This is a genomic window from Pedobacter sp. KBW01 (assembly GCF_003852395.1).
In the GTDB taxonomy this organism is placed as follows: Bacteria; Bacteroidota; Bacteroidia; order Sphingobacteriales; family Sphingobacteriaceae; genus Pedobacter.
Genome location: NZ_QAJQ01000004.1, coordinates 125,346 through 183,016, shown reverse-complemented (window position 1 = coordinate 183,016; position 57,671 = coordinate 125,346). Strand labels below are relative to the sequence as shown.

The 57,671-nt window shown below is 39.0% G+C and carries 49 protein-coding genes (1 of these 49 only partly in view); 39 read left to right on the top strand and 10 right to left on the bottom strand.

Translation table 11 applies throughout. From position 1 onward, the window contains the following. The 8 genes from DBR40_RS04475 to bla form a co-directional block, all read left to right on the top strand. Nucleotides 1-1,081, top strand: partial view of a GDSL-type esterase/lipase family protein gene (locus DBR40_RS04475; protein WP_124558610.1) — the 3' portion only. It extends 380 nt beyond the left edge of the window; only the last 1,081 of its 1,461 coding nucleotides appear in the window; its start codon lies beyond the left edge, outside the window; its stop codon occupies nt 1,079-1,081. Between the two features lie 110 nt (nt 1,082-1,191). Further along, nucleotides 1,192-1,767 (top strand): RNA polymerase sigma factor, encoded by a 576-nt coding sequence (locus DBR40_RS04470; protein WP_124558609.1) that lies wholly within the window; start codon nt 1,192-1,194, stop codon nt 1,765-1,767. Nucleotides 1,768-1,917: 150 nt separating this feature from the next. After that, entirely contained in the window at nt 1,918-3,048 is a 1,131-nt protein-coding gene (locus DBR40_RS04465; protein WP_124558608.1) for a FecR family protein, read from the top strand. A gap of 224 nt (nt 3,049-3,272) precedes the next feature. Then, on the top strand, nt 3,273-6,746 hold the full coding sequence (locus tag DBR40_RS04460) for a SusC/RagA family TonB-linked outer membrane protein (protein WP_124558607.1): 3,474 nt from the start codon (nt 3,273-3,275) through the stop codon (nt 6,744-6,746). A 33-nt stretch (nt 6,747-6,779) separates the two neighbouring features. Next, a complete protein-coding gene (locus tag DBR40_RS04455; RefSeq protein ID WP_124558606.1) occupies nt 6,780-8,273 on the top strand; it encodes a RagB/SusD family nutrient uptake outer membrane protein in 1,494 nt (497 codons plus the stop codon). A 9-nt stretch (nt 8,274-8,282) separates the two neighbouring features. Further along, on the top strand, nt 8,283-9,479 hold the full coding sequence (locus DBR40_RS04450) for a TlpA disulfide reductase family protein (protein WP_124558605.1): 1,197 nt from the start codon (nt 8,283-8,285) through the stop codon (nt 9,477-9,479). A 14-nt stretch (nt 9,480-9,493) separates the two neighbouring features. Next, nucleotides 9,494-10,690, top strand: a complete 1,197-nt coding sequence (locus tag DBR40_RS04445; protein WP_124558604.1) for a TlpA disulfide reductase family protein — start codon at nt 9,494-9,496, stop codon at nt 10,688-10,690. A 134-nt stretch (nt 10,691-10,824) separates the two neighbouring features. Beyond that, a complete protein-coding gene (gene bla, locus DBR40_RS04440) occupies nt 10,825-11,688 on the top strand; it encodes a subclass B3 metallo-beta-lactamase (protein ID WP_370526658.1) in 864 nt (287 codons plus the stop codon). 873 nt (nt 11,689-12,561) lie between these two features. Here bla and DBR40_RS04435 read toward each other — a convergent pair. Both DBR40_RS04435 and DBR40_RS04430 read right to left on the bottom strand, forming a co-directional pair. Further along, nucleotides 12,562-13,959, bottom strand: a complete 1,398-nt coding sequence (locus DBR40_RS04435) for an endonuclease/exonuclease/phosphatase family protein (RefSeq protein ID WP_124558602.1) — start codon at nt 13,957-13,959, stop codon at nt 12,562-12,564. Between the two features lie 60 nt (nt 13,960-14,019). After that, nucleotides 14,020-15,324 carry a DUF3472 domain-containing protein gene (locus DBR40_RS04430; protein WP_124558601.1) on the bottom strand — a complete coding sequence of 435 codons (1,305 nt, stop codon included), beginning with the start codon at nt 15,322-15,324 and terminating at the stop codon, nt 14,020-14,022. Between the two features lie 597 nt (nt 15,325-15,921). Here DBR40_RS04430 and DBR40_RS04425 point away from each other — a divergent pair. From DBR40_RS04425 to DBR40_RS04375, 12 genes are all read left to right on the top strand, one after another. Continuing rightward, nucleotides 15,922-16,506 (top strand): DUF5025 domain-containing protein, encoded by a 585-nt coding sequence (locus DBR40_RS04425; RefSeq protein ID WP_124558600.1) that lies wholly within the window; start codon nt 15,922-15,924, stop codon nt 16,504-16,506. 141 nt (nt 16,507-16,647) lie between these two features. Then, nucleotides 16,648-16,911 (top strand): hypothetical protein, encoded by a 264-nt coding sequence (locus DBR40_RS04420; protein WP_124558599.1) that lies wholly within the window; start codon nt 16,648-16,650, stop codon nt 16,909-16,911. A gap of 60 nt (nt 16,912-16,971) precedes the next feature. After that, a complete protein-coding gene (locus DBR40_RS26615) occupies nt 16,972-17,136 on the top strand; it encodes a hypothetical protein (protein ID WP_158673984.1) in 165 nt (54 codons plus the stop codon). A 216-nt stretch (nt 17,137-17,352) separates the two neighbouring features. Next, nucleotides 17,353-17,799, top strand: coding sequence for a DinB family protein (locus DBR40_RS04415; protein ID WP_124558598.1), 447 nt, complete (start codon nt 17,353-17,355; stop codon nt 17,797-17,799). Nucleotides 17,800-18,022: 223 nt separating this feature from the next. Then, nucleotides 18,023-18,730 (top strand): RNA ligase family protein, encoded by a 708-nt coding sequence (locus DBR40_RS04410; RefSeq protein WP_124558597.1) that lies wholly within the window; start codon nt 18,023-18,025, stop codon nt 18,728-18,730. Next, complete coding sequence (locus DBR40_RS04405; protein ID WP_124558596.1) at nt 18,717-19,823, top strand: AAA family ATPase; 1,107 nt, start codon at nt 18,717-18,719, stop codon at nt 19,821-19,823. Before DBR40_RS04410 ends, DBR40_RS04405 begins: the two co-directional genes overlap by 14 nt. Nucleotides 19,824-19,967: 144 nt before the next feature. Further along, a complete protein-coding gene (locus tag DBR40_RS04400; RefSeq protein ID WP_124558595.1) occupies nt 19,968-20,468 on the top strand; it encodes a hypothetical protein in 501 nt (166 codons plus the stop codon). 395 nt (nt 20,469-20,863) lie between these two features. Then, nucleotides 20,864-22,078 (top strand): Pycsar system effector family protein, encoded by a 1,215-nt coding sequence (locus DBR40_RS04395; RefSeq protein WP_124558594.1) that lies wholly within the window; start codon nt 20,864-20,866, stop codon nt 22,076-22,078. Beyond that, nucleotides 22,078-24,120 (top strand): polyphosphate kinase 1, encoded by a 2,043-nt coding sequence (ppk1, locus tag DBR40_RS04390; protein ID WP_233603803.1) that lies wholly within the window; start codon nt 22,078-22,080, stop codon nt 24,118-24,120. The genes DBR40_RS04395 and ppk1 overlap by 1 nt, the downstream gene beginning before the upstream one ends. 12 nt (nt 24,121-24,132) lie before the next feature. Next, complete coding sequence (locus DBR40_RS04385; RefSeq protein ID WP_124558593.1) at nt 24,133-25,041, top strand: SdiA-regulated domain-containing protein; 909 nt, start codon at nt 24,133-24,135, stop codon at nt 25,039-25,041. Nucleotides 25,042-25,278: 237 nt separating this feature from the next. Next, the gene (locus tag DBR40_RS04380) at nt 25,279-28,884 is read left to right on the top strand and encodes a BamA/TamA family outer membrane protein (protein WP_124558592.1); all 3,606 of its coding nucleotides are present in this window, start codon (nt 25,279-25,281) and stop codon (nt 28,882-28,884) included. A 141-nt stretch (nt 28,885-29,025) separates the two neighbouring features. Then, nucleotides 29,026-31,449 carry a GAF domain-containing protein gene (locus tag DBR40_RS04375; RefSeq protein ID WP_124558591.1) on the top strand — a complete coding sequence of 808 codons (2,424 nt, stop codon included), beginning with the start codon at nt 29,026-29,028 and terminating at the stop codon, nt 31,447-31,449. Between the two features lie 100 nt (nt 31,450-31,549). Here DBR40_RS04375 and DBR40_RS04370 read toward each other — a convergent pair whose 3' ends face one another. Then, nucleotides 31,550-32,152: a GIN domain-containing protein gene (locus tag DBR40_RS04370; protein ID WP_124558590.1), complete on the bottom strand. Its 603-nt coding sequence runs from the start codon at nt 32,150-32,152 to the stop codon at nt 31,550-31,552. A 294-nt stretch (nt 32,153-32,446) separates the two neighbouring features. On the opposite strand from DBR40_RS04370, the gene DBR40_RS04365 reads away from it, so the two are divergent. Together DBR40_RS04365 and DBR40_RS04360 are read left to right on the top strand one after the other, a co-directional pair. Continuing rightward, nucleotides 32,447-32,809: a two-component system response regulator gene (locus DBR40_RS04365; protein ID WP_124558589.1), complete on the top strand. Its 363-nt coding sequence runs from the start codon at nt 32,447-32,449 to the stop codon at nt 32,807-32,809. A 14-nt stretch (nt 32,810-32,823) separates the two neighbouring features. After that, a complete protein-coding gene (locus tag DBR40_RS04360) occupies nt 32,824-33,225 on the top strand; it encodes a hypothetical protein (protein ID WP_124558588.1) in 402 nt (133 codons plus the stop codon). Nucleotides 33,226-33,270: 45 nt separating this feature from the next. On the opposite strand, the gene DBR40_RS04355 is transcribed toward DBR40_RS04360, so the two are convergent. Both DBR40_RS04355 and DBR40_RS04350 read right to left on the bottom strand, forming a co-directional pair. Next, the gene (locus DBR40_RS04355) at nt 33,271-34,575 is read right to left on the bottom strand and encodes an ABC1 kinase family protein (RefSeq protein ID WP_124558587.1); all 1,305 of its coding nucleotides are present in this window, start codon (nt 34,573-34,575) and stop codon (nt 33,271-33,273) included. Nucleotides 34,576-34,583: 8 nt separating this feature from the next. Beyond that, a complete protein-coding gene (locus DBR40_RS04350; protein WP_124558586.1) occupies nt 34,584-35,237 on the bottom strand; it encodes a TetR family transcriptional regulator C-terminal domain-containing protein in 654 nt (217 codons plus the stop codon). A 211-nt stretch (nt 35,238-35,448) separates the two neighbouring features. On the opposite strand from DBR40_RS04350, the gene DBR40_RS04345 reads away from it, so the two are divergent. The 5 genes from DBR40_RS04345 to DBR40_RS04325 all read left to right on the top strand — a co-directional run bounded on the left by DBR40_RS04345 (nt 35,449) and on the right by DBR40_RS04325 (nt 41,826). Then, a complete protein-coding gene (locus DBR40_RS04345; protein WP_124558585.1) occupies nt 35,449-36,303 on the top strand; it encodes an HD domain-containing protein in 855 nt (284 codons plus the stop codon). A gap of 229 nt (nt 36,304-36,532) precedes the next feature. Continuing rightward, nucleotides 36,533-36,676: a twin-arginine translocase TatA/TatE family subunit gene (locus DBR40_RS04340; protein WP_124558584.1), complete on the top strand. Its 144-nt coding sequence runs from the start codon at nt 36,533-36,535 to the stop codon at nt 36,674-36,676. A gap of 113 nt (nt 36,677-36,789) precedes the next feature. Next, complete coding sequence (locus DBR40_RS04335; RefSeq protein WP_124558583.1) at nt 36,790-37,002, top strand: hypothetical protein; 213 nt, start codon at nt 36,790-36,792, stop codon at nt 37,000-37,002. 256 nt (nt 37,003-37,258) lie between these two features. Beyond that, nucleotides 37,259-40,813 (top strand): PKD domain-containing protein, encoded by a 3,555-nt coding sequence (locus DBR40_RS04330; RefSeq protein ID WP_124558582.1) that lies wholly within the window; start codon nt 37,259-37,261, stop codon nt 40,811-40,813. A 2-nt stretch (nt 40,814-40,815) separates the two neighbouring features. Beyond that, nucleotides 40,816-41,826: a type IX secretion system membrane protein PorP/SprF gene (locus DBR40_RS04325; RefSeq protein ID WP_124558581.1), complete on the top strand. Its 1,011-nt coding sequence runs from the start codon at nt 40,816-40,818 to the stop codon at nt 41,824-41,826. 84 nt (nt 41,827-41,910) lie between these two features. Here the strand turns inward: DBR40_RS04325 and rpoN are convergent, their stop codons facing one another. Further along, on the bottom strand, nt 41,911-43,383 hold the full coding sequence (gene rpoN, locus DBR40_RS04320; RefSeq protein ID WP_124558580.1) for an RNA polymerase factor sigma-54: 1,473 nt from the start codon (nt 43,381-43,383) through the stop codon (nt 41,911-41,913). A gap of 162 nt (nt 43,384-43,545) precedes the next feature. Here rpoN and mscL point away from each other — a divergent pair, with 162 nt between their 5' ends. Continuing rightward, nucleotides 43,546-43,983: a large conductance mechanosensitive channel protein MscL gene (gene mscL, locus DBR40_RS04315; protein ID WP_124558579.1), complete on the top strand. Its 438-nt coding sequence runs from the start codon at nt 43,546-43,548 to the stop codon at nt 43,981-43,983. A gap of 41 nt (nt 43,984-44,024) precedes the next feature. Here mscL and DBR40_RS04310 read toward each other — a convergent pair whose 3' ends face one another. Next, entirely contained in the window at nt 44,025-44,897 is an 873-nt protein-coding gene (locus DBR40_RS04310; RefSeq protein ID WP_124558578.1) for a ChaN family lipoprotein, read from the bottom strand. A 132-nt stretch (nt 44,898-45,029) separates the two neighbouring features. Between DBR40_RS04310 and DBR40_RS04305 the strand changes: the two genes are divergently transcribed. The 8 genes from DBR40_RS04305 (at nt 45,030) to tsaB (ending at nt 50,037) form a co-directional block, all read left to right on the top strand. Continuing rightward, nucleotides 45,030-45,803 carry a LiaF transmembrane domain-containing protein gene (locus tag DBR40_RS04305; RefSeq protein WP_124558577.1) on the top strand — a complete coding sequence of 258 codons (774 nt, stop codon included), beginning with the start codon at nt 45,030-45,032 and terminating at the stop codon, nt 45,801-45,803. Nucleotides 45,804-45,824: 21 nt separating this feature from the next. Beyond that, nucleotides 45,825-46,172, top strand: a complete 348-nt coding sequence (locus DBR40_RS04300; RefSeq protein WP_124558576.1) for a DUF4288 domain-containing protein — start codon at nt 45,825-45,827, stop codon at nt 46,170-46,172. After that, nucleotides 46,162-47,223, top strand: coding sequence for a sensor histidine kinase (locus tag DBR40_RS04295; RefSeq protein WP_233603802.1), 1,062 nt, complete (start codon nt 46,162-46,164; stop codon nt 47,221-47,223). Before DBR40_RS04300 ends, DBR40_RS04295 begins: the two co-directional genes overlap by 11 nt. After that, complete coding sequence (locus DBR40_RS04290) at nt 47,201-47,935, top strand: LytR/AlgR family response regulator transcription factor (protein ID WP_124558575.1); 735 nt, start codon at nt 47,201-47,203, stop codon at nt 47,933-47,935. The genes DBR40_RS04295 and DBR40_RS04290 overlap by 23 nt, the downstream gene beginning before the upstream one ends. Nucleotides 47,936-48,099: 164 nt before the next feature. After that, nucleotides 48,100-48,258 carry a 50S ribosomal protein L34 gene (gene rpmH / locus DBR40_RS04285; protein WP_010601723.1) on the top strand — a complete coding sequence of 53 codons (159 nt, stop codon included), beginning with the start codon at nt 48,100-48,102 and terminating at the stop codon, nt 48,256-48,258. 65 nt (nt 48,259-48,323) lie between these two features. Next, nucleotides 48,324-48,722 carry a ribonuclease P protein component gene (locus tag DBR40_RS04280; RefSeq protein WP_124558574.1) on the top strand — a complete coding sequence of 133 codons (399 nt, stop codon included), beginning with the start codon at nt 48,324-48,326 and terminating at the stop codon, nt 48,720-48,722. Then, nucleotides 48,706-48,936 carry a membrane protein insertion efficiency factor YidD gene (yidD, locus tag DBR40_RS04275; RefSeq protein WP_124558573.1) on the top strand — a complete coding sequence of 77 codons (231 nt, stop codon included), beginning with the start codon at nt 48,706-48,708 and terminating at the stop codon, nt 48,934-48,936. The genes DBR40_RS04280 and yidD overlap by 17 nt, the downstream gene beginning before the upstream one ends. Nucleotides 48,937-49,341: 405 nt before the next feature. Continuing rightward, nucleotides 49,342-50,037, top strand: coding sequence for a tRNA (adenosine(37)-N6)-threonylcarbamoyltransferase complex dimerization subunit type 1 TsaB (gene tsaB / locus DBR40_RS04270; protein ID WP_124558572.1), 696 nt, complete (start codon nt 49,342-49,344; stop codon nt 50,035-50,037). A gap of 6 nt (nt 50,038-50,043) precedes the next feature. On the opposite strand, the gene DBR40_RS04265 is transcribed toward tsaB, so the two are convergent. After that, entirely contained in the window at nt 50,044-51,453 is a 1,410-nt protein-coding gene (locus DBR40_RS04265) for a DUF5723 family protein (protein WP_124558571.1), read from the bottom strand. 31 nt (nt 51,454-51,484) lie between these two features. Continuing rightward, the gene (locus DBR40_RS04260; RefSeq protein WP_124558570.1) at nt 51,485-53,053 is read right to left on the bottom strand and encodes a hypothetical protein; all 1,569 of its coding nucleotides are present in this window, start codon (nt 53,051-53,053) and stop codon (nt 51,485-51,487) included. A gap of 90 nt (nt 53,054-53,143) precedes the next feature. Here DBR40_RS04260 and DBR40_RS04255 point away from each other — a divergent pair, with 90 nt between their 5' ends. The 3 genes from DBR40_RS04255 to DBR40_RS04245 all read left to right on the top strand — a co-directional run bounded on the left by DBR40_RS04255 (nt 53,144) and on the right by DBR40_RS04245 (nt 56,916). After that, nucleotides 53,144-53,530 (top strand): DUF423 domain-containing protein, encoded by a 387-nt coding sequence (locus DBR40_RS04255; RefSeq protein ID WP_124558569.1) that lies wholly within the window; start codon nt 53,144-53,146, stop codon nt 53,528-53,530. After that, nucleotides 53,530-56,010 (top strand): primosomal protein N', encoded by a 2,481-nt coding sequence (priA, locus tag DBR40_RS04250; RefSeq protein ID WP_124558568.1) that lies wholly within the window; start codon nt 53,530-53,532, stop codon nt 56,008-56,010. Before DBR40_RS04255 ends, priA begins: the two co-directional genes overlap by 1 nt. Before the next feature lie 249 nt (nt 56,011-56,259). Continuing rightward, entirely contained in the window at nt 56,260-56,916 is a 657-nt protein-coding gene (locus DBR40_RS04245; RefSeq protein ID WP_124558567.1) for a protein-L-isoaspartate(D-aspartate) O-methyltransferase, read from the top strand. A gap of 70 nt (nt 56,917-56,986) precedes the next feature. On the opposite strand, the gene smpB is transcribed toward DBR40_RS04245, so the two are convergent. Next, nucleotides 56,987-57,436, bottom strand: coding sequence for an SsrA-binding protein (gene smpB, locus DBR40_RS04240; protein WP_124558566.1), 450 nt, complete (start codon nt 57,434-57,436; stop codon nt 56,987-56,989). Nucleotides 57,437-57,671 lie beyond the last annotated feature (235 nt).

Here is a 57,671-nt window from a genome sequence, read left to right as displayed (position 1 = left end):
TTTTAGGCAATTGCCTGGTAAACCACGCATTATTTTAGTTGCGCCGGTAGCTACATTTAATGCCGATACCAGTTCTATTTCAGATCGTGTGCTGGTAAATCGCATTATTCCAATGATACAGCAGGTAGCTTTTGACGAAAAACTAGTGCTCATTAATCTACACCCCCTGTTTGTAGATAAGGAAGAACTGTTTCCGGATAAAATTCATCCATCAGCAGCAGGCGCAACCATTATTGCATCACGTTTATACGAAACCATAACACAAAAGGGAACAGAAAATTTCGACATTTATACTAAAATAAAAGCAGAGCAGAACATCACCAGTTTTTATGGTTTTGAGTGTGCCAGTTTTAAGTTTAATGGCCGCGATTGTAAGGTGGTTAAACCAAAAATAGTGGCAAAAGGGCATCCCTGGGTGTGGCGTGCACGTTTCTGGGGGCACGAACCACAAACTGATGTCTCGCTGCTCGAACGTGGTTTTCATGTTGTTTACTGTGATGTTGCCGAGCTTTTTGGCAATGCCGAAGCCATTACATTGTGGAACAGGTTTTATGCACTGATGAGGCAGGGCGGAATGAATAAAAAAGTAGCTTTAGAAGGTATGAGCCGTGGCGGTGTTTATGTGTACAACTGGGCGTTGGCCAATCCGGATAAAGTGGCCTGTATTTATGCAGATGCACCTGTTCTCGATTTAAAAAGCTGGCCCGGAGGTAAGGGTAAAGGCCCGGGGAGTAAAACCGATTGGGAAATTTTTAAAAAGGATTACCAGCTAAACGATGAAGAAGCCAATCGCTTTAATCAAAACCCCATAGATAATGCCGCAAAAATTGCCCGGCTCGGCTTCCCGATGTTGCATGTAGTTGGCGATGTAGATAATGTGGTGCCAATTGCTGAAAATACAACACCATTCGAAAAAATAGTACGCGAAAACGGTGGAGATATTAAGGTAATCCACAAACCAAATGTGAACCACCACCCACATAGTTTACCAAATCCTACGCCCATTACAGATTTTATTTTGAGGGCAACAGGGCAGAAGGTTACCTTTGCACCTTCCAATGAAATGTTGAAGCAGAAATAAAATGATTTGTTGGTTTAAAGGATATATTTCCTTTTGCCCGTTTTTTTTTGGTATTTCGCTAGCTTTTTATTGTATTCGTAGTTTCTAAGACATAAATTTGAAAGAGAAACATGGATATATACAGGGATTATAGTGATCAGGAGCTTTGCTCACTTCTTAAAGAAGGAGATCGCCCGGCCTATATCGAAATTTATAAGCGTTACAATAGCCTGTTGTTTCTATATGCATACAAAAAACTTCGAAATAGGGAAGAAGCTAAAGACGCGGTGCAAGAAGTATTTATTCAGCTATGGAACCGCCACCTGCACCTGTCATTTAATAGCTCATTAGCAGGATATCTTTATCAGTCTGTTCGTAACCGGGCACTCAATATATTTGCACACCAGCAGATTGAACAAAAATACATCGATTCTTTAAACGATTTTCTGGGTACCCATGCCTCAGATACCGATTACCTGATCAGGGAAAAAGAAATTGCGGCACTAATTGATAACGAAATCAATGCGCTTCCTCCTAAAATGCGCCAGGTATTTTTGTTAAGCCGTAAAGAACATAAAACTTATAAAGAAATCGCAGCCGAGATGAATATCTCAGAGGATACCGTAAATACCCAAATGAAAAGGGCACTGAAAACTATGAGAGACAAATTAGGCCCTCTTTTTATCCTGTTAGGCTTCTTTTACTAAAACTTATTCTATTTCTTGTTTGTGTTTAATGTGTTGATATGCAGTGTTTTGTGTTTGAGTTGGTGTTTTTGTTAGAAAAAAATAAAAACCTTGTCACTGTATAGCTTCCCTTAACTGTCATGGATATAATTAGCGCCAAAACAAACCACCATGAATAACGCCGAAAAACTATTAGCGAAATATAAAACCGGGCAATGCTCCGACGCAGAAATATTAATACTACAAAACTGGTTTCATCATTTACATGAAACGGAAGATATAAAGTTAGGAGATGAAGATTTTGAACAGGTAGAAAAGGAGATGTGGAATGTGATTGCAGCAGAAGCACCAGGTACTAAGGTTGTACACGTGGCTAATTTCCGTTTCAGGTATTGGGCGGCGGCAGCATTTGTAGCCGCACTTGGAGGATTGTTTTTTTATAAAATGTATTTGCAGCAGAGCAGTATCGGAGCTACTAGCAATACTATTAAGCCTGGCGAGCAAACGGCAACACTTATTTTAGCTAATGGCAAAAAAATTATGCTGTCAAATACTTTAAATAACAATGCCATAACCGAACATGGTGTACGGATAACCAAAACAGCAGATGGGAAGTTGATGTATAACATTATAGGAAACGCGGCCGATACCAGCGTTTACAACACCTTATCGACAGCAAAAGGACAGCAATACAGTGTGGTGCTACCAGATGGATCGTTGGTTTACCTCAATGCATCATCATCCATTACTTATTCTACAGGCTTGAACCACACTGCCCGAAGGAAGATTAAATTAGTTGGAGAGGCTTATTTTGAGGTTGCGAAAAACAAGAAGCATCCATTTGAAGTTTTTAGCGGAAATCAAAAGGTAGAAGTACTGGGTACACATTTTAACATTAATAGCTATAACGATGAACCCGCTACAAAAACAACACTGCTTGAAGGTAGCGTAAAAGTTTCTCCGATTGCCGAACAAGCAAATCAGTATAAGGTGCTGGTTCCGGGAGAGCAGGCCGTATTAAGCAACGGTATAATTCGGGTAGAAACAGTGAACCCCGAAGAGGCAATATATTGGAAAGATAACAAATTCAGTTTCCATAGCGAAGATATAGAAACCGTTATGCGTGAAGTATCCAGGTGGTACAACGTAGATGTTGTTTATCAGGATGATGTTAAACACGTAAAAGTAAGCGGCTCTGTTTCGCGCTTTGCAGATATAACCATGTTGCTTGATAAACTGGAAAAAACAGGCTTATTGAAATTTACGATACAGGGCAAAAATATTATCGTATCAAAAGCCTAGCAAATTATAATCAATTAATTAGAACCATAAACTAAACTAAACCAAACAGATGAAGAAAAATCTACAACCAAAGAGCTGACTCAGCTTATAGGAGAGGTACCATAAAGCGTAGAGGTGTTCTAGCCCCTCTACGCAAATGCCTGGGTACCATCCTGAACGGGAAATAATCCCGAAAAGACCGACTGAATATCAATCTTGAACCTAAACCCAAACCCTACAAAAGTATGAATAAATCTACTTTTAACCTAGGTGTGCCGTTTAACCGGCTGCGCCCTAAAATTTTCATGGCTATGAAAATAACTACTTTTCTGGTTTTAGCCATCTGTATGCAGGTAAGTGCCAGCACATTTGGCCAAAGTATAACGCTCTCCCAAAAAAACGTTTCTTTAATTGAAACACTTAAGAAAATAAAGCAACTCTCTGGTTACGATGTACTTTATGGCGATGAAATTTTGCCAAAAGCCAAAAACGTAAGTTTTAAACTGTCTAATGTAACACTGGATGCCGCATTGGAAGAAATTTTTAAAGGGCAAGACCTTACTTACTCTATTAGCGATAAAACCATTGTGATTAAGAAAAAAGAGCTTGATTTTTTAGACCGGCTCATCAATCGCATCAGTGCTATCGAAATTAGAGGGAAGGTGGTAGACGAAAAAGGATTACCCATGAGCAGTGTGAGCATTAAAACCAAAAATGGTGGAAAAGCTGTTTATACCAATAGCGAAGGTACCTTTGCCATTAATGTAGAAAACGAAGATGTTGTACTTGTTTTCTCGTACGTAGGCTATGCCACCAGAGAGCTTAATGCCAGAAACAACATGACAGTTGTTATGCAGCCAGATGTTTCTAACCTGGAACAGGTAGTTGTAACTGGTTATACCCAGAAAAAAGCATCAGAACTTACCGGCAGTGTGCAGAGCATTAGCGGTGAAACATTGCGTAATGGCGTATCAACAGTAAACGGGTTGGCCATGTTGAAAGGTGTAGCAGCAGGCTTATACATTGTAGAACAAGGTGGTAGTGTAGCCAACCGCGGTCAGGTGGTTTTACGTGGGCAGAGCAGCTTTAATGATGCTTCTAATACTAACTACGGCCCGCTTATTGTGATAGATGGGGTAATTACCAATGCTGCAAACCTGCAGGATATTATTGATCCCCAGGATATTGAAAGCATCAACATTTTAAGAGATGCTGCCTCTACCGCAATTTATGGTTCGAGGGCAGCACAGGGGGTAATTGTGGTGGTAACCAAGCGCGGTAATGTTGGCAAAACGAAAATAAATTTTGGGGTGAATTACGGAAAGGTACAAAATAACCGTGCCATCCGGTTTATGAATACCGCAGAAGCTACTACCCATATTACCAAATACATGCAAGCATTGTATAATGGCACGGCATCTTTAAGAACCACCTATCCCACCTTTAATCAGTATTTTAATACCACCCGCATTTTTTCTGATGCAGATTTGGCTGTAGATACCGAATGGGATAACAAGGCCTTTTTTACGGATGGTAATCAGCGCGATATTAATCTCTCTGTTTCCAGCGGAACCGATAAAACTAAATTCTACACCGCGTTAAACTGGAATAAACAGGATGGCACCCTGCTGGATGATGGAGTAAACCGTAAATCTCTCCGGGTTAATGTCGATCAAAAGATTACAGATAAACTTACTTTCAGTTTAAATACCAATGCCATCTTAGATAATTATACTTCAACCAATAGCGAAAGTCAGTATTATCTGTTTCAGCCCTGGGTTTCGCCAAATTATGCCAATGGCGCTTTGGCCGATTCGATTTCTAATTATACCTATAGGGCAACAGGTGCGCGTTTAACACAGTATTACGATAATCCATTATACTCACATGAGTACAATACGGTAAAAACAAGCCGCTTAAATTTATTGGGAACAGGTATTTTAAAATATGCCATTACACCGTGGTTATCAGTACAATCTGCTAACTCTATCAATTATAATAACAACAGCGTAAACGGTTATAAAGATCCGCGGACTTATAGAGGAAGGTATGATGGAGCTGCATCTAATCGGATTTATGTGAATGGAGCCTTAACCCTTAACGATACCAAGAGCACGTATTTCTTAACTTCGAACTTAATTAATTTTAACAAGACTTTAGGAGATCACCAGCTTTCGGCAATTATTGGTCAGGAATATTCGCGTACCCATTCCGAAAATGTATCGATATCGGCTTACAATAGCCCATATCCCGGCGAACGTAATTTGGGCGCATTTTTAACCTATGGTACCTGGATTAATAAGTTAACCGGTACACCGGCAATCCCTTCATCAACAGCACCAATAGATAAAGCTTCTTTCTCGGTTTTTAGTGAAATTAATGATAGCTATAAATCGCGTTATTTTGCTTCAGCCTCTATCAGGAGAGATGGATCTACTAATTTTGGGATTAACAACCGCAATGGTACTTTTTACGCAGTAAGCGGGGGCTGGTTAATTAGTGGCGAAGAATTTATGCGGGGTGCCAAAGTGATCAGCAATCTGAAGCTGCGGGCCTCTTATGGTACATCGGGAAGAGAAGCAGGAGCCGACTACCTGAATTTTACCACTTACAGCGATGCGGTATTTTACAATACCACTACTACTTCGGGCTCTACTATTAACCGCTTAGGAAATGATAATATTACCTGGGAAACTACCTATGCGACCAATTTAGGATTGGATATCGGATTATTTAAAAGAGTTAATTTAAGTATCGATTTCTACAATAAAGACAGTAAAAACCTGCTTCAGAATGTGCCATTGCCGAGTTATGTGGGCTTTAGCTCGCAATACCGTAACGTAGGCGAAATCAGAAACAGAGGGATCGATTTACAGTTGAATACAGAGAATATCCGTTCAAAAGATTTCAGCTGGTCCATGAATTTCAATATCAGTTTTAATAAAAATAAACTGGTTTCCATTAAAGGCGATTCGCTAATTGATGGTTACAGTGGATCTTACTACCGCTATATTGGCGATGACATTAACACCTTAAAAGCCATTAAATATGTTGGCGTAAACCCGGCAAATGGACGGCCACAGTTTGAACGTTTGTTGGCTAATGGGCAAATACAGATTGTAGATAGTATTGCGCTTGTTAAGGCCGATCGTTTACGTGGTTTTCAGAATATCGGTTCGGCAACCCCTAAATTTTTTGGTGGCTGGACCAACAATTTTCGCTACAAGAATTTTAATCTGAGTCTTTTGTTCAATTTCTCTTACGGAAACAAAATCATGAACAATGCTGTAAGAAGCTTTGTTGACCCTACAGCCTGGCAGGCAGGATTTAATATTCCGCAACCCAATAGTGCCATTCGTTTTTGGCAGGGGCCTGGCGATACCGATGCCAATTATCCAAACTTCTACGATCTGGCTTTCAGTCAACGTGGCGGTATTAACATCAATTCCTCTCTGCTCTATGTAGATGCCAGCTATGCCCGTTTGCGTAACGTTCGCTTCGGCTATGATGTACCTGCTTTGGCTTTAAAGAAAATACACCTCGCTTCGCTTAACGTTTATGCAAGTATGGATAATGTATTTGTAATTAAATCAAAAGATTTGTTTGCATCAGACCCCGAAGGAGCAACTATTGGCGGCACATCCAATGCCTACAGCGGTACAGGCGTGGCCAGTGGTATGCCCAGAAGGTTTGTTGTGGGTTTAACCGCCGGGTTTTAATTATTGATTCCATATTAACTTAAGCACAATACAATGAAAAGAAAAATATTTAATATAGGATGTATTGGGGTATTGCTAATGATAGGTACTCTATCTGCCTGCAAAAAGCAGTTAGATAGTCTTGCTCCCCATAATGTAAACTTCGAAAATCAGCAGTTTGGATCGCCTAATGGCTATACAAAAGCTACCATTGGCAATTATACAGCCTTATACACAAGCTATGAAACGCCCTGGTTTAATATTAGCGAATATCGTGGTAACAACGTAAAGGTTATTGATGTTACTTCTACCAGTAGCGCTGCCGATTTACAAAACACGGATGCTTTTAAATACAATAACTCCGAATCTAAAGATTTTGGCCTGTCTGATGCCTTTTGGTTTGCCTCTTATAAAGCGCTACTGGGCGTAAATGTATTCCTTAAAAACGTATCGGCTACCGAAACCAATAATGTGATTTTACAGGCAAAGGCAGAAAACCTGTTTTTAAGAGCTTTTATCAATTTTAACCTGCTCCGTGTTTACGGCCGGCCATATTACCAGAGTCCGGCTACCAATTTAGGCATTCCGATTATTACAGCGCCTCTAGATCTGACTGCAACACCGCCGGCAAGAGCTTCAGTGCAGGCCTCTTACGATCAGGTGATTGCAGATTTAAACCAGTCTATTGCTACCTTTAAATCAAAAGGTGTAAATAGTTTTGCTTCTAAATATGGTGCATTTGCCTTGCTCTCGAGGGTATACCTTTATATGAGTGGTACTTTTGATCAGCCAAATGCCAATTACGCCAGGCTATCTGCGCAAGCAGCCGATTCTGTTATCCTAAACGGAGGTTATCGCTTACTGCAAGGTACAGCATATTCCAATTACTATGCAGCAAGTAATCAGCTAAATACCGAAACCATTTGGGCAATTAACCACGAAGCCAGTACCTCTAATCTGCCAATTTTGTTAATGCAGCCTCAGGGAACTTACGTAGGGCTTTATACAACCGGGCAGATTAAACCTTCGCCTGATTTGTTGGGTAAACTGGCTGCTACCGATTTGAGAAAGAATTTTTACTTTACAGATCTCTATCCAGGCAATACTACCGATGTATTAAGCACCAACAAATACAGTTATCGTTTCTTCAATGGAGTTAACGGCGTGTACTATTCCTATGCTGCTTTTAATCATTTAAGGCTGGCAGAAGTTTACCTGAACAGGGCAGAGGCGAGGCTAAAAGCGGGAGACACAGGCGGTGCACTGGCCGATTTAAATGTAATTCATACCCGTGCCGGATTAACAGCCCTTGTTGGTTTATCAGGTCAGGCCCTGTTTGATGCTATTTTATTAGAGCGAAGATTAGAGCTGGCTTTCGAAGGACATAACAGTTACGATTACTTTAGAAATGGCCTTCCGATGGTGCGGAATTATAGTTCCTTTAATTCGCCACCATTAACTGTTAACCCAACTGATGCCAAAGTGGTGATGCGAATTTCTCAGCTCGTTTTAACCGAAAATCCAAACATTATTCAAAACCAACAATAAACTACCCATATGAAAAGATATATTTTATTTATGGCAACACTGCTTGCCGTATTCAGTGTACAGGCACAGCAAAAATTTACCCTCAAAGGCCAGATAAATGGCAAAGAAACCGGGATGTTGAAATTAAGGTACACCCAGCCTGATGGTCAGGTAGTTCAGGATAGCGCCGCCATAACCGGAGGGAAGTTCGAATTTAAAGGTACACTAACCGAACCCTTAATGGCATATATTATGGGCAATGTAAAAAGGCAATCGATGGATGACCCTAATTTGGGTTCTTTATTTTTAGCTCCGGGAGAGTTAAAACTGCTCTTAACCGAAGGAGAATTTAAAGATCTGAAATTAACCGGTTCCAAACCTCACGATGAGTATAAAGCAGTAGAGCAATTGAAAGCTCCTATTGGCGAAGAAACCAAGCCCATTTTAGCTAAGCTCCAAAAAGCCAGCGATGCTTATGTACAGGCTAAAAAAGAAAACCGACCCGATGCAGAGCAGGATGCCTTAAGAGAAAAAGCTGCTGAAATCAGAGATGAGCTCGAGCCATTTAATTTAAAAAGGGATAAAATTGATCTTGATTTTATTAGCCACAATCCCAATTCCTATTATGCAGCATTTTTGCTTGGTTTCAAAATATCGGGTTTAAAACTGGCAGACGCTAAAAAATATTACGAAGCTTTTAGCCCTGCAGTTAAAGCGAGTAGCTATGGTAAAAAGATGCTAAAAGAAGTTCAGAGCCTTCAATCAGGTTCTCCGGGTAGCACTGCATTTGGTTTCGCTAAAAAGGACATCAACGGACAAGATTTAAGCCTGGCTGATTTTAAGGGAAAGAAATACGTATTGCTCGATTTTTGGGCGAGCTGGTGTGTGCCTTGCCGTAAAGGTAATCCACACTTACTTTCACTATATAGTAAGTACAAAGATAAAGGCCTGGAAATTATCGGTGTTGCAGACGATGACAGTGCCCAGGCTGCCTGGAAGAGGGCAGTAGAGCAAGATAAGATCGGTGTTTGGAAACATATATTGCGCGGTTTAAAACGTACACCAACCGGCTTTGACCGATCAGAAGATACGAGCGATGGTTACGGAATCCATACGCTCCCAACCAAAATATTAATTGATAAGAATGGGATTATTGTTGGGCGCTACGGTGGTGGCGGAGAAAGTGATGAAGAAATGGATAAAAAATTAGCCAGTATTTTTAACTAATCATATTAAATAAGATGAATACAATACTAAAGAAAATAAATTTATCGCTGTTTGGTGTATTGTGCCTATGCATGTCGCTAAAGGCTCAGTCTCCAGCCGGATATATATTGAAAGGTACTACCCACGGAATTAAAAACGGGAAAGTTTACCTTTCCAGATATAATGAAGAAGATAGGACTTCTACCAATATTGATAGTACGAATGTAATAAACGGTGCTTTCATTTTTAAAGGTAAACTGGCCAGTGCAGAACAGCTGGGCCTAAACATAAAACCCGGTAACTGGTCTGCTAACCTTTTTTTAGAGAATGGTACAGTTAACATCAGTATCGATACAGCTGGAGCTGATCATTACGATTATACCAAATATGGACAGGGAAAAGGCGCACGCTTAAAAAAGGTAATAGTTAAAGGATCCAGAAGTCAGGATCAGCTGGATGCACTTGAAAACAATCCTGCACTTGCAGAAACCAAATCGAAAAGGGAAGCCCTGGGTAAGCAATACACTGCCGAAAAGAACGCAGAGAAAAAGGAAGCACTAAAAGCTGCTATCGGCAAATTAACCGAAGAACACAATGCCATTCAATTTAAGCTAATCAATCAATTTATAAGTCAGAACCCATCTGCGGTATCAGGAGTATATGCTTTTGGTAATTACTATAAATTTAATTCCACTATGCCCGTTGCAACTTTAAGCAACACAATTCAACAATTTAAAGGAGAAGCTAAAACCAGTAGTTATTACATTTCGCTTGCCAAACAACTTAAAGATAGGGAGGCACTTTTGCCAGGTAACATTGCGCCCGATTTCACTTTATTGAAAAGAGACAGTACCAAATTATCGCTTTCTGATTTGAGTGGAAAATATGTGATGATAGATTTCTGGGCAAGTTGGTGTAAGCCCTGTAGAGAAGCTATTCCGCACTGGAAACAGGTTTATGAAAAATACCACAACAAAGGTTTTGAAATATTAAGCGTATCAGATGATAGCAAGTGGAACGATTGGATTAAAGCAATGGATATTGAGCAGATGCCATGGCCACAGGTTATAGATGAATTTCCTAAAAAGATGATGCCTGCAAGAGTTGGAAGCATGTACCAGGTACATTTTATCCCATTCTATGTGTTGTTAGATAAAGAAGGAAAAATACTGGTTTATGGCGACGATGAAAAAATAATTGATGCGAAACTCGCAGCCCTTCTGGGAAGTTAACAATAGCAAACTGGTCTTAGCATTTAGCTGAGGCCAGTTTGTGTTTTTATAGTTGTTTACCAACAGAAAAAATACCAATAAAAATGTCGCAATTCAGTGTAGATTTTAAATCTTTGTATATGCTAAAGATATCTATAAAAACATTTTTAATTGCGCTCAATGTGCTATTATTCAACACCATTGTTTCTGCACAGCATGTAGTAGAACCTGCCAATAATCCGGCAGAATGGTCAAAACCTTACCAGCCTTTTCGCATTGCAGGTAACCTGTATTATGTAGGCACTTACGATCTGGCCTGCTACCTCATTACCACACCAAAAGGGCACATCCTCATAAATACCGGATTGGCTAATTCGGCCAGTCAGATTAAAGCCAACGTAGAGGCGCTGGGTTTTAAGTTTGCCGATATTAAAATACTTTCTACAACACAGGCACATTTCGACCACATGGGTGCTATGGGTACCATTAAAAAACAAACCGGGGCTAAACTGGTAATCGATGCAAAAGATGCCGATGTGATGGCAAGTGGTGGCCGTACCGATTATGCACTTGGCGGAAAAGTAAGTTCTTACGCTCCGCTAAAGGCCGATCGGCTTTTAAAAAATGGCGATTCGGTTAAATTGGGTAATATGGCTTTAGTACTGTTGCACCACCCCGGCCATACCAAAGGCTCGTGCAGTTTTTTGTTTAATGTTAAAGACGGTAAAAAAACATACCGCGTACTAATTGCCAATATGCCAACCATTGTAACCCACGAAAGGTTTGATCAGATCAGCACATATCCGGAAATAGCCAAAGATTACGCCTATACACTTGGTGCCATGAAAAAGCTTTCGTTCGATATCTGGTTGTCATCACACGCCAGTCAGTTTAACCTGCACACCAAACACCAACCCGGCGATGCCTATAATCCTGCTGCATTTATCGATAGAAAAGGTTACGATCAAACACTAGCCGATTTGCAAAAAGAATACAACAAGAAGATTAATAGTAAGTAAGTATTGAATGATTTAATTTTGAATGAGTGAATGTTTATAGCGTAGTGCCTATTCCTTCATTCAAAATTCAATCATTCTTAAATAGTGTGTCATTCTGAGCCTGTCGAAGAACTTTCGTTCATCTGTATTAGGTAACTTCTAAATCGGATTAATGATTGAATATTTTTAGCACGATGCCCATTCCCTCATTCAAGATTCAATCATGCTAACATTATTAACAAACGCTGTTTAGTGAACGTTTGCGTAATATAAAGAAGCCAAACCCACCCATAATGAGAATTAATATGGGCAAATCAGTGTCCAATGGGCAAGCAATATAAGTTATTATTGAAAAAAGGTACCCTCTGGGATAGTCTATCCCCGCGCTTCTTAACGTACAAGATCCAAATCCGCCAAGGGCAGACTTGTTAGAACAGGCCAGATCAGTGTATAAACCTGAATAATTAATATCGTAATCAAAGGTTGTTCCTGTAACAATGGTCTGGTATACGTTGCCATATACGGCATCATAACAGGCTTGTCCTGAAACTGGGGTTATTTGTGGACCCGCAAACACTAAATTCCTACTTGTTAAAACTAAAAACAGTAAGCATAGAGGCAAAATTGTCTTCATGCGCAACAACTACTTCAAGAAATATATTTACAATTAGGGGACGGACGGATCAAATGTAACATTTTTTTTGCAAAAGCAAAATGAAGCAATCTTTCATCCTTTTCTTCCTCTATTTCTCCTCTGGAAAGATTGCTTCATGCTATCGCTCAATCCGGCTGCTTCGTTCGCAATAACAAATTGGTATAGTCATACGAGGCTGCCATTTGCTGCTATAAGTCTGTTAGATAGTTGCTTATTTAGATTTGTTTACTCGTTGATAACTAATTACCATAAGTAAAAGAAACTCTTGGCGCTATTTCAACATAACCATTATCTTTAAAATAAGCCACAAAGTAAGTGCCCGAAGGGCTATTGGCAGGCAAAGTTAGTGTTGCACTTCCGGTGGCAATGCCATTGGTATATTTCCAGGCAGTAGCATAATTACTGGTGCCCGGTACTTTGCCGTTTTGATAAATACCAACCCAGGCCTGAGGATCAGCAGAGCCGTTTGCAAAATTTACCGTAATCGTTTCTCCCGTTAAATAAGCAGTTTTGTTTACCCCAACAGTTGGCTGTACGGTTGTAATCGAAAAGGTAGTAATTACACCTTTATGATCAGAAGGCCATGTTCCGGTTGGAATAACAAAAGGATTGGTGTAAGTGGCATCTTCGTAACCCTGACCACGAACAATAGAACCAGAAGGCCCAAATACAATCGATTCATCAACACTCACTCTATCGTTGTTATCTGCGTAATAAATATAATCAATACGGTCTCTTTCATCTGCATCCGGTGCCCAAACTAGCGACGATAAACTGGCACTGGTGTTAAAAGCTGCCCAGGTAAATCCGGGAGCGAGTACAGGATTCGGATTTTTGACCCGGTACGAATCTTTATATCCTTTGGCATACAAAGCCACACTGCCTTGCCAGGGCACAATGGTCCCATGATGATCGAACAGATTTTTTTGAGCATCAACCCAGTCTAAATGCGAAGGTTCGTTAAAATCTCCGCCCAATATCACAATTCTTCCGCTTTCCCTTTCCAGCTTTGCATCGTTAATAAAGGCGTTTATTTCTTCATCTCTGCTCGATTGTAAGTTCGAAGCCAAAACCGCATTTACATCTGTAACGGGTTGGCTTATTTTTTGAAAGCTGTTACCATCATAACCTCTTGGCAGGTAACAGGCATAATTTAAATAATCTAAATGCGCCGAATATACTGCAACCTCTGTGTTAACATTAAGCTTAACAATGGCTTTATCAAACGAATTGCCGTATATACCCGCTTTAAATGAAGCGATCGGATATCGGGATACAATACCCACATTATCATCTTTAAACGAATAAAATGTAAGGTTTTTTTGCTGTAATGCCGCCACAATTCTGGCGCTAAAATTTGTATTGCTGTAATTACGTACTTCACTTAAAGTAATAATATCGGCTCCCGATTGTACAATCGCATCTACAATACCATTAAAGCCTCCAGCTACCTTTGTACCCTCTTGCCAAACATTTAATTGCAAAACTTTTAGCTTAATTGGGGTTGAGGTAGAAGTGGTCTCGAGCGTTTTGGGTTTAAGCGAGCTTGTATTGTTTGCTGCAGTTAACGATTGGTCTTTTTTGCAGCTCATAAAAAGCAAACCGGTTAGGCAAATAACCAAGTAATTATTTTTCATAATTTTTGTGGAGATAAAATATCCCAGGCATCCATTATCGGAAACCTGGGATATGATGAGTTAAGGTAATGTAGTTAAATTAACACTTGGTGCTGTACCCGTTGCTGTTCTGCTTAAAGCGGTGCCATAACTGGTATAGGTTGCAAAGAACCCCCCGTTTTTAAGGTAAAAACTATTGCCCGTTACACCACCCTGGTAATCCATTCGCTGCTCTGCCGATGCTGTAGCATCATAACTAAAACTCGCATTGGTAACCTCTGTCCAGCTGCCTGCACTGGTTTTGTACCACTGGTTACCATAATTACAGCTTCTTTGTAAATAGCCCTGATCGGGATTAAAGTTTTCGATAAACGAATATACACCAGTTAAGTAAGCTGTAGTATTCGGACGTTTCCACTGAGCCAGTACTTTCCAAACGCCGTTTTCGGGCGCATAAAACCAGGCCGTATAATCAGAGCCACCAGTACCATCAGGTTTACCTTGCAATAAGAATTTATAAGTTGTACCGGCAACCAAGTTAAACAACATGTACGATTGGCCTCCGGTGCCTTCGCCGCCAAAACCGTTGGTGGTTACATCGGTTCCTTTTCTAACCAGGGTAGTAGAGCCTGTTGATGGATCCCAAACCGAAAATAAAACCCTTCTTTCAGTAGCCGAATTTACCTGCATACCAAAATAACCTCCGCTAAAACCATCGGCCATAAAGTACGAGCCTATTTTATCCTGTCCGCTCGGAACATTCAGTTCGCTGTAAAACCATTCGGTGCCCGATGGTACGGTGTAATTTAAGTGGCAGGATGGGCCTCTTCGCGACCAGTAATAATCTGCAACCGTGTTGGCATATTGCACGTTCGATGCAACTACAGGCCCGCTGATTACGAGGTCAGAAATATCGCCAAAATAGCTGCCTGTTTTACTAACGCCTTGAATATCTACCCTAACATAACCGGTCGCAGTAATATTTACAGTGCCAATGTTGGTGGTGGTAGCCGTTGTGCCGGTAATGGTTTTGTTAAATACAGTTCCGTTAACAGTTACTTTAATGTTACTGCTGCCCGAAGGTACAGTGCCTTTTACAGCAACCGTTAAGCTACCTGTAAGGCCTAAACGAAACCAAACACTGGTAATGGTACTGGCCGAGGTCCAGTTGTGCAGGCCCGTATCATTAATTAATCCGCCGGTGCCCGCAGTATAGGCGTTACCACCTAAGCCTACGTTTAACGAAGTGCCACCTAAGCTTTCGGTAACTGCAATGTTGTTTTTAATTTCTGCAGCTGCGGTGTCTTGTAAGGTTTCAGTTTTTTTACAGGAGAAAAGGACAAGCAATAATAACATGCTTGTGGCAAATGAAGCTGTTTTTTTCATTTTTTGTGATTTTGGTTAGTATATGGTTTATTAATTAAGTTGCACTTACCCAATCGTCTTGTAAATACAAGAGATCATTTTGCTTAACCTAGCCCCATTCTTCAACTGGAAATACCTTGCCTGTGTGCAGGCAATTAAGATTGCTATAACTTAGCCGCTAATCCGTTTTTGTAGATTGTAGCGCAATAACAGAAGCTTTTTGCTGCTAACCTAAAGTCAAGTTAACCACTGGCAGCAGAAAAAAAATAAGTTTCTAAGCGCAAACGTTTGCCTGTTTACAACTTATATTTCTAAATAAATCCAACTACATTTTTTTATAGCGCAAATTTTATTCTGGTTGTAGTTTTAAATAGGGAAGAATCGAAGAGAAATGTTGAGGGCTATAAAATGGTGTTGAAAATCAATTAATTAATAAATTTTTAGTTGATTTTTTTAGCCTTGTTTTTGATTAAGGGCAAACGTTTGTGTGAAGAATTGTTAATTATCCACTATTTTATTAGTTATTTATTATTTTAACTTTGACTAGTCTTATTGATCATTGTTTTTGATTCAATAAGGTTATAAAATTTTTCAATTACAAATGTAGTTTGCTGTGCTATGAAATTATTTTCGCGATTCTTTTTTAACCTGCTGGTGGTGATGTTACTTTTCTCTTGTAAGAAACAAAAAACGGAGGCACCCGTTAAAGAACCCTATGTGCAGTTTATTAATGTACAAATAGCCGGGCAAAATCTGGAGATAAAAGGTTCGATTGATAAAAACAGAAATATATTTAGTGGAAGCTGGACAGGTATTGGTTATGGAGATGGCACTCAAAAAGAGATGTACACCGTAAATGTAACTGTACCCAAAACATTTTTGAATACTACCTTCGATTCAAGGCTTCAATTCCGGATTTTCGATATAGAAAAAAAGGAATACAAGTTATCAGGCAATGATCCTTACAAACAAAGTTTTGCAAGCAGTATTTACCTAGTTACTAATTTGGGCGTGGCCGATTCAAAAGTATATACCACTAACGAAACAAAGCCACCATTCAAAGTGCAAATTACCAGATACGAAAAACCTAAGGATAGTGGTGTGCCTTTTGTTGGCGGTAAAATAAACGGAACTTTGTATAATGCTAAGAACCTGCAAGATTCGATTGTAATAAAAGATGGCGTTTTTGATGTTAGATTCTAATCGCTATTTCTCTCCAGTTGCGAAAGAAAACGGGCTAAACAATCATTCGTTCATTTGCTGGTTGTTTAATGTTGTAGTCATTTTTTAGCAACTCGTAAAAAAGTCTACATTTCTTTTCAGGTGTTAAAAAATTATAGCGGTATGAAACACATAAGAGATAAATTAGGGCTTTTGCAAGCAGCACTTGCCGGCCTGTTAGAAATGCCCAATGGAACTTTCAGTTTGTACGAGCTCGGTTTGCTTAATTTAAATAGCCAGCAATTAGCCACAATTTCTGACATTGAAATGCTGTTGCAGGAAGAGCAAACCATCGAACCAACTGCTGCCATAAGTATTAGAGCAGATCAATTGCAGACAGCAGTGCTCAAAAAGATGGGACAGCGTTTAGAAGAAGTTGGTTTCTAGCATAATAAATTAAGCCATAAACTCATTGAGCTTCAAAGCAACTACATTAAAAACCAACGCTTGTGGACCTTAATTACCAATTTAAAAGCGAAAACCCCAGCTGGAACCAGGTTAAAGGCTTATTTAGCAGTACTCGAATTACAATGCCTCGAAAAAAGTGAGCGTTTTGGTTTGGATAAGCAGACCGAGCTTACTTTTAAAATTACGTTGTTAGCGCAAGAATAGAAGCTGCTGCAGGAAATTGTAGGGTAATTTTAATAACAAAGGGTTAATTAATGGCGCTTGCATTCACATTCTAATCAATTCGTTATATTGCTAATGTGAAATTTAAATCTACGCTTTTGATTTTCAGTTTGCTGATTATTTACTTAAGGTAAGTTTGATGCAGGCTGGCATTCCAAAATAAAATCAGTTATATGTTTCCTATTTTTAACTCCAACCATGTTACAACAATTTTGCAGCTATAACAACTGGGCCAATTCAATTCTGCTAACCACTTTAAAAGAGCAAGCCAATATATTGCCCCAATCGTGCATCAATCTCTTTAGCCACATCATCAATGCACAAATGATTTGGTTGTACCGCATTAATGACGAGGTGCCACCAGTAAGCGTTTGGCAACAGCACGATCTCGAAACCTGTAGCAGGTTGTTGGCCGAAAGCGGGCAGGGGTTGGCCGCGATCGAAAACCCTGATGATGATTTGTTGCCCTTGGTTCAGTATCAGAACTCTACGGGTAAAGCCTTCCAGACTTCAATTCCTGATATTTTGCTGCATGTTTTTAATCACGGTACTTACCATCGTGCGCAAATTGCAAAAGAAATGAAACTGAACGACATTGATCCGGTTAATACTGATTATATCCAGTTTGTGAGGCTAAAATCCTAATTTAAAGTGATGTTTGAAACGAACCGAAAAAGATATGGGATTGACTCAGAATAGATTAGCGGGAAACATGAGCGGGAATTTGATTTGGTTTTATTACATTTGCAACAGTATTAAAAAAATTATCCTTTGAGTCATGTAATCTCATTTGCACATTCATGTTAAATGATCTTTCCAAATCTGGAAGGGAGTAATTACTATATCTTTTATTTTTACTGATTACAAGATGACTATTTCACAAAAATATGGTCGTACGTATCATTATCCGTTTTCGCCGGGAACAACCAGCGACGACAGGATACAGCACGACTATTGGGATAAAATACAACAGATCCCAACATTGATACATACCGAAAAATTAGACGGCGAAAACAATTGCCTGTCCCGATATGGAGTTTTTGCACGTTCGCATGCAGCGCCAACTACTTCACCCTGGACGGAAAGTTTAAGGCGTTTCTGGCAAATGGTAAAACATGATCTGGGCGATCTGGAATTTTTTATAGAAAATTTATACGCCACACATTCTATTGCTTACCGTAAACTCGAACATCATTTTTATGTTTTCGGCATCCGCGAGCATGGCCGCTGGCTAAGCTGGGAAGAAACCAGATTTTATGCAAAACTGATTGATTTACCTACGGTGCCGGTGCTTAAAACAGAACAAACACCGGTTAATCAGAAACAATTTGAAACCGAAATACTGACTTTGGTTTCCGGGAAGGGTGCTTTTGAGCCGTTTGATGTTTACGAGAACAAAGAAACAACCATGGAGGGGATTGTTAGCCGCAATGCTGAAGGCTACGAGGTTGATGCCTTTGCCCAAAATGTATTTAAATATGTAAGGAAAGGACACGTTAAAACCGACGAACATTGGACCAGGAACTGGAAACGTGCAGCCTTAATTAACGAAGGAGGTAAAAATGTGGACCTTTAGCGAAAATAAAAACTGGGAATACCTCGAAACACAGTTCGACTGGGTGAAACGGATGAATGGTGTAGAGCAGGATAAACGTTATCATACCGAAGGCGATGTAGCCATACATACGCAAATGGTTTTGGCTGCCTTGCAAAATAAAGCTGATTTTAAAGCCTTACCGGCTCAGGAGCAGGAAATTTTGTGGACAGCAGCGCTGTTGCACGATGTAGAGAAGTACAGTACAACGGTTTTTGAACCCGATGGAAGCATCACCTCCAACGGGCACGCACGTAAAGGTGCGCAGTTTGCCCGTAAACTACTGTATTTAGATGGTAAAGTGCCTTTCGCCATTCGCGAGCAGGTTGTTGGCCTGGTGCGTTACCATGGTTTTCCGATCTGGTTGTTCGAAAAGCCCGATCCGCTAAAAGCTTTGGTAAAAGTAAGCATGGAAGTAAATACCCAATGGCTGGCTTTACTGGCAAGCGCCGATATGCTTGGCCGTATCTGCATTGATCAGGAAGATATGTTATACCGGATAGCCTGTTTCGAAGAATTTTGTAAAGAGCACCAATGTTGGGGGCAGGCACGCCAGTTTATCTCTGGTGAAGCCAAAATACATTATTTGCAGCACGAAGACAGCTATCTGGATTATGTACCTTTTGAGCAGCCATTGGCCGAGGTGGTTTTAATGAGTGGTCTTCCCGGTGCAGGGAAAGATACTTTTATTAAGCAGCATTATGGCGATTGGCCGGTTATTTCATTAGATGCCATCCGTGTAAAATGGGGCATTAAAGCAACTGATAAGGCTGGTAATGGCAGGGTAATACAAGAGGCCAAAGAACAAGCTCGGGTGTACCTGCGCAAGCAGCAGCCTTTTGTGTGGAATGCAACCAATATTACCGGGCAAATGCGTGTGCAGTTAATAGAGCTTTTTAATACCTACAAAGCCAAAGTGCGCCTGGTGTATATCGAAGTGCCGCATCAGTTGTTATCGCAGCAGAACAAAAACCGCGATGCTGTGGTGCCTGCTATGGTTTTAGAGAAACTGGTACATAAGTTGGAAGTACCGGCTCCCTGGGAAGCACATGAAGTAATTTACCAGATTAAATAATTTTATTGATTACCTAAAATGCAGGTGATTAAGCCGGGGTCTTTTAATAGATTCCGGCTTTATTTAATTTGCACGTACTTTAGGAAGATGATCAGCCACATTTAAGATAAAAGCAATAAATTGCAAACAAAACCACTTCAGTGAATGATCGGATCTGAAAAATACCTCGAAATATTTAGTAAGGCTGTAAACCAGCTCAATCAGGAACAGCTAAAAGAAATGCAGCTCGAAGTTGCTGTAGTTGAAGTATTGGACTGTGTTTGCGTAAAAATATTTAAAAAGGCATGGTGTAGCCCAAACGAAGATCCTTTATTGGCCAAAACCCGGATATTTTTTTCCGTTTGGATAAGCGAAGCAAGCAACCGCGAACAAAAGCTGTTGTACAATATCCACGCATTTAAATTGAGACATTTGGCTGGTTACACAATAGAGAGCAGAAAATTTGCAGACTCATTTAGATACGATTTTAAAACATTGGAGCAACAATGGCCAAATGTAAGCATAAAATATGGTCCTTTAACTTTAATGGAAGGCTGGGTGAGTTTCGAAGGTAGAAATATAGAAGAGGAAATTCTTGTGCTTGCTAACAATTTTTTAAGTGTGGCGCCTTTGGTTGATACTGCACTGGCCGGGTTTAAAAGCTAAGTATGTTTATTGGTTCATTCGGCATTACTTCATCACTCATGTGTTTTGTAGCCTAACCAAGCCTTCATTTCAAAGGGTACCCGAAATTTAAAAGCCTGTCACCCTGAGCGTAGTCGAAGGGCAGTACCTCATTGTCTTCGACTTTTCACCATTAAGTAATTAAGCACATTAAGTTTTGGTTCTGCATCCAGACTTCCAACCCCGATCTCCCGACCTCCGACTTTAGTCTTTTTGTAAAATAAACAGGCATTATTATTGTTTAAGGCAGATGAACATTGTTTTTGTTAAAATTAGCGTAATTTTAAATCATAAAATCGAAACAATTTTAGCTTTAATTGATTTAAAGAAAATGCATTTCCTTCAAAACAATAAATTATCCCAGCCCGAATACGCTCATGAACTATAAACAATTGCAGGAAGATGCAGCCCGGCATGTTAGCCATTACTTCCAAACCCATAACGATCCGAGGTTGGTTTACCACAATTTTGCACACACCGAAGAAGTGGTTAATGCGGCGCAGCAAATTGCCAACCATTACCAGCTAAGTGAGCAGGATTTCTTCGTGGTAACCGTAGCAGCTTACTTTCACGATACCGGTTATTTTGAAGATGCATTAAACCACGAAGCAAAAGGGGCTGAAATGGCCGATCATTTTTTGGAGAAAAATGGGGTAAGTGCAGATGTGCGTGAGGGTGTTAAAAGTGCTATTTTAGCCACAAAAATTCCTCAGCAACCAACCAACCAAACCGATAAAATTCTTTGCGATGCAGATCTTTTCCACCTTGGACTGCCCGATTTTCGAAAAAAAGGAAAGTTAATGCACAAAGAAGTAGAACTGATTTACAAAAAAGACATCAGCAAAACCGAATGGCGCCAAAAAGATATCCAATTTATGGAATCGCACCATTACCTTACCGATTATGCAAGCCTGTTGTTAAGCGATCAGAAACAGGCAAACATCGCTAAATTAAAAAGTAAGCTTACTGCCCAGGAAGAAATCAGCACTGAGCTGGCCGAGACCGAAAATTTTGCACCCGAAGTAGTAACCGGAAAGAAAAAGAAAGATAAAGACGACAGGCCTGATAAAGGTATCGAAACCATGTTCCGTATTACCTCGGCCAACAACCAACGCCTTAGCGATATGGCGGATAATAAAGCACACATACTGATTACCGTAAACTCCATTATGCTTTCGCTAATTGTGAGTTTGCTGCTACGCAGGCTCGAAGATCATGGCAATCTGATTATTCCCACTTTTATTTTACTATTAGTTAGTTTAACCTGTGTGGTGGTTTCTATTCTATCTACCCGTCCATCTATCCCAAAAGGAGAATTTACCAAAGAAGATATGGACAATAAAAAAGTGAACCTGCTGTTTTTTGGTAACTTTTATAAAATGAGTTTGCCCAGTTATACAGAAGGAATGATTAAGGTAATGAACGATAAAGACTTTTTATACGGCACCCTAATTACCGATGTGTACTCGCAGGGTGTGGTTTTGGGCCGTAAATATAAACTCATTCGCCTGGCCTACAATATTTTTATGTGGGGCTTAATTGCCGCAGTATTTGCATTCGTTATTGCTTACGCAGCTTACGGTAAACTTTAATGGAACAAATGATCGAAACTACTTTCTTTAACCGCGATTTAAGCTGGCTAAAATTTAACGAGCGCATTTTAATGGAAGCCGAACGCAGTACGGTGCCATTATTGGAACGCATTAAGTTTTTATCCATATTTTCGTCTAACCTCGATGAGTTTTATCGCGTACGCATGCCTATTTTACTGGCATTAGAGAAATTGAGTAACCGCGAAGATAGTGACATTAAAATCGACGATAATTTATTAAATACCGCTAATCAGTTTATTACCGATCAACAGCAGCGATATGGTAAAGTGCTCCGTACACAACTTATTCCCCAGCTTAAAGAAAATAAGATAAACTTAATTTACGGTGAGCCCATTCCAGCCCAAATTGAGCAAAACCTTACCCGGTACTTTTTAAGTCAGGTAATGGCCTTTTTGCAGCCCGTTTATTTAAAAACTGATAGCGGTTTCTTTCCTTCCAACAACGAGTTGTACTTTTTGGTTACGCTAAAAAAAGAAGAAGAAACCGAAACGATAATTTTAAATATCCCCTCTAATCAGTTGCCCCGTTTTTATAAAGTAGATACGGCTGATGGTATATTTATTGTTTTTCTGGATGATATTATCCGCTTTCACCTAGATAGGATATTCCCCGATCAGGAGGTTAGCGGTTGTTACAGTTTTAAAATTACCCGCGATGCCGAGCTCGACCTGAAAGATGAGTACCCGGGCAGTTTATCCGATCAGCTGGAAAAACAGCTTTTAAAACGCGATTTAGGTCTCGCTACCCGCTTTTTGCATCAGCCCGGCATTCCGGATGAAGTAATGGACCGGTTGAAGAAGCTTTTCAATTTAAAAAAAGCCAACAGGATAGAAGGAGGGCAGTATCATAACCTGAAAGACCTGATGTCATTCCCGGTAAATTTGCCGAAACTATCGAATGAGAACTGGCCAAAAATATGCAATACCGATTGGATAACAGGTTCCTTAACTGAAGCCATTTACCAAAAAGATATTATTGTACATACCCCTTACCAGAGTTACGACAGTATTTTGCGCTTTTTTAACGAAGCCGCAATTGATGCCGATACGCGTGAAATATACGTTACCCTTTACCGTGTAGCCAGCGATTCGAAAATTGTGAATGCACTCATCAGCGCAGCCAAAAATGGTAAGAAAGTTACAGTTTTGGTTGAGCTTAAAGCCCGTTTTGATGAAGCCAACAATATTAAATGGGCAAAGAAAATGCGCGAGGTTGGTGTGGATATTATTTACAGTGTAACAGCTTTAAAAGTACATGCCAAGGTAGCGCTGGTTAAACGTCAGGTTGGCGACAGGATGCATTACTCCGGATTATTTTCTACCGGTAATTTTAACGAAAGTACCGCCGCATTTTATACCGATCATGTTTTAATGACGGCCAACAAGGAAATGCTACGCGAAGTAGAACTCCTGTTTATTTTTCTGGCCAAAAGGGTAAAACCATCCGCTTCCGATCTGATTCATTTTAAACACCTGCTGGTGGCGCAGTTTAACCTTCAAACGGTTTTTCTGGAGTTAATTGATCGCGAAATAGCACATGCCAAACAAGGCAAGCCTGCAGCAATAACCATTAAAATGAACAACCTCGAAGAAAAAGTTTTGATTGATAAACTTTATGAGGCCTCAACAGCAGGAGTAAAAATTGATATGATTGTACGCAGCATTTGCCGTCTGGTGCCTGGTGTGCAGGGAATGAGCGAAAACATTAAGGTTACCCGCATTGTAGATCGTTATCTGGAACATGGCCGTATTTTTATATTCCATAACCTGGGTAAAGAAGACGTATTTCTGGGTTCGGCCGATTGGATGAACCGCAATATTTACCGCCGCATTGAAGTCTGTTTCCCGATTTACGATGCACAGGTTAAGCAGGAAATTATCGATATCGTTGCCATTCAAAAACAAGATAACGTGCAGGCTGTTTGTATTGATGAACACATGGAAAATATACCTGTAGAAACGATTGGTACCCCGATAAGCTCGCAGCGTGGCATTTACCAATTATTAAAAAACAAACATTAAATTTAATTACCTATGAATTATAAAAGAACTTTTATTGCCTCGGGCCTTTTGGTTGCAACAGCTTTTTTAGGCATATCGTGTGTAAACAGTAATCGCGACGATAAACAAACTGCTAATACAGAAAATGTTGCTGCAGATGCGCCAGAAGGAACGTTTCCTTACGATTTGGCAAACCCTGTGAAATACAATATGCCACAGAACCTTTTTGAAATTTCGGGTATTGTATTCTACAATGGCGATGCTAAAGAAGTATTTGCCATTCAGGATGAAGATGGAGATCTTTTCCATTTAGGTTTAACCGATAAAACCGCAAAGTTTACCAAATTTGGAGGTAAAGGCGATTATGAAGACCTGGCGATCATCAATAATTTTGTAATTGTATTAAAAAGCAATGGCGAACTGCATACTTTCCCTATAGCAGGCATTAATGCACCTGCAGTGGCCAATGTAGTTAAAACCAAAGATCTGGTGCCAAAGGCAGAATACGAAGGCCTGGCTGCAGATGAAAAGGCAGGAATGATTTATATATTGACCAAAGACAGCAAACCCGATGCAAAGGCAAAATCGACAAGTATTTATGGCTTTAAAGTAGCCGCCGACGGTACCTTTACCGCTAGTGGTCAGTTTGGTATTTCGCACAAAGAAATCGAAAAAATGTCGGGTGCAACAAAATCAAAATTCCGTCCATCGGCCTTAGCTAAAAATACAGCAACTGACGAATGGTACGTACTTTCATCAATGAATAAACTGCTGGTAGTAACCGATGCGAATTTTAAAGTCAAAGCAACATACCCTTTAGCAGGTAGTTTCTTCAATCAACCCGAAGGCATCGCATTTGATAAAGACCATAACCTTTACATTTCTAACGAAGGAGGTACTTTAGCCGCCGGAAATATTTTAATGTTTAAATTGAAAAAGTAGGTATTGAAAAGTCAGAAGTCCGAGGTCCGGTGTCAGAAGTCTGAATGCCAATTGGTCTATAAAACTTAGCCTTGCGGGGTCGTCATTTCGAGTGAAGTGCAACGCAGTCGAGAAATCTATCATAGACCTCTCTCCGCCTGTACGGGCAGGCATTTCGCTGCGCTTCAGTAGAGATGACGGCTTTTCTATCAAACAAATTAAATTTTAAATTAACTATCTTTATACAAACACCGGAATATGATTAAAAGATTTACCCTTTTTTCAATCTTATGTTTAACCAACCTCATTGCTTTTGCACAGGATGACGTGAAATACCGTGTGATTCTTTTTGGCGATGCCGGCGAAATGAACCCTGCACAAATGCAGGATTTAAAAAATGCCGCCAAACAGGTCATCCCTAAAAAAACTACAGTACTCTACCTGGGCGATAACATTTATCCAACCGGAATGGGCCTTCCCGGTAGTGTTGAAGAAGAAGATACCAAAAAGATATTACACTCCCAGTTCGATCCCATGCGTAAAATGGGTGCTGCGGTTTATTTCATTCCCGGTAACCACGATTGGGATAAATCGGGTCCCAAAGGCCTGGCCAAAATACAGGCGCAGGGCGATTACCTCAGGGCGCAGAATGATCCTTTGCTTAAACTGATCCCCGATAATGGTTGTCCCGATCCGGTGGCCATTAAATTAACCGATAAGCTTACCATTATTGCCTACGATAGCGAATGGTGGTTATTTCCCTACAATAAATTTAATCCAAACGGCGAGTGCGAATGCCGTACCAAAGATGAAATACTGGTAAAAATGGAGCAGCTGTTAGAAGAAAACAAAGATAAAATGATTCTTTTAGCGTCGCATCACCCGTTTCAGAGCTACGGGCCACATGGCGGCTATTTCAATTTGCGTAACCACATTTTTCCGCTTACCTCCTTAAACAAAAACCTATATATCCCTATGCCTGTTTTAGGCTCGGTGTATCCGCTGTTGCGTTCAACGCTGCTCAGTCCCGAAGATCTGAACCATCCGGCTTATAAAGATATGATCAAATCCATCACCGGTGTATTTGGCGATTATCCCAATGTTACCTACGTAGCCGGACATGAACACGGCCTGCAGTTAATTAAAGGAAAACATTTGCAGGTAATTAGTGGCTCAGGCTCAAAAGTTTCACCTAATAAAGAAGGTAAAACCTCCCTCTTTCACGAAATGCAGCAAGGCTATGTAGTGGCCGATCAGTTGAAGAATAACGATATGCGTTACGAGTACTATATCTATTCCGATACCAGTGTTCAACGCGTTTATAGCTATACCAAGAAATTCGAAACCATTAGTCAAAAAATACGCAACCGCGATAAGCCCATTACAGCCGACAGTATTTTTGTAAGCATAAAACCCGAATATGATAGTGTTGGACGTTTTCACCGCTTTATTTTTGGCGAAAATTACCGTAAAGAATATGCTGCGCGTACCAAAGTGCCCGTACTTAGGGTTTCGCAAATGATGGGCGGCTTAAAAGCTACACAACGTGGTGGCGGAAACCAATCGCGCTCTTTGCGCTTGGAAGATAAGAATGGTAAAGAATATGTGTTGCGGAGTGTAGAAAAATACCCTGAAGTACTTTTACCGCCTGCCTTACGCGAAACTTTTGCCAAAGATGTAATTAAAGATAACATGTCGGCACAGCACCCGTTTTCGGCGCTGGTAGTACCCGATTTAGCAAAGGCAGCCGGTATTCCGCATAGCTCGCCAATTATTGGCTGGGTTTCGCCCGATGATAACTTGGGCGAATTTGAACCTGCTTTTGCCAATACCTTATGTCTTTTTGAAGAGCGCGAACCTGTTGGCGAATCGGATAGCTCTCCAAAAATGGATAAAAAATTAACTGATGATAATGATAACCGCCTGGATGGACCCGCCTGGGTAAAAGCCAGGGCATTTGATATCTTGCTGGGCGACTGGGACAGGCACGAAGACCAATGGCGCTGGAAAGAAACCAAAACCAAAGACGGATCGCTCTATACACCAGTACCCCGCGACCGCGATCAGGTGTTTTTTAGCTCAGATGGCAAGTTACAACGTTACACCCAATCTTCGTCGCTTTTGCCGATGATGCAGGGCTATGAACGCGGTATAAAAGATGTAAACTGGTTTTTATGGGAAGGAAGGGAAATCAGCAGCCGTTGGACAGCCAATATCGGAGAAGCAGAATTCGACAAGATTGTAAAAGATTTTTGCGCCAATTACAACGATGCTGTTTTCGAAAAAGCATTGAAAAAACTTCCCGAACCAAGTTACTCGCTGCACCACGATGCCTTTTTGGCACAATTGCGCAACCGGATTGCCACATTGCCTAAATTAATGAACCAGTACTATCATTTCTTTAACCGCATTGTAGATATAGAAGTTACCAACAAAAACGAACGGATACAAATTACAGATGCGCCAGAAAATGGCCTCAGCATTAAAATCAATAAAATTTCGAAAGAAGGGAATATTAAAGACGAACTTTTTAACCGTTCTTTCGATCCGAAAGTTACCAAAGAAATTCGGGTGTATATGCACAACGGAAACGATAGCCTGATTTTGAATAACAAAAATTCAGGTATCAAACTTCGTATTATTGGAGGTAAAGGCAGTAAAGTTTACGATTTTGCCAACAGCAATGGCAATGTTAAACTTTATGGACGAACAGATAAGGCAACTTACCTGGGCGACGATAAAAATAAAATCAGGAAAATCATCTCTAACGATACAGCTAATTTCAGCTATATCCCTAAAGATATGTACCGCCGAAATTCATGGTTGCTAAATGCCGGTTACAATAACGATGATGGCGTTTTATTGGGCTTAATTTACAAACAAACCAATCCGGGTTTTAGAAAACAACCTTACGGCAACTCGCAAACTATTTCGTTTTTGCACTCGTTTTCTACAAAAGCATTTAGGTTTAACTATAAAGGCGAGTGGTTAAAAGCTTTGGGCAAAGGCGATATTGTGGTAAAAGCCGATGCAAACGCACCTAATAACACGCAAAATTTCTTTGGCTTTGGTAACGAAACCCATTTCGATGAACATGGCGATGATATTCGGTATTACAGGGCTCGTTTCAATCTGTATCAGGTTGATGCCGCCATCCGTTGGCGCCGTCCTAAATCTACTTTTAGTGTTGGCCCAACCTATCAGTATTATAAACTTAATCAGGAAGATAATGTAGGCCGGTTTATAGAAAACCCGGCACAGTTGCACTCATCTGATAGTTTAACTGTACGCAACGAAAAGATGTTTGCCGGTGCATTTGTAAATTTTACCAACAATACCCGCGATAACGACTTGTTACCAACCCTGGGCAGTTACGTAGATTTTAAACTTTTGGGTTATAAAGGCGTAAATAAATATTCCAATTCTATCGGACAATTTACCGCCAGTATTGCACTTTATAAAAATTTAGATGGCAGAAAGAATTTTATCCTGGCCGATCGTTTTGGCGGTGGGGTTACAGTGGGTAAGCCAGCTTTTTACCAGGCTTTATACTTAGGCGGACAAGGAAACCTGTTAGGTTACCGCCAGTTTAGGTTTGCCGGCGAACATATGTTTTACAATAATTTAGAGCTTAGGGCAAAGCTTGGAGATTTGGTAAGTTACGTTTTACCCGGACAAGTTGGCTTACTGGGCTTTTACGATGTTGGCAGGGTTTGGAAACGTGACGAACCATCAACAGTATGGCACCACGGCGTAGGTGGTGGGGTTTATTTTGCACCGGCATCACTCACAGTTGTACGATTTGTGATGGGACACTCGAGCGATGGCTGGTATCCGTACGTATCGCTAAATTTTAGGTACTAAATTTGTGTAACATAATTATGGATGTTTTATCGAAGTATTACGTTCAGCAGACTAACATTGCATTGGGCAGTAAGTATCTTTGCAAGAGTTTAGTAACTAATTAGATAACTATAATTTTTACCCTATAGCAAAACTTATACAATGAACACCAATGTAATACAGATACATAAAAATGAATGTATTCATTGCCAGGTAGAATCAAGTCTGTCTTTTCGTCCACTAGTGGAGTATTTAAAGGGCCGTTTGAAAACAGAGAAATCCGTAAAATCAGAATTTTACAGGTTTCTACTTCAAAAAATAGAAAAAGACGATGTACTTTTAGGTGGCATAAGCGCCGAAGATTTATCGAAATATAAAGATACGTTAGAATTGATTTTTACCATTCTAACGCCTTTAATGGATAATGAAGACGATTTGTTTTGGGCTTTAAGTACCCCAATTCCCGATCAGATATTTTTTAGTACCAATGCTTTTTATCAGTTTTTTAAAGATCACGATCCAAAGAACAAAGTAACAAAGGATAATGAGCCGGTAGAAAAAAAACAGCTGAAATTTATTTACAATACCATTTTGGCCCGTTTTTATAATTTTACCTCGGTGCTTAAAAATGAGATTATTTATGCCCATTTAAACCAGGAAACCAAGCTTACGCAATACTACAATATTCAAACCGATACCAAGTTTGTAGATATTATGCATAAAGGCGATTTACCTGAGCTTAATTTTGAAGCCCTGGGTAAACATTTTCAGGAAGAAACAGAATTAGAATACCTGGTAGAGCACCTGCCTTTAAGCGATTTTCGTTTTGAAGGCTTCAGCATTATTTCCATTACCGATGTAACTTTGCAGCATTCTATCGAGGGTATTCGTGGTGCTTTGGTTGATCATAATTATCAAACCGAAGCTTATAGCCATGTAATACATGCCTTAAAAACACTGAGTGGAAACAGCAAGCTCGAATTTGGCTTAATGCCATTTTTAACGGTTAACAATAAGCTGGTATTCGATAATCAGGAATTTTCGCAGAGTATGCTTATCAATTCGGCAAAAGCTTCCAATTTAGAAGAAGAAGTTTTTTATTCGCTGGTTGATAAATACAAGGAAAACCCACGGTCTATTTTTGTAAGTGCCATTAACGACGATCAGATAGAGAAAGATCCCTTTTTAAAGGTTTTAAAAGCCGCTGGCGTTTGCTCTTATTCGGTGCTGCCTATTTATTACAATAAGCAACTGGCAGGGGTATTGGAAGTATACTCTAACGATGAAGTAGCCGTTGATGATAAATTGCTGTCGAGGTTACGTCCAGCCTTGCCGTTAATTGGCCAGCTTTTCCAATACAGTATTGAAGAGTTTGATGCCAAAATGGATGAAATTCTGATGGATAAGTTTACCGCTTTGCAACCTTCTGTTCAGTGGAAGTTTAACGAGGCCGTTTGGCATTTCCTTCAGCAGAACAATGGCTACCATAAATTAAAAGAAATCGAAACCATTACCTTTAAGCATTTGTATCCGCTTTTTGGTGCCATCGATATCCGCAACTCTACTATCGAGCGTAACAAAGCGCTGAAAGACGATATGGAGGTGCAATTGAATACGCTGATTGATACGCTAAAACTCATCCGCAAGCATGTTTCTTTAGAGTTGATTGATAAACTGATTTTCAATTGTAAAGACTGGATTAAACGAATCGGCGATTTTGCTTCTTCGAACGAAGAAAGCCAGCTGAACGAATTTTTAGAAATAGAAGTTTATCCGTTCTTATCAATTATTAAAGGTAATCACCCTAAAACTGCCGAAGTTATCGACAAGTATTTCGAGGTGGTAGTACCCGAAACCGGTGGCGCATTCGAAAATCGCAGGCAACTGGAGGTTTCTATGCAGCTGATCAATACCGAAGTAAGTCAGTACTTGGAAAAATCGCAATCAAAGCTGCAAGCCTCTTATCCTTGCTATTTTGCCAAGTTTAGAACCGATGGCGTTGAGTACGATATTTACATTGGTCAGGAAATTGCTCCCGAAAAACCATTCGATTTACTTTACCTGAAAAATATCCGCCTTTGGCAACTTACTTCGATGGTAGATATTGCCCGTTTATCGAAAAGTTTAATTGCCGAAATGCCACGTGCACTTGAAACTACGCAATTGATTTTTATCCACTCTAATGCCATTGACATTAGTTTCAGGAACGATGAACGTCGTTTCGATGTAGAAGGCGCATATAATATCCGTTACGAGGTAGTTAAAAAACGTATTGATAAGGTGTTGGTTAAAGACACGGCCGAACGTTTAACACAGCCGCATAAAATAGCCATGGTTTACTTTAACCCTGAAGAAGCCAAAGAGTATTTAGAGTACATTAAATACATGCAGGTTCAGGGCTATTTAAATGATGATTTAGAACACCTGGAGCTGGAAGAGTTGCAGGGCGTTTCGGGATTAAAAGCACTACGGGTTGGCGTAAAGTATGTAGAAGAGAAAAAGGCTAAAGCCGATGCTACAAAAAAACTGAAGCCCAAAGAGATCAAATCGATTGAGCAGGAAATTGCTAAAGTACTGCAGCGTTAAGCATAATTAAAAAACCTCCGGTTTTAAATCGGAGGTTTTTTGTTTATAAACAAAAAAGGCTCCTGTGAGGGAGCCTAAAGTTCATTTGTGTGTGCGTATATTATTTGATTGCTGCGATCTCTTTTTCTACTGCAACAGTTTCTACCGAACTGATATTGGTTTTTAAAGCTGCAAACCTATCGATTGTTAATTTTTGCGATTTACCCATTACCAAAGTATGATTATCAGTTGATCCGCTTAATTTTAAGTCTGCATCATCAGCAATTACAGTGTATAAACCTTCTGAACTGGTATTGATATCGGCATGTGCATTTCCTCTTAAGAAAATTTGAAGGTATTTGGTGCTTAATTTTCCGTCAGTTTTAACTACTGCATTTTCTGAAGCCTCAATTCTATAGATGTCGTTAACAACAACTGTTAATTTTGTTTTTTCAGGACTGGTAGAAGTAATTCTTAAGGCATCGCCATCTTGTACCACTTTTGCAGTGCCATAGTTATCATCATTATAAGAAATACCAATTGAGCCTTTTTGAACAATAGTTAACTCTACATTTCCTTTTACTGAGATTCGTTTAAAATCAGAAATTTTAATAATTTTTTCTGGTTCTTTTTCTGTAGCCGAAACACTGGTTGTAAATAAGGCCGAAGATAAAACGATTGCTGTTAATGAAGTGGCGATTAGGGATTTGATTGAGGTTTTCATAGTATTTTATATTTTAATAATTAAATGTTAATTAATTGTTATTGAATTGTTTAAGTCTGTTTTTGTTTTGTTTTGTAGATAAGACGCTGTGATTTTAAAAACGTTGCAGCACCTTTTGCATTTTTATACAATCGATTAGTAATACTCGACCAACGGGCATAAATTCAAGACGAACCGGAGCAAAAAATTCTGCTTACTGAAATATTTTTATCCGGATGGGTAAAATCTGCAGACGATTCTCATTTGCAAATAGTTTTTCATTATCTTTAATCATAAAAATTAGTCGGTTTACATATGAAGAAAAAAGTTGTACTTGTTCAGGATAATAAAGATATCCTCGATATTATGGACCAGGTGCTGGAAGAGGAAGGCTTTGAGGTAACCGCATCGTTAACAACTGAACCCATAGAAAAGATAGACGAGATTGAGCCTGACGTGGTAGTGGTTGATGACCATATAAAAGGTAAGAAAAAAGGATCGGAAGTAATTAAGGCACTTAAATCTGATCCTCAGACTGAAGATGTATCGGCCGTACTAACCTCTACCTCAAATAATTTGCCGCAGGAGGCCGAAGATTGTAAGGCCGACGATTACATCGAAAAACCATTTGATTTAGACCATATGGTAAATGTGGTGAAAAAGAACGCCGAACAATAACGTATAAACTAATAATGAAAAAAATTACGCTCTATTTATCGCTTGCTGTAGCGCTTTTTTTAACGGTTTCATGTAATAAGGGCCGAGAAATTGGGAAATGGGATGATAACATAAAACTTTCTCAAAAAACAGCAAGTTTTAATTCCAGCAACAATTCAATTGTTGTTACAACAGAAACTACTGGTTGGTGGCTAAATGGTATTTCACTAAACAAAACCTATGTCGATTTAAAAAATATCGAAAAAACAGGTCAGAATTTTGTGGTGGTCCAACCTGATTTTAAAGTTGAGCGAAAAGACGGAAATAAAATTATAATTACCATGAGTCAGAATACCACCAATTCTGATCGATTATTAGGAATAGACTTACAAAACGGAAATTATTTTGATGGAATACAAATCGCCCAATCAAAATAAAAATATTTCAATTTTATGGCTTAAAACGGATCTGATGTTTTAAGTTTATCTATTCAAAGTAGGTTTATAGGTGTCGGTATTAACGGTAGCCTTTAATTCATGCAAAATCTGGTACAAGCCAAAATTGGTTCGGTTAACATAAATAAAATGTTTTACCCCACGGGCCTGCTTAAATTCGGGCATTTTCGAAATCTTTTCACCATAAATATATAACTGATCAAAAAAATCGGGTTTGCTAAAGTCGAAAACTTTGCTGGTATAGGGTTTGGCAAACAACTTAATCATTTCACTGTACGAATTGTGGTAAAATTCTATTTGCTCTACAGTGTCGTCCGCATGGATCATCTCCAGCTGTCTGAAAGCTTCAATAGTTCTGTTTTTATCGTTAAAAACATCGGTAGAAATCAGTGAGAAAAAAGGATAGTAAAAGTCGTCGGGCATTTCTTTAATACAACCGAAATCAATTACGCCTAAATTTTCGTCAGGTGTAATCATAAAATTCCCCGGGTGCGGATCGGCATGTACAGCCCTTAATTCGTGCTGCTGAAAATTATAGAAATCCCACAGCGCCTGCCCGATTTTATTGCGCAAAGCCTGAGAAGGATTGGTTTTTAAAAATTCTTTCAAGTGTAAGCCTTCAATCCAGTCCATGGTAATGATACGCTTGCCCGATAATTCGGGGTAATATTTAGGAAAAACCACATGATTAAGGTTTTTACAAGCTTCAGAAAACTCGATAGAGCGCTTTACCTCCAGTTCGTAATCTGTTTCTTCAAGCAAACGCTCCTCAACCTCTTTAATGTAAATATTCAGTTCCCTTTCAGACATGCCAAGCAAGCGAAATGCAAAGGGCTTTACCAGTTTCAAGTCAGATGATATGCTATCGCCTACACCTGGATATTGAATTTTTACCGCCAGTTTCTTGCCATTTAAAATTGCCTGGTGTACCTGGCCAATAGAAGCTGCATTGCTAGAGCTAAGATTAAAGCTATCGAATATATTTTCGGGCGTCTTACCAAAGTTTTTGGTAAAGGTGCGCACAATTAACGGACCCGAAAGGGGCGGGGCATTGTATTGTGACTGGGTAAATTTATCGACATAAGATTTAGGCAATATGTTTTTATCCATGCTTAGCATCTGTGCAATTTTTAATGCACTGCCTTTTAATTCGCTAAGCGATTTATAAATGTCGGTTGCATTATCTTCGTTAAGTTGTTCGCGGTCCATTTCGGGGTTAAACAACTTTTTCGAATAATGTTTTATATAATTGCCACCAATCTGGATACCCGTTTTAACAAACTTGGCCGAGCGTTCTACCTTAGTGGTGGGGATACTTTTTTGTGTCTTCATTTAAATTGCTAAAAACCCATTTTATCTGCAAATTTTCCATTTCTCGATAAGAATTTGCCATATTCCAGTAAATTATCTATAGGTGAGTGCTGAAAAAGATCGAAAGTTACGTTAATGCCTTTTTCTATGGCCTCGTCACTTTTTTCAAAGCCTTCGCTGTCATCATTAATCCAGAAATTAACGATAAAAGCAAACTGGATCCACAAGGCATCTTTATATCTTTTACTTAAGAAACGGCGCTCGGCAAGTTCTCCGCTATCTAATCCTTCATCAATTACCTCTTGTGCAAAGTTTTCGAAAATGGGTTTTACTCCCGCTAAAACATCGGGGGTAGAAAATTTGCCCTTATAGTTTTTTAAACTGTAAATAATAAAGCTTCGCTGGTTTTTCAGATTTTCGAGATAGCTGTAGAAAAAAGAAAGCATTTTTTCGCGCGCAGTGTATTGCGGCCAAACTTCCTGCTCCTTTATTTTGCTAATGGTTTCGAAAGTAAGTTCGAACCAGATGGTTTTTTCGATACTTTCAAAAGAAGAGAAGGACTGGTAAAAATCGGCCTCTGTAATTTTAAGCTTCTTAACGAAGCTGTAAACTGATTTTGGTTTTTCGTTCTGCGTTAAAACAAAATCCAGATATGCTTTTCTAATTTGTTGAGCGGTTGCCATATAGCTGTTTTTTACAAGTATAACGTTTAATTTATTGCCTTGTTTTTAATTGATCTTTTTAATTAATCATGCGATTGTAATAATCATTTTCAAAATATTTGAAAGTTTATTTAAAGCTACTTTGTTTAGTTTTTGTGTGGAAAACTATTTACGAAAAAGCTAAAATTTTTAGTATTTTTGTTTTGAAATCACCCATAAATAAAGCAACGATATGATTCAGTTAAATGATTTTTTGTACGGTAAGATGGAATTACCTGCCGTATTCTCTGACTTGTTAAATACTGATGTTTTAAAAAGATTAGGAGGTGTACACCAAAGCGGAGCTATATTTTTGGTTAATCCGGATATTTGCCATTCCAGGTTAGAGCATGCTATTGGTGTTACCTTATTGATCAGGATGCTTGGAGGCTCGGAGCTGGAGCAGATTGCAGGCTTGTTGCACGATGTTTCGCACACCGCTTTTTCGCATGTTGGCGATTATGTTTTCGATAATACTGATGAAGATTACCATGAAAAGATTTTTGCCGAAATGTTATGCAAATCAGAGGTGCCAGATGTTCTGCTCAAATATGGTTATAACATTAGCGATATTCTGCACGGTACGTTTGATATTTTAGAACAACCATTGCCAGCACTTTGTGCAGATCGGCTGGATTATACCTTACGGGATGGTGTGCATGGAGGGGTAATTTCGCGCCAGCGTGCCCGCGAATTTTTAAAATCAGTTGTTTTGAACGAAGGTAAAATTGCTGTAAATGATGAGCGTGAAGTTACCTGGATTAATGAAGCTTTTGAGAAACTGAATAATGAAATGTTTAAGCTCCCGATTCATTTATATGCCAATGGCAAAATGGCCGAACTGATTAAACGTTTTTTAAATAAAGGGCTTTTAACCGAAAGTGATCTCTTTAAAACAGATACCATGTTACTTAATAAAATCCGGACAAATTATGAAGGCTACGAAGCTATAAAAGCGATAAAACAATTACGTGGCTTTTCCGAATTTATGCGCTACGGAGCTATTCCTAAGATAAAAGCAAGGACTTTGAATGCACAGTTGGTGTAGAGAATTAAATAATTAATATGCAATAATCAATTTTCTGTAAACAACGCCCATTAATAAATGTTTAGAAAGAGCTTAAGGGTTAAATAGCTTTTAGCGAGTGTTATTCAGGTATTCATTGTGAATTGTTGCTTAATATACTTAACTCCTAATGATCAATTTACTCTTTTTGTATTAAATAAATCGAAAAACTATTTCGGGATAATTAACGTATCTTGTAAAAAAGAAAATTATGTCTGCAATCGAAATTATTTTAATCGGAGTGGTTATCCTGCTTATTTTAGGCGGTAAAAAACTGCCCGAATTAATGAGAGGGGTAGGGAAGAGTGTTAAAGAATTTAAAGATGCAAAAGATGAGCCGCCTGCTCAGAAATAACATCTTTTCTAGTGAAACGGGGCGCTTATCATAAATATCAGGTAAGGCAATATCTACGTGCTTAGCCGAAACTTTCCATATACTTTATTGTTTTATTTAAAATAAATATCAAGATGGAAAATCAAAAACAAGATCTCGCAAAATCAAAGGCTGATTTTACAGAAGAACATATCAAACATCCCGCTAAAGGAATAAATGATTGGAACGATCGTTTAGATGAAAACCTGGAACCCGAAGACCATAACGATACTATTGCTGATGAAAAGGCCAAAGATTTTTCGGCTAAGTATGGCAGTGGTAACCAATCTGACGAAAACAACAGCTGAATATTAATTGTGTAATTGATTTGAGGTGAAATCTTTCTTTATATTAGCTTACTTGTGCTTCATTATTACGTTTAATTTTATAAAAACCACATTTTATTTGTGCAAAAATTTTACATAACCCCTGGAGTTTATTACACGAAATGGTAATTTCTTGCTAAAAAAAATGTTAATTTTTTTTCATGTACTTTGATTAATAGTATATTGCATATCTAATCAAACAAACATGTATAACGTTTTTCAATAAAGCTGATAGGTAATGAGCAGGCATTGGTTATTGGTTGTGTTTTTTCTTTTGCTCTTTAAGGCAGGTGCTGTTTTTTCGCAGAATACATCAAACAAAGGGAAAGATTTTTGGGTGACGTATAGCGGGCATGCCAATGGAACTTCTTCCAAACTAACATTGTTTTTATCTGCCGATAAAGCAACAACTTATACGGTTTACATAGGAAGTGCGATTGTGGCAAGTGGCAGTATTGCCGCAAATACTTGTCTCCCGGTAATTATTGATCCAAATAGTCGTCCTGTTTATATTGACGGAAGTGATGTTATCGAAAGTGATAAAGGAATACATGTAGTTACAACATCGCCAATATCTCTATATAGCGTAATTTCTTTCAATGCCCGTACAGGAGGTACGTTGGTATTACCCACAAATACACTCGGCAAAGAATATTATACTTACAGTTATCAAAGTACCAATACCAATGGCTATTATGCACAGTTTACCATATTGGCTACCGAAGATGATACTGATATAGAAATTACCCCTAAGACTGGAAACTCAAAACATAATGCAAATGAAACTTTTACAATAAAGCTCAATAAGGGACAGATTTACCAGTTTCAAGCTAGAGATGATTTATCCGGAAGTCACATCAAATCAACCAAGGGGTGTAAATCAATAGCTGTATTCTCTGGTAATACCTGGGCTTCTTTTTGTGAGCAAGGGAGTAGTCGTAACGCAAGTGGAGGAGATAACCTTTATCAACAATTGTTTCCGGTCACAGCCTGGGGGAGAAATTTTGTAACTGCACCTTTTTACAATACCATTCATGGTAATACCGATGTAATCAGGGTAATTGTATCAGAAGATAATACTGTTTTAACGGTTAATGGCAGTACTTCCAATGCCAATGGTACAACACTTAGTAATCCATACAATAAAGGCGCAGTAGTAACATTTTTCTCTACCTCAGCCAATGTAATTTCGGGTTCTAAGCCCATTTCGGTAGCACAGTATCAAACTTCGCAAACTTGTAATTTAAATAACCGGCCACAGGTAAACCAGAGTGGAAATGACCCTTATGAAGGTGATCCTGAAATAACGGTGTTAAACCCAGTAGAACAAACATTAAGTAATATTACTGTATATTCTAAATTGCGAGGTGTGCCCACTAATATTGCTAAATTCTTTATTAATGTAATTATTAAAACTGTCGATATCCCGTCACTTAGGTTAGATGGTAATCCCGTTTCAGGTTTTGTAAATATTGATAACGAATACAGTTACGCAATTATAGATGTAACCTTTGATTCAAAAGATCAGCATCGGCTAACAGCCGCTGGAGGATTTTCGGCTATAGCTTATGGTTACGGTTATGTAGAGTCCTATGCATACCTGGCAGGGGCAAATATTCAAAATTTTACTTTTCAGCCTCAAAACGAAGCGACAGGAAAAAATGTTACGAGTGGTTGTTTGGGCGAAGTTATCAAACTCAAAATTAATTTGCCTTACCAACCTGTACGTTTGGATTGGGATGTGCAAAATGGGGATGGACTGATAAGCCAGATTGCACCAGTTGCTGTTTCTAATTTTACGGATAATGGGGTGACTTACTACACCTATTTTTACCCGAACGAAATTAAATATAATGTTCCCGGCGATTATCAGTTTAAGGTAACCGCTACTAAACCTGCAGCCGATGATTGTGGCAGCACGGAAGAACTTGTTGCCGATTTTACGGTTGATAAGGAGCCAACTGCCGATTTTAAAGTAGAAAAAATTAATTGTGCTAACTCGCCGATACCTTTTAAAGATATAAGTACTTCTAATTCTGATACACGTACAATTAATACCTGGTTATGGGATTTTGGCGATGGAAATACATCGACAGAGCAAAACCCCGTTCATACCTACATTAGTAAAGGTGTTTACAAAGTTATTTTAACCGCCACTACAGATTCTAAATGCTCAAAGGTTTCTGAATTTCAGGAAATCACAATAAACCCTCAACCTGTTTCTGATTTTGATGTTAAAGGTTTATGTGTGGATTTGCCTGTGATATTAACTGAAAAATCAACCATCGAAAGTCCTGGTAGCATTGTAGAATGGAGGTGGGATTTTGGAGATGGATCAGCGGAAGTGAAAGTAGCGAATAATAGACCTCCCGTTCATAAATATGCCGCAACAGGCAATTATACCATAACGCTGACAACAGTGAGCGATTTAGGTTGCGTGAGTGTACCAAAGCCTAAAAGTGTAACTGTAATTAATCCTCAAATAGCTGATTTTATAATGCCTGATTTTTGTTTGGCAGATGGTGTAGCACGGTTTAAAAATACCACCAAAAATGCAGATGGAACCACAACAGGTTTAACTGCAGTATGGAAATATGATAATAATAATCCTTTAGCAACTTCTACAGGTTTTGACGGTGCTTTTACCTACGCTGCCACAGGCGATTACATTGTAACCCTAACCGTTAAAAATCAGGACGGATGTGAGGTGTCAACTTCGAAAACTTTTACTGTAAACGGATCTGTAAAAGAGGCCGATTTAGATATCGTAACCAATAATGTGTGTGTAAGTGATGATGTGATTATCAAAAACAGATCGACAACTTTTGAGGGTAGTAAAATTACCAAAATTGAGATTTATAGAGATTTCGGCAGGGAAAGTAGCATTTATAAAACCATTTCCTATCCGGATGATAGCGACATTGTATTGAAGTATGATAGTTTTGGTGGTACAACCGATCGCCCTTACACCATCCGGTTAGTGGCTTATACAGGCGAAACATGTTTTAAATTTATAGATAAAACCCTTACGCTTAAACCCGTGCCACAATTGGAATTTGCCGATATGCCTGCGGTTTGTGAAGCCGATGGTACGGTTTTAATTACTCAGGTCACACAAAAAGTGGAAGAAGAAATGCCTGGCACAGGTGTATATTCAGGCAATGGAATTAAAGCAGATGGTACCTTTAATCCTAAAATTGCAGGCGTAGGTCGTCATACCATTACCTATACTTTTACAGCTACAAATGGATGTTCTTCTCCCATTAGTAAAGAAATTGAGGTGTACGCATCGCCAATAGCAGATGCCGGTACATTAATTTATATTTTGGCAGGCGGACAGATTGAGCTTCCGGCAACTGCGCAGGGCACTAATTTAAAATACCAGTGGTTGCCTGCAGTTGGATTAAATAAAACAGACGTGCTAAATCCAATTGCCTCACCAGGTCAGGATACCGAATATACACTTACCGCAACCACACAGCCTGATGGTTGTTCGACCACCTCAAAAGTTTTGGTTAAAGTGTTGCAGGCACTTACCCCGCCAAATACCTTTACGCCTAATGGCGATAACGTAAACGATACCTGGATCATTAAATATTTAGAATCTTATCCTAATGCAACTGTAGAAGTTTTTAACCGTAATGGCAACAGGGTATTTTTTAGCGATGGCTATAAAGTACCGTTTGATGGGAATTATCAGAATAATCCCTTACCTGTCGGTGTTTATTACTATATTATCAACCCAAGAAACGGTCGTAAAACGATAACCGGTCCGTTGACTATAATCAGATAAAATTGAAGAAACTCATCATCATATTAGCGTTTTTTGTCTCATTTACTGCCTTTTCGCAGCAAAAACCTCAGTATACCCAGTACATTTTTAATCAGTACCTGTTAAACCCGGCACTATCCGGAATTGAAAACTACATCGATTTTAAAGGAGGTTACCGCAAACAATGGTCGGGGATTACCGATGCACCCCAAACTTCTTTTGTATCGGCACACTGGGCATTGGGCGATAACCAGTTGTGGAGTAATGCGCTTACGGCTTTCCCTGAACAAACCGGAAACCCAATGGACCGCAATTATATGCAGAATTACATGTCGTCGCCCTCACATCATGGTATGGGTGTAACGGCAGTCCTCGATAAAACGGGGCCGGTAAAAAGATTGGATGCCAATGTAACTTACGCTTATCATTTGCAGCTGAGCAATAATTTTAACCTGTCGGCTGGTGTTGCGGCAGGGATTTCGAGCATTTCGCTCGATGTTAACGCCTTAACATTCGATGCACCTTACGATCCCGCTTTAAACAGGGCATTGATTAATCAGGTTAAGCCTGATTTAAGTATCGGTTTGTGGTTATATGGCGCACGTATGTTTGCCGGTGTATCGGTACAGCAGATTTTGCCTCAAAAGTTGAGCTTTACAGGAGAAAACAGCTACAATTTAGGTAAAGAAGTGCCGCATTATTTTGCTACAGCAGGTTATAAGTTTTTTGTAGATGACGAAATTTCGGCAATTCCTTCTGTAATGGTTAAATATGTTTCGCCAGCACCAGTATCAGTCGATCTGAATATGAAGCTGGCCTTTAAAGATAAAGTTTGGTTGGGAGGCAGCTACCGCAAAGATGATTCTTTCTCGGCCATGGCTGGATTTAATATCGGTAAGATGGTTAATCTGACTTATTCGTACGATTTTTCTACCTCTGCACTAAATCAAGTAAGCAATGGTAGCCATGAAATTGTTTTGGGCTTAATGCTTAACAATATCTACAAAGTTCCTTCGTACATTAAAATGTGGTAGGTCAGTTTTCAGTTGGTAGTTTACAATTCAATAATTTCAGATATTAATTATAACTGAAAACCGGAATCTAAAACTGCCAACTGCCTAAAGTTCTTTTCTTAAACGAGCCACAGGGATGTTCATTTGCTCACGGTACTTGGCAACTGTTCTTCTGGCAATGTTGTAACCTCTTTCCTTTAATATTTCGGTTAGCTTCTCGTCTGCTAAAGGTTTACGCTTATCTTCGTTACCAATGCAATCTTCCAATATCTTTTTAACTTCTTTGTTGGAAACTTCCTCGCCGTTTTCAGTTTGGATAGCTTCTGAGAAGAAAGATTTTAACAGGAAAGTACCAAATTCGGTTTGCACGTATTTAGAGTTGGCCACACGTGATACGGTTGAAATATCCATATCAATTTTATCGGCAATATCTTTTAAGATCATTGGGCGCATTTTACGCTCATCAGCCGTTAAAAAATATTCATACTGATAATGCATAATGGCATTCATGGTTTTTAGCAAGGTTTGCTGGCGCTGTTTTATGGCATCAATAAACCACCGTGCCGAATCCAGTTTCTGTTTTACAAACTGAACGGCCTCTTTTAGTTTTTTATCTTTTGACGAAGCCTTATCGTAATGCTCAAACATTTCCTGGTAAGAGCGGCTTACTTTTAGTTCAGGGGCGTTTTTAGAGTTTAAGGTCAAAATCAGTACGCCATCGTTATTGCTGATGTGAAAATCGGGGATAATCTGCATCTGCTTGGTCGTTACCTGATTGGCATCACCTGGTTTAGGGTTTAAACGCAATATTTCGCTCACCACTTCTTTAAGCTCCTCGCTGTCTAAGCCTAAACTTTTTTCCAGTTTGTCATAATGTTTACGGGTAAATTCATCGAGATAATTTTCTACCACGTTCATTGCTTTAACAATAATGGGGTTGTGCGTATCTTTACGTTTTAACTGGATTAGTAAACATTCTTTAAGGTCTCTGGCGCCAATGCCCGGAGGATCAAAGCTTTGAATCAACTTTAACATTTCGAGCACATCTTCCTCTTCAACCATTACATTTTGAGAGAAAGCAAGGTCATCAATCATCGAACCCAGCGGACGACGTAAGTAGCCGTCGTCATCTAAACTGCCTATAATCTGTTTACCGATAATAAAATCCTGGTCAGATAGGGGAATAAGATCTAGCTGTTCTTGTAAACTTTCGAAAAAAGTACTTTCAATGGCAATTGGAGTTTCTTTTTTCTCTTCATCATCATCACCATTATTATAATTGGTGCTATAATCGTTGACCGAGTCGTCTTGCAGGTAATCATCCACATTAAACTCATCCATACTGGTGTCTTCTGATGATTGTTCGTAATCATCCGGACTATCATTTAAATCATCGTATTCGCTTTTGGGCTCATCCTGGGTCATTAAACTAGGATCTTCCAATGCCGGATTTTCTTCAAGCTCCTCTTTTACACGGGTATCTAAAGCAACAGTAGGCACCTGCAACAGCTTAATAAACTGTATTTGCTGTGGTGATAACTTTTGTAATAATTTTTGTTGTAGGTGTTGCTTTAGCATAGTATATATAAAAGAATGGGCAAAAATAAACAATAGATTTCAGATATTTTCCTGAATTGGCCTAAATGCTGTTGATATGTTCGGTTTTTAAATTATTTCCTAAACATTTGGATTCAAATTAAAGTTTGCTAATTTTAATAAAAAACTAAAACTTAATTTAAAATGGGATTTGCAAAAGAATTTAAAGAGTTTGCCATAAAAGGCAACGTAATGGACCTTGCCGTAGGGGTAATTATCGGTGGTGCTTTCGGAAAAATAATCGATAGTGTAGTTAACGATTTGGTAATGCCTGTTGTTGCTGCAATTATAGGTAAACCCGATTTTAGCAACATGTACGTAGTACTGCGGGGGGCTGTGCCAGAAGGAACAGCATTGGCTGATGCCAAAAAAATAGATGGTGCAGCAATTTTTGCTTATGGTAACTTTATAACCGTAGCCATCAATTTTCTTTTACTGGCATTGGTAATCTTCCTGATGGTTAAAGCCATTAATCAAATGAAACGTAAAGAAGAAGCGGTTGCGGCAGCTGCGCCACCTGCACCAACAAAAGAAGAAGTGCTTTTAACGGAAATCAGAGATTTGCTGAAAACAAAAGCCTAACATATAAGCTCCGCAGATTCATCCCGCCTGCGGAGCTTTTTTTAATAACTTCTTTTAACACCAGGGTCGGTAATAATAATATAATCGCCCAGGTTTTTAAATTTTTCCCAATCTGGTTGCCCAAAGCTTTCATCAGGAAAAGAAGAAATATTTAATATTTTTAATTTTGGATTGAATTGAGCCAGTCTGGCCAGGGTACCCAGTTTTTCGTCACTGTGAAAACGCCCGTTAAGTTGCAGTATCTTAGTGCCTTTATTCAATTTGGCAAACTTACCGATAGACCAGGCCATGGTTGCATCCCATAAATTTTGTGTTTGGTAAATTTTCATCGAACCCATATTATGGCCACCTAGAGTTGCTGTAAATTTATCGTAATATTTGCCTTGTGCCGTATCGATAGGGAGTGGAGGTAAAAAACTGAGCGAGCTTTTAGGTAGGTTCTCTAAAGCCTTTAAACCACCCATAGTAACTGCGTTGCTATAGCGTGCAGCTGCATTTGCCGCAATAACCTGTAGCTTTAGCTTTTTGGCCTGCTCTATCAAAGGCCTGTAGTCACTATAGTTTCCCCAGGCACGGCCTTCTTTAATAAAGTTCTTTTCCGAAATCGATCCTGCCAGGTATTCATTTACCACGGGTTGCACATCTGTGTGAAACATCTCTAACGATAAAGCTGTTTTTTGCGGGTACCTGTTACTTAGTTTTTTGAAAATTTCAGCTTCAAGGTAATGCCCAACCGAATCGTTGTGGTCTTCGCCGAAAAAAAGCACATCTGCATTGTCCATGTCAGAAATTATATCATCCAGCGTTACCTTTTTTTGTTTTTTTACATCGAAAATTTTATAATGGCTGCTCATATCCTGTGCGCAGAGGTTGTTGCCAATGGCCAGGCCAATAATAATCAGGAGGAATTTCATATTTCAAAGTAACAAAATAATTTTCACCGATAAAATGAGGTTATTTACCGCCTTTTATCCATTTTCTGCACTGGCCATATAGGCTGCTCTTAATCTTATCGATACTTTTGGTTATTAAATAATGCAACACAAATGGAAAATCTTAATATAAACGATAATAGCCACATTAAAAACTCTGGAAGGGTTTGGAGTGGCGTACTGATAGTCATCATCGGGCTTGCTTTTTTGTTAAACAATATGGGACTCGATATTCCACGCTGGATATTTAGCTGGTCTAATTTTTTAATTGTACTCGGGCTTTTTATTGGTGCACGCCGTAACTTTAGGGGTATAGGTTGGTTGATACTGGTTTTAATCGGGTCTTACAATACCCTTGATAATATGGGCCTTGATTTCGATCTTTCGAAATACGCTTTAGGTCTTGGACTGGTAATAGTGGGAGGCTTTTTAATCTTCAGACCCAAGAATTCACTTAAAGAAGAAGGCTTGTTTGGCAGGCGCAGGAAAGATAGGAAAGAAAAGTATGTTGATCAGACAACTTTTGGTTACGATAAAACGGCAAACAACAACGATATTATAGATGTATTGGCTGTTTTTGGTGGAAGCCATCAAACGGTTTATTCTAAAAACTTTCAGGGGGGCGATATTTCAGCTGTTTTTGGAGGCGCGGATATTGTAATGACCCAGGCCGATTTTGCGGATACGGTTTCACTTGATGTAACTGCAGTATTTGGAGGCATTAAATTAATTGTACCACCAAACTGGGCAATCAAATCGAATGTAACCGCATTGTTTGGTAGCGTTGAAGATAAGCGCGCACATACCATGCCGGTAAGCGAAATGCAGAAAACGCTGATTTTAAGTGGTACAGCCTTGTTTGGAGGAATAGAGATAAAAAGTTTTTAATGTTAATTAAAATCATCGCCTATGAAATGGTTTGCTGTAAATTGTATTTTCCAGGTAATTTGTGGTGCAGGAAAACATGCACCACAAATTAATGAACAAACGCGTTTAATACAAGCTGGCGGGCAATTGGAAGCATTGGATAAAGCCAGATTAAATGCAGTAAATTTTAACCCACCATTTAATAACTGTAAAGGAGAAAAAGTGGTGTGGAAGTTTATCGGTGTTGGGGGAATATCAGCAGTAGAAGAACTCGCTGATGGTGTTGAGATCAGTTCCAGCATTGTTGAACCCGAATCGGTTGATCAATATCTGGAAAAGCTTAAACACCGAAATCAATCATTAACTAATCAAAACCGTTTTGACAACTAGACCTTTATCCGTTCCACAGATACAAAAAACATCACTTTCCTTTGCGGTAGTTTGGGTGATATTGTGTGCTGTTGGACTGCATTACGTTGTAAGCTTTTCCTGGTGGATATCGGTTACAGATAGCCTGATCAATAATATTTTATTGGCATTGGCATGTATCGGTATCAGCAACATGCTGGGCTATTACCAGCCTAAAAATGAACGTATTCTGTACGTGCTCATTGTAACCATAGCGCTTACCTTTGTTATTATTTTTGCGGCAAAATATTCTTTACTCTACATTTTTGCTGATTTTAAAGAATACAATGATTTTTATAATTTTTCTTTTGCTTTTCGTGGCTTAATTTCTTTCATGTGCCTGGGCTGGTGTGCGCTGGCCAATATTTTGTGGTATCGGTTAGAAGAACAGTCTGAAACACACGAAAGACTTTCGGCAGCTAAAAGTCTGGCCAAAGAAGCAGAGCTAAATAAATTAAGGCATCAGTTACAACCGCATTTTTTGTTCAACAGCTTAAATTCGGTATTTGCGCTAACCATGGTTAATCCAAAAGAGGCGGGGGTAATGATTACTAAACTGGCTTCCTTTTTACGTGGTACCTTAAAACGCGATGATGAATTATGGGTATCGGTAGAGGAGGAAATGGAATACATTCAGTTGTATCTGGATATCGAAAAAGTAAGGTTTAGTCACCGTTTAAATATTGAAGTAAATGTTGCTGAAGATACCTTGAAACTTTGTTTACCCGGTACTTTATTGCAACCTATTGTAGAAAACGCCATTAAGTTCGGGCTTTACAATACTTCGGCTGGCATTACCATTAAGATAGATGTTACTGTAGAACAGAACCTGCTGTCACTACGTGTACAAAATCCTTTCGATCCTGAAATGAAGGCGGCTGGAGGCACCGGATTTGGTTTAAGTGCTATTAAACGGAGGTTATATCTGCTATTTGCGAATACACATCTGTTACAGACCGATATTGAGGCAAATAATTTATATATTACCACCCTAAAAATTCCACAAAAAAATGATCAGAACAATACTAATTGATGATGAGCCTTTAGCTAGAGATATTGTAAAATTCTACCTTTCCGATCATGCAGAAATAGAGATTGTTGCCGAATGTGGAGATGGTTTTGAAGGCTTAAAAGCGATTACCCAGTACAAACCCGATCTGATTTTTTTGGATATTCAAATGCCAAAAATTAGCGGTTTCGAAATGTTGGAGCTCGTTGAAGATAAGCCTGCCGTGATTTTTACGACTGCTTTTGATGAATATGCCATTAAAGCTTTTGAAGTAAATGCAGTAGATTACCTGCTTAAACCAATTGATAAATCGCGTTTTGATGCCGCAGTTAAAAAAATACCGACCAAATTAAACCAAATCGAAAATACGGAGGCTGTTTTAGATGCAGCAGCGTTAAGTCCGGCGCAGAACAATAGGGTAGTGGTTAAAAAAGATGGGGTAATTAAAATTATCCCCGTTGCCGATATCAATTACCTCGAGGCTGATGATGACTATGTAAAACTGAGTACTATTGAAGGTGTTTACTACAAGAATAAAACCATGGCTTATTTTGAGCAGACACTCGATGTAAGCCAGTTTATCAGGATACACCGTTCATATATCATTAACCTCGCGCAAGTAACCAAAATAGAGCTTAAAGAGAAAGACAGCTATGTGGTGCTGTTAAAATCAGATATCTGGCTTCCGGTAAGCAAAACGGGTTATGTAAAATTAAAGGCAGCCCTTGGATTATAATTACCCATTAAAATCTCGTTCATTGCAATGAAACAAACAGCTTTTTAAAAAGAATTATTACATTTGCAGCTAAATAGAAAAAATAATAATTAATCACTCTTGCATTTGTAGAGAAATCGCTTTATATTTGCACCTCTTAATTTTACAATAGATAATATACAGTCATGAAAAGAACATACCAACCTTCGCAAAGAAAGAGAAGAAACAAACACGGCTTCCGCGAAAGAATGGCAACAGCTAACGGCAGACGAGTATTAGCATCACGTCGTGCTAAAGGAAGAAAAAGATTAACAGTTTCTGACGAACGCAAGCATAAAGCATAATTTTGATTGCTTTTCCGTAAATCCGGAATTGGCAGATCAAAATCTGCAGTTATCAATCAAAATATATGTACACATTCAGAAAAGAAGAACGGTTATGCAGCAGGAAACATTTAGACCTGTTGTTTAAAAACGGTTCTTCTTTTTTATTATATCCTTTTCGGGTTTCCTATCTTTTTGTCGATCAGCCAGCCGATGTACCCGCCCAGGTGGTGATCAATGTTCCTAAAAAAAGATACAAGCGTGCAGTAGACCGCAATCTGCTTAAACGCCGTATTCGTGAGGCTTACCGCCTGAATAAACAAAATCAATTATATTTTCCCTTACCAACCAATAAAGGGTTGCTGTTGTTTTCTATTCAATTTGTAGGGAAAAGTAAATACGAATTTGCCTTTATCGAGAAAAAACTCATAGCTACATTTAAGCGATTCCAAAACTTAATTCAGCCCGATGAAGTTCATCAATAAACTGTTTGGTTGGTTCTTTTTAGGCTTGATAAAAGTATACCAGTATGCCGTTTCGCCTATGCTAGGTGCAAATTGCAGGTTTACACCAACCTGTTCGCAGTACGGAATAGAAGCCATTAAAAAGTACGGGCCCTTTAAAGGTGGCTGGATGGCGCTTAAGCGCATTGGCCGCTGTCATCCCTGGGGCAAACATGGGCACGATCCGGTTCCTTAGGGGTTGATTAATTCATTTGTCATCATCTGGTTAATCGTTTAAATGTTTAAGTTGGTTAATTGTGGCTTTAAATGTGAAACCCCCAGTAGTAGAAACTATTTTATTGATGGTTATTCATTAGTTACTGCATATTGCCAATAGAAAACTGGAGCTTGGTTAGTCAATCTTTTGATTGATTCCATTTTCAATCATTCCAACCTTAATCAGTCATTTCGACTGAAGTGCAACGCAACGGAGAAATCTATTTCGTTTGATCCTTCATTGCATTTGGGATGAAAAATGTGCTAAGTATGATACAGTAAGAAGGGGAGTCTATTGCTGAGTTCAGACTAAAAACTGTGGACTAGCCCGATCCATCTTCCATTATACCCCTTCCATCTTCCATTTTTTAATATCTTTGCACCCATGGCTAAAATACTTCAAATAGAAACAGCTACAGCGGTTTGTTCAGTTGCTTTATCGGTTAATGGGAAAACAGTTTCGGTAAAGGAAGAAATAGGGCAAAATCTGCATGCCAGTAAGCTCACCCTGTTTATTGATGAAGTGTTGAGAACTGCCGGTGTTAACTATAGCGAACTCGATGCCATTGCGGTGAGTAAAGGTCCTGGTTCTTACACGGGCTTGCGAATTGGGGTTTCTACTGCCAAGGGTTTATGTTACGCTCTAGATAAGCCGTTAATCGCCATCGAAACGCTAAAAATGATGGCGGCTGGTTTCCAGTCTGAAAACCCGGAGTATAAAGGGTTAATTTGTTCGATGATTGATGCGCGCCGTATGGAAGTTTATACTTCGGTTTTTGATATCACGCTGGATGTACTTTTACCAACTGAAGCTAAAATTATAGACGAAACTAGCTTTTCTGACTTACTTTCAATAAATAAGGTTACTTTCCTAGGTGACGGGGCAGCGAAATGCGCCGCCGTTTTAACCCACGAAAATGCATACTTCGATGCTGCTAACTTCAATGCTGCTACTTACATGTCGGCATTGGCCGAAACTGCTTTTCAGCAAAGAAACTTTGAAGATGTAGCTTATTTCGAACCTTTTTATCTCAAAGATTTTGTGGTTACGCAATCTAAAAAGCAGCAGGCGCAACCCTAAAATTATTTATCTTCTTTTAAATATCGAGAATAGGCTTTTAAAGAAACTTCCACCTTCATTATCGTTAATGCCAGGCATTACGTCGCTAAATTGAGGATGGTTTACTACGTTTCCAAACTTAATGCCTACACCCATATAAAACGATGCCCCATTTGGTCCACTGCCTACTGTAGCGTCGTTTTTAATGGTACCAAGGGTTTGAAAACTGGTGGCAATCAGGTTATCCGATCCCAGAAATAATTCGAAGTTAGGCGTTTGGTATTTAGCTTGTACACCTACCATAAATACCTGATTTAAATTATACAAGGGAGTAACACTGGCCGAAAAATCGTTGGCAATAAAGGTGTTTACAAAAGCAATATCCCCGCCTTTGTAAAACAAATTCTTCGAAACTGCTAAAGCAGGTTTGTAAAAGCCGTAACGTTTAGATACAAATACATCAATTTTAGCATTTGTAGGTGCTAAAAACTTTTTGCTTTGCTCCGATAAAAGAAATATGTCTTCAATCTCCTGGTTGGTGTTGGATTGGTTGTTTTCCAGGTTTTCAATCACCTTCGATTGGTCTACTGTATTTCTGTGTGTATTGCTCCGCCACCATATAAAACCAAGATCTTTAACGTTTGCCATTAAAAATAGCCCTTTTTTGGTGGTATAGTTAGTTCCGAAGCCAAAAGACAGACCGGGGTTTTTAAAATTAGGGAAGAATGTTTTTTTATCTACTTCATTAAAATCAGAGAAGTTTGCGGAATAAGTGCCTCTTAAGCCAATTAACATGGCCGATGCACTAGGGTCGATGTAGAGGTAAGAATCTTTAACATCAAGTTTATTGTAAACCATACCGCTCAGCAAACTGGCTTTTAAACCAAAAGCGAGACGTTTATTCCAGTTTTCGCGGTAAGTAAAGCTAAATTGGTGGTAAGTTTGCTGGTAACCTTTGGTATCGAATATGCCAGTGTATTCCCTTCCTGGGGTAAAGCGCTCGTACGAATCAAAAATGGCCAGGGTTTCATTGGTGTAATCGATATGGGCGTCTGATCTGATTTGCCAGGCAAAGCCCATTTCTTTCTGGTATTTGTACGATTTAAAAAGACGGAAGGCCGCAACGTAAATATTGCTGTTTTCGAAAAAGTGGTTAACCTCGCCTGTACCCAATGGTAAGCCTTCGGTATCCCAGGTACCCTCTTGTGTTAATTTGCGGATCGTAAACTTAGAGCTTCCTTTGTTAATGGCATTTGTACCAAAATAGGGCAGAAAGAAGTTGGAAGAAAATTTTCGCGACGAATCTAAAGTAAACGATTTTTGAGATGGGTTTTCGAATGCATCGAACATGGTTTTCGTGCCAAAAAGCGCGTATTGCTGAGCATTTGCTACCCCGAAGCCGGCTACTGCCAGTAACGTAAGTAAAAGTTTCTTCATGTAAATTAGTTCTTGGGGACGGTTCTTTTTATTAACGGTTGCTTAGTGAATCTGGTATTTCTGGTTTTAAATATTTGTTTAATAGTAAGTTGGTGATAAATTTATCGCGGTCTGCACTTAGCTGATAACAAAAAGTATCGAAACTTTTTAAACCACTATCTGCCCTTAAATGTTTGTAAAAAGGCATTTGGATGTTATCTCTAAAGATAGCCGATGAATTTTTGGTATTGATGTAATAATTCACATTTGAAGTATTCGAAATCTGATTTATCGCATCTAAATACTGTGGGGTTTGTATTAAAAGCCGGTTGTTTTTGTAATTGTTCAAAAATACCTGAATGGTGCTGGCGTTGTTGGCTACAATTAAATTATTATCAATAACTGTATAATAGGGTTTGCCGAATTTTTTAAAGGGCTCACCGAAATAGCTCACCAAAATATCTGATGATTTAAAGAGCTTAATGTCTTCATTGTAATCTGCACTTACATCCAGCAACAGTTGTCGTACTTTTTCGCCGTTACTTAAGGCAATTGCACCCAGTTTTTCGGTTGTGCTGAGCTGAAAAGTTACAAACTGGTTTTTAGTATAAACAGGAAATATCGTATTTAAATCAACCCGATACTGGTCTTTAATGTTTTTGATAACGGTACTGGACTGTTCTGCTGTTTTATTCTGCTGTTGCCAGTTGTTTAATTTGCCCAACCATTTAGCATAATCATCAAAAGCATACATTACATAATTGGCTGTGTTATCGGGTAAGATATTTTGTATGGTGGTGTTTTGTGCAGGTGTGTTTTCGAACAGTTTAAGGTAGTTGTTAGGATCTTTTAATTGGGTGTTTCCGTTAAAGAGGATTTTCTCTTTGCTGAAATTGTAATTGAGGATAGCATAGCTATTCTGTTTATCAAATACCGCAATTTCGCCGTTAATATTACCCGCTATAATGCTTTTAAGCAATAATGGCGCCTGGTTAAAATTAATGTAAACATGAGCGAGTACATTTTTAATTTGGTGGTTATTCTCCTTAATAAACTCAGTAAAGGGATTTTCGGTTAAACGAATACTTGCATCTTTAATCAGTTTTAACGAAGTAGATACCGTTATTACCTGGCTTTGTACACCCATGAAAACACTTTGGTTGTCGTTTAGTTTCACACTGTAAATATTCTTTGAGTTTTGGCTGATTGCTGCTTTTGATTTTAGCTGATCGTAAAACTTTTTAATATCATGTTCAGGTGAAAGCTGAATAGTGATAAGGAAATTTAAGGTTTTATTGGTGTCAGGCAGCACGCTAATATAAACCTGCTGATCTTTAATGTATCTGTTCAGGGTATTGTCATCAATAATACTGGTTTTTAGCTGAGTTAACAGGCTCATTTTGTCTTGGCCTAAAACCTGTTGAATCAGTTCCTGCCCCTCCATAATATTATAAAAACCCTTATCGTTTTGAAATGAAAATACTAGTGCCGCATTATTGGTTGCCGATTGCAGGGCCAAATCTTTTGCATTGTTTTCAATCCCTAATCTCGAAAAATAGAGGTAAGCCATTAGGGCTACACCCAAAAATAATGCGCTTGTTAGAATTACGATCTTTTTCATCTGCTGTGCAACAAATTTAATTTATTACATTGATTAGTGAGAAGTTCTTTGTCAATTTATTAATTTAGCGATTGCTTATAGCAAAGAACTATGAATAAACGAATAATCCTTACTGCTTCTTTTTTTGGTGTTGTTGCTGTTCTATTGGGTGCCTTTGGCGCTCATGGCCTAAAAGCTTTGATAGATGCACCTTCACTTGAAATCTGGCAAAAAGGGGTTGATTACCAGTTCTACCACACTTTTGCGTTGCTGTATCTATCTACCTTTGCACGTTACCGCAATAAACTGATCAATATTGCTTACTTCTGCTTTACTTTTGGGATTGTACTTTTTTCGGGCTCGCTGTATTTGTTAGCTACCCGTAGCATATCGCACTTAGAGTTTACCTCGTTTATTGGTCCATTAACACCAATTGGCGGACTTTTATTTGTGTTGGGATGGATAATGCTCTTTTTTGCAGCATTTAAAGATAAATAATGAATACTTACGAAAACGATATATTTACAGAAAGAGAAACACTTTTTGTTGAAGTTATTTTGCCCTTATCTCTGGCAAAAAACTATACCTATCGTGTACCTTTTGATCTTAATGAGCAGATTGCTATCGGGAAACGCGTAGTGGTTCAGTTTGGCAAACACCGCATATATACTGCTTTAATTAGTGGTATTACCACCGTTCCGCCTACCGTTTACGAAGCAAAATATATTATTGATGTAATTGATAACGAACCCGTAATTACGCCCACCCAGCTTAAGTTCTGGACCTGGATGACCAATTATTACATGTGTAATGAGGGCGATGTAATGGCTGCGGCTTTGCCTGCAAGCTTAAAGCTAGCCAGCGAAACAATTCTGATCCTCCGCGAGGATTACGACGAAGAAACTAAACTTACAGATAAAGAGGACGTAATTATTTCTGCACTTAAAAAACAGGAAAAACTTACCGTTAACGATGTTTCCAAGTTGCTGGGGCAAAAAACCGTTTACCCTATAATTAACCAGTTGTTAGATAAAATGCTGGTGCTCGTGGCAGAAGAAGTGGTACAAAAATATAAACCACTGCTTAAATCGTTCGTAATGCTGAACGATTTTTACAGCGACGAAGAAAACTTAAAACAGCTTTTTAATGTTTTAGACCGCGCGCCTAAGCAATTAGATGCTTTATTGGCCTACCTTAAACTGCAAAAATCGAATTTACCAGTCTCTAAAGAACAACTTTTAGAAGAGAGTAATTGCGGACCTGCGGCATTAAAGGCACTTACTGATAAAGATATTTTTGTGGTGATGAAGCGACCAGTTAGCCGGTTGGCAGCCCAAGATGAAGCATTTAACGTTAATTTTGAGTTGAATGAAGGTCAGCAGCAGGCTTTAACGCAGATTAACCATTATTTTGAAGAAAAAGAAGTGGTATTGCTGCATGGTGTAACTGCATCTGGTAAAACACAAGTATATATCAAGCTGATTGAAGAAATTATTCAGCATACTGATGGCCAGGTGTTATTCCTCCTGCCTGAGATTGCCTTAACTACACAAATTGTAGAACGGATAAAACGCTATTTTGGCAATTCAATAGGGGTATACCATTCTAAATTTAACAATAACGAAAGGGTCGAAATCTGGAATAAAGTAAGGACGGGTGCTTTTAAGGTAGTTTTGGGAGCCCGTTCGGCAGTTTTCTTACCTTTTCAGCACCTTAAATTAATTGTTGTAGACGAAGAACACGAACCTTCTTATAAACAATACGATCCGGCGCCACGTTATCAGGCCAGAGATGCAGCTATTTATTTAGGATATCTGCACCAGGCTAAGGTAGTGCTGGGCTCTGCTACGCCATCACTTGAAAGTTATTACAATGCCTTACAAGGTAAGTATGGTTTGGTAGAAATGAAAGAGCGTTTTGGTGGTGTGCAACTGCCTAATCAGCAGGTAGTAAGCATCTCTGAAGAAACCAAGAAAAAGACGATGAGTTCGTATTTTTCGAGTGTGCTGATTAAAGATATTGATCTGGCGCTTTCGAAGAAAGAACAAATTGTGTTGTTTCAAAACAGAAGGGGTTATGCAACCATTCTCATTTGCGCTACCTGTGGTTATGCGCCCAAATGTGTTAACTGCGATGTAAGTTTAACCTATCATAAAAGCAGCGGTAAATTACATTGCCATTATTGTGGTTATCAGCAAAGCAGCGTTAACATTTGCCCTGCTTGTGGTTCTGTGCATGTTGAACAAAAAGGCTTCGGTACAGAGCGTATTGAAGAGGAGCTGAGGCTGCTGTATCCGGAGGTTACCATTGCCCGTTTGGATATGGACAGTACCCGGACCAAAAATGGCCTTCAGCAGATTTTAAATGATTTCCAGGAAAAGAAAACAGACATTCTGATTGGTACCCAAATGGTAGCCAAAGGATTGGATTTTGATAACCTTAGTTTGATCGGGGTAATTAATGCCGATACGCTTTTGGGTTATCCCGATTTCAGGGCTTACGAGCGAAGTTTTCAGTTGCTGGCGCAGGTTGCGGGCAGGGCAGGGCGTAGGGCCGATCAGGGAAATGTGTGCATCCAGACTTACGATGCCGAAAATCGTATTATTAAGCAGGTGGTAAACAACGATTACGAAGGGATGTACAACGATGAAATTGCAGAACGCGAAAAGTTCTTGTATCCCCCTTTTTCGAGGATGATATTCCTGTACATTAAACACAAAGATTCGCATGTGCTCGATCATGCTGCATTAACCCTGGCCAATATCCTTAAAGCAAAATTTGGTAAAAGAGTTTTAGGTCCCGAGCAGCCTTTGGTTACCCGCGTACGCAATCTTTATATCAAACAAATTATTATCAAAGCCGATAAGCATACCGCTATTCAGAAGGTTAAAGATGCCCTGCGCGAAACATTAACCGAGTTTAATGCAACCAAAGAGTTTAAAGGTGTTTTTACACAGATAGATGTTGATCCATACTAGAAAGTTTTGAATGATCGATTTTGAATGATTGAGTTTTGAATGTTAAGGTTATTCAGGCACTCACTCATTCTATCCTTCAAGCATTCACTCATTCTATAATTCCATCCTTCGCTCATTTTTTAATTCAAAAATCAGTAAATTTATGTTGATAATGTATCCTTCTCTAACTCAGGTATTCAATCATTAATCCTAGGCTAAATTCTATAATTCTCTTGAAACACGATTTAAAAAGGCTAATTTTGAAACTTCATGGCGTATAAATTTGTTGATAATTATAGGGAGCGGGGAGCTAGAAAAAAATTAGTCGAGTTGTTGAGATCTCGCGGAATTGAAGATGAGAGCGTACTAAAAGCCATTGGCAAAGTGCCCCGTCATTTCTTTTTCGACGAGACTTTCTGGAACCAGGCTTATAAAGATATTGCTTTTCCTATCGGCGATGGGCAAACCATTTCGCAACCCTATACCGTGGCTTATCAGAGCGAATTGCTACACATTAAAAAAGGAGATAAAGTGCTCGAAATTGGTACAGGATCTGGCTATCAAACCTGCATTTTAATGGAGCTGGGCGCCAAGGTTTATACAATTGAAAGACAAGAGAATATTTATAACAGAACCATTCAGGTTTTGCCAGGAATGGGGTATAAGCCTACTTTTTATTGTGGCGATGGTTCAAAAGGCATTGCCAAACATGCGCCATATGATAAGATAATTGTTACCGCCGGCGCACCGTTGGTTCCCGAAATCTTATTGAAACAGTTAAAAATTGGCGGTATTCTTGTTATTCCGGTAGGAGATGAGCAAACTCAGAAAATGGTTACTGTAATCCGTGTAAGTGAAACCGATTACGAGAAAATTGTATTGGATACTTTCAGGTTTGTGCCTTTAGTAGGCGACCAGGCGTGGTGATTAAGTTTGGAGTCATAAGGCTGGAGTTTTGAGTAGACTCGCAACTCCAAACCCCCAACTTCCAACTAACTTACCTTTTCAACGCCCTATCTAATTCCCGTTTGGTATCTCTATCTTTAATGCTATCGCGTTTATCGAATTCCTTTTTACCTTGTGCTAAGGCAATTTCCATTTTGGCGAAACCTCTTTCGTTAATAAAAATGCGTAAAGGAACGATGGTGTAGCCCTTTTCTTCGCCTTTTAGTTTTAATTTCCGGAGTTCTTTCTTTTGCAGTAATAGTGCACGGTCGCGTTTAATATCGTGGTGATAAAAGGAACTGTGGCTATATTCCGAAACATGCAGGTTGCGTACATATAGGATTCCCCCAATAAACGTGCAGAATGCATCAGTCATGTTGGCTTTTCCTTGTCTGATCGCTTTTATTTCAGTGCCTAAAAGGGCAATTCCGGCTACATACTTGTCTATCAGGTTGTAATCGAAATAGGCTCTTTTATTTTTTATATTGATATCGTTTTTCAAAATTTTATAAAGTATATGTAATTACTATAATTATACAATTGTATAATTATAGTTTCGGGTTGCAAATATCTTAAAAATTGACGTGATAATTTAATTTTTAATTGTACAGTTTAAAGAAGTCAAGTTTTATAGCGATTTGCATATTCAAACTTGACTTCTTTTGGTAATGAGGTGTGATTGGGAAATGTACAGCTATCCCTTTTGGTATCTTCAGTCCCGCTTTCCCTCCTGCCAA

Bases quoted from the DNA above. Each gene is read 5' to 3' on its own strand.
- DBR40_RS04470 (WP_124558609.1), top strand. From the start codon at position 1,192: ATGGATATATACAGGGATTATAGTGATCAGGAGCTTTGCTCACTTCTT.
- DBR40_RS04465 (WP_124558608.1), top strand. From the start codon at position 1,918: ATGAATAACGCCGAAAAACTATTAGCGAAATATAAAACCGGGCAATGC.
- DBR40_RS04460 (WP_124558607.1), top strand. From the start codon at position 3,273: ATGAATAAATCTACTTTTAACCTAGGTGTGCCGTTTAACCGGCTGCGC.
- DBR40_RS04455 (WP_124558606.1), top strand. From the start codon at position 6,780: ATGAAAAGAAAAATATTTAATATAGGATGTATTGGGGTATTGCTAATG.
- DBR40_RS04450 (WP_124558605.1), top strand. From the start codon at position 8,283: ATGAAAAGATATATTTTATTTATGGCAACACTGCTTGCCGTATTCAGT.
- DBR40_RS04445 (WP_124558604.1), top strand. From the start codon at position 9,494: ATGAATACAATACTAAAGAAAATAAATTTATCGCTGTTTGGTGTATTG.
- DBR40_RS04435 (WP_124558602.1), bottom strand. From the start codon at position 13,959: ATGAAAAATAATTACTTGGTTATTTGCCTAACCGGTTTGCTTTTTATG.
- DBR40_RS04430 (WP_124558601.1), bottom strand. From the start codon at position 15,324: ATGAAAAAAACAGCTTCATTTGCCACAAGCATGTTATTATTGCTTGTC.
- DBR40_RS04425 (WP_124558600.1), top strand. From the start codon at position 15,922: ATGAAATTATTTTCGCGATTCTTTTTTAACCTGCTGGTGGTGATGTTA.
- DBR40_RS04420 (WP_124558599.1), top strand. From the start codon at position 16,648: ATGAAACACATAAGAGATAAATTAGGGCTTTTGCAAGCAGCACTTGCC.
- DBR40_RS04415 (WP_124558598.1), top strand. From the start codon at position 17,353: ATGTTACAACAATTTTGCAGCTATAACAACTGGGCCAATTCAATTCTG.
- DBR40_RS04410 (WP_124558597.1), top strand. From the start codon at position 18,023: ATGACTATTTCACAAAAATATGGTCGTACGTATCATTATCCGTTTTCG.
- DBR40_RS04405 (WP_124558596.1), top strand. From the start codon at position 18,717: ATGTGGACCTTTAGCGAAAATAAAAACTGGGAATACCTCGAAACACAG.
- DBR40_RS04400 (WP_124558595.1), top strand. From the start codon at position 19,968: ATGATCGGATCTGAAAAATACCTCGAAATATTTAGTAAGGCTGTAAAC.
- DBR40_RS04395 (WP_124558594.1), top strand. From the start codon at position 20,864: ATGAACTATAAACAATTGCAGGAAGATGCAGCCCGGCATGTTAGCCAT.
- ppk1 (WP_233603803.1), top strand. From the start codon at position 22,078: ATGGAACAAATGATCGAAACTACTTTCTTTAACCGCGATTTAAGCTGG.
- DBR40_RS04385 (WP_124558593.1), top strand. From the start codon at position 24,133: ATGAATTATAAAAGAACTTTTATTGCCTCGGGCCTTTTGGTTGCAACA.
- DBR40_RS04380 (WP_124558592.1), top strand. From the start codon at position 25,279: ATGATTAAAAGATTTACCCTTTTTTCAATCTTATGTTTAACCAACCTC.
- DBR40_RS04375 (WP_124558591.1), top strand. From the start codon at position 29,026: ATGAACACCAATGTAATACAGATACATAAAAATGAATGTATTCATTGC.
- DBR40_RS04370 (WP_124558590.1), bottom strand. From the start codon at position 32,152: ATGAAAACCTCAATCAAATCCCTAATCGCCACTTCATTAACAGCAATC.
- DBR40_RS04365 (WP_124558589.1), top strand. From the start codon at position 32,447: ATGAAGAAAAAAGTTGTACTTGTTCAGGATAATAAAGATATCCTCGAT.
- DBR40_RS04360 (WP_124558588.1), top strand. From the start codon at position 32,824: ATGAAAAAAATTACGCTCTATTTATCGCTTGCTGTAGCGCTTTTTTTA.
- DBR40_RS04355 (WP_124558587.1), bottom strand. From the start codon at position 34,575: ATGAAGACACAAAAAAGTATCCCCACCACTAAGGTAGAACGCTCGGCC.
- DBR40_RS04350 (WP_124558586.1), bottom strand. From the start codon at position 35,237: ATGGCAACCGCTCAACAAATTAGAAAAGCATATCTGGATTTTGTTTTA.
- DBR40_RS04345 (WP_124558585.1), top strand. From the start codon at position 35,449: ATGATTCAGTTAAATGATTTTTTGTACGGTAAGATGGAATTACCTGCC.
- DBR40_RS04340 (WP_124558584.1), top strand. From the start codon at position 36,533: ATGTCTGCAATCGAAATTATTTTAATCGGAGTGGTTATCCTGCTTATT.
- DBR40_RS04335 (WP_124558583.1), top strand. From the start codon at position 36,790: ATGGAAAATCAAAAACAAGATCTCGCAAAATCAAAGGCTGATTTTACA.
- DBR40_RS04330 (WP_124558582.1), top strand. From the start codon at position 37,259: ATGAGCAGGCATTGGTTATTGGTTGTGTTTTTTCTTTTGCTCTTTAAG.
- rpoN (WP_124558580.1), bottom strand. From the start codon at position 43,383: ATGCTAAAGCAACACCTACAACAAAAATTATTACAAAAGTTATCACCA.
- mscL (WP_124558579.1), top strand. From the start codon at position 43,546: ATGGGATTTGCAAAAGAATTTAAAGAGTTTGCCATAAAAGGCAACGTA.
- DBR40_RS04310 (WP_124558578.1), bottom strand. From the start codon at position 44,897: ATGAAATTCCTCCTGATTATTATTGGCCTGGCCATTGGCAACAACCTC.
- DBR40_RS04305 (WP_124558577.1), top strand. From the start codon at position 45,030: ATGGAAAATCTTAATATAAACGATAATAGCCACATTAAAAACTCTGGA.
- DBR40_RS04300 (WP_124558576.1), top strand. From the start codon at position 45,825: ATGAAATGGTTTGCTGTAAATTGTATTTTCCAGGTAATTTGTGGTGCA.
- DBR40_RS04290 (WP_124558575.1), top strand. From the start codon at position 47,201: ATGATCAGAACAATACTAATTGATGATGAGCCTTTAGCTAGAGATATT.
- rpmH (WP_010601723.1), top strand. From the start codon at position 48,100: ATGAAAAGAACATACCAACCTTCGCAAAGAAAGAGAAGAAACAAACAC.
- DBR40_RS04280 (WP_124558574.1), top strand. From the start codon at position 48,324: ATGTACACATTCAGAAAAGAAGAACGGTTATGCAGCAGGAAACATTTA.
- yidD (WP_124558573.1), top strand. From the start codon at position 48,706: ATGAAGTTCATCAATAAACTGTTTGGTTGGTTCTTTTTAGGCTTGATA.
- tsaB (WP_124558572.1), top strand. From the start codon at position 49,342: ATGGCTAAAATACTTCAAATAGAAACAGCTACAGCGGTTTGTTCAGTT.
- DBR40_RS04265 (WP_124558571.1), bottom strand. From the start codon at position 51,453: ATGAAGAAACTTTTACTTACGTTACTGGCAGTAGCCGGCTTCGGGGTA.
- DBR40_RS04260 (WP_124558570.1), bottom strand. From the start codon at position 53,053: ATGAAAAAGATCGTAATTCTAACAAGCGCATTATTTTTGGGTGTAGCC.
- DBR40_RS04255 (WP_124558569.1), top strand. From the start codon at position 53,144: ATGAATAAACGAATAATCCTTACTGCTTCTTTTTTTGGTGTTGTTGCT.
- priA (WP_124558568.1), top strand. From the start codon at position 53,530: ATGAATACTTACGAAAACGATATATTTACAGAAAGAGAAACACTTTTT.
- DBR40_RS04245 (WP_124558567.1), top strand. From the start codon at position 56,260: ATGGCGTATAAATTTGTTGATAATTATAGGGAGCGGGGAGCTAGAAAA.